Raw genomic sequence first — 41,740 nt, 5'->3', positions numbered from 1 at the left:
AGCGCGCGGTAGACCAGCCGTTCCTGATGCCGATCGAAGACGTATTCTCCATCTCTGGTCGCGGTACCGTGGTAACCGGCCGTGTAGAGCGTGGCGTGCTGAAGACTGGTGACGAGATCGAGATCGTCGGCATCAAGGACACCACCAAGACTACTTGTACCGGCGTGGAAATGTTCCGCAAGCTGCTGGACGAAGGTCGCGCTGGTGAGAACATCGGCGCCCTGCTGCGTGGCACCAAGCGTGACGAAGTAGAGCGTGGCCAGGTTCTGGCTCAGCCGGGCTCCATCACTCCGCACACCAAGTTCGAGGCGGAAGTGTATGTACTGTCCAAGGACGAAGGTGGTCGTCACACCCCGTTCTTCAAGGGCTACCGTCCGCAGTTCTACTTCCGTACCACTGACGTGACTGGTGACGTCCAGTTGCCGGAAGGTACTGAAATGGTAATGCCGGGCGACAACGTTCAGATGAGCGTTACCCTGATCGCCCCGATCGCCATGGAAGAAGGCCTGCGCTTCGCCATCCGCGAAGGTGGCCGTACCGTTGGCGCCGGCGTTGTTGCCAAGATCGTCGAGTAATCGCTGATCTCGAGGTTGGCCCGGCAGTTTCCTGTCGGGCCGGCTTTGCCAAAGAGTGGGCAGAGTGCTAAGATCCGCCCCCTCGTTTTTCAGGTGTGCAGGCGCCTGTGAGTGTTTCTAGGCCAGTAGTTCAATTGGTAGAGCACCGGTCTCCAAAACCGGCTGTTGGGGGTTCGAGTCCCTCCTGGCCTGCCAATTTCGTAATCGCCCCGTCATGACAAATGCCTGAGGGCGTCACAAGCCTCTAATAAGCGTTAGGGTTTGTGTTTGTAAGCGCTAAGGGCTTCTTTGTATGAATGCTAAAGTAGAGGCGAAAACCTTTCGTCTTGACGGCCTGAAGTGGCTGCTGGTGGTTCTGCTGGTCGGTGCTGCCGTGGCGGGTAACTCCTACTACGCCGAATTCCCCCTTTTGTACCGTGTGCTGGCGATTGTGGCCCTGTGTCTCGTTGCGCTGGTGGTGGCGGTCAATACCGCGAAGGGTAATGCCCTGTGGACTCTTCTGCGTGAGGCGCAGACCGAGGTCCGTCGCGTCGTCTGGCCGACGCGCCAGGAGGCGACCCAGACTACTGCAATCGTGGTGGTTTTCGTACTGATTATGGCGCTGATTCTGTGGGCGCTGGATTCTGCCCTCGGATGGGTGGCTTCCAAGATCATCGGCTGAAGGATGACGCATGTCTAAGCATTGGTACGTAGTTCAGGCCTATTCCGGCTATGAGAAGCGCGTCGCGTCCTCCCTGAAGGAGCGCATCGAGCTGCACGAAATGGACCATCTTTTCGGTGATGTCCTGGTGCCGACCGAAGAGGTTGTGGAGATGCGCGCTGGCCAGAAGCGCAAGAGCGAGCGGAAGTTCTTCCCCGGCTACGTGCTGGTTGAGATGGAGCTCAATGACGATACCTGGCACCTGGTGAAGGAGACGCCACGTGTGCTTGGCTTTATCGGTGGTAAGGCCGACAAGCCTGCCCCGATCACCGATCGCGAGGCCCAGGCGATTCTGAATCGCATCGACGATTCTGTCGATAAGCCCAAGCCGAAGACTCTGTTCGAGCCCGGCGAGATGGTTCGGGTCATCGATGGTCCGTTTAATGATTTCAATGGCGTGGTGGAAGAGGTCAATTACGAGAAAAGTCGCCTGCGGGTGGCGGTGTTGATCTTTGGTCGTTCCACGCCGGTTGAGCTGGAGTTCGGCCAGGTCGAGAAGACCTGATCGAAAGCTGAAGGATTTGGCCCTCTCCTGCCTATGGTAGGGGAGGGCTTTCGCGTCCCTGAAAGATGCTGCCCGAGCAGTCATTTCAGGGTGAGAGGGGAGCTGAGCGCTGTGGCCTTGTGGCTGTGCAGCGCAGGCGCTAACACCCAAACTTAGAGGAAGCTGTCATGGCTAAGAAGATAGAAGCTTATATCAAGCTGCAAGTGGCCGCCGGCCAAGCAAACCCGAGTCCGCCCGTTGGTCCCGCGCTGGGTCAGCACGGTGTGAACATCATGGAGTTCTGTAAGGCGTTCAACGCACAGACTCAGGGTATGGAGCCGGGTCTGCCGGTTCCGGTAGTGATCTCTGTATACAGTGATCGCTCCTTCACCTTCATCATGAAGACTCCGCCTGCCGCAGTACTGCTGCGCAAGGCTGCCAAGATCAAGAGCGGTTCCGGTCGTCCGAACACTGAGAAAGTGGGCAAAGTGACCCGCGCTCAGCTGGAGGAGATCGCCACCACCAAAATGCCTGACCTGACTGCATCCGACATGGACGCGGCCGTGCGCACAATCGCCGGTTCCGCACGCAGCGCTGGTATCGAAGTGGAGGGCGTGTAAGTGGCCAAACTGAGCAAGCGTCAGCGCGCAATCGCTGAAAAAGTAGAAGCTGGCAAGGCTTACGGTTTCGATGACGCCGTAGCACTGCTGAAAGAGCTGTCCAACGTCAAGTTCCCCGAGACTGTCGACGCGTCCGTAAACCTGGGCATTGATCCGCGTAAATCCGATCAGGCTGTCCGTGGTGCGACCACCCTGCCGCACGGCACTGGTAAAGAAGTGCGCGTTGCCGTTTTCACCCAGGGTGCCAACGCCGATGCCGCCAAAGAAGCTGGCGCCGACCTGGTAGGTATGGATGAACTGGCTGCCGACGTTAAAGCCGGCAAGATGGACTTCGACGTGGTTATCGCCTCTCCCGACGCCATGCGCGTTGTCGGTCAGCTGGGTCAGATCCTCGGTCCGCGCGGCCTGATGCCGAACCCGAAGACCGGTACCGTGACTCCGGACGTCGCCACTGCCGTCAAGAATGCCAAGGCTGGTCAGGTGCGTTTCCGCGCTGACAAGGGCGGCATCATCCACGGTGGTATCGGCAAGGTGAGCTTCGACGCGAAAGCGCTGAAAGAAAACCTGGAAGCCCTGATTGCTGACCTGAAAAAGGCCAAGCCGGCTTCCGCGAAAGGCGTATACCTGAAGAAGGTTACCCTGAGCACTACTATGGGCCCGGGTCTGACCATCGACCAGGCCTCCCTGGACATCAAGTAATCCCGTCCAGCGGAAACGAACTTTGGGGTCCGCGCGCAGGCGCGGGCCGTCAAAGACCGTAGGCGACGCGACGGCCGGGAAACCGGCTCGAGCGACTTAATTTGAGGTGAGGTTTCGGTCTCGCCTTGAGCCTACGCAGACGGTGTCGCCCAAACCAGTATTTTTTGCTGGATTTGAGCTGTAAGCACCGGAACGGATCGGGGCATTAGCGCCGGTCTTTTTTCAAATCCAGGAGTGACACTATGGCTATTGGACTCGAAGACAAGAAAGCAATTGTCGCAGAAGTCCAGCAGGCTGCTGAGGGTGCTCTGTCTGCGGTTGTTGCGGATTCCCGTGGCGTAACCGTGAATGACATGACTGCCCTGCGCAAAGAGGCTCGCGAGAACGGCGTTTGGATGAAAGTCGTCCGCAATACTCTGGCGCGTCGCGCTCTGGCGGGAACCGAATACGAATGTCTCACCGAGAACTTCGTAGGTCCCAGTCTTATCGCTTTCTCCAACGAACATCCGGGTGCCGGTGCGCGCATCCTGAGCAAGTTCGCCAAGGAAAACGACAAGCTGGAACTGAAAGGTGCCGCCTTCGAAGGCGCGGTCACCGACATCGCACTGTTGGCAAGCCTGCCGACGTACGACGAGGCGATCGCCAAGCTGATGAGCGTTATGAAAGAAGCATCTGCTGGCAAGCTGGTCCGCACCATTGCGGCCGTTCGCGACCAGAAAGAGCAGGAAGCTGCCTGATTGTTTCGCTGACGCGAAACCGCAGTTTTCACTGACTTTTTAAATGAATACACGAGCAGGCAACTGCTCAACCAAATCAGGTACTGACTCATGTCTCTGACTAAAGAAGATATCATCAATGCTGTTGCTGAAATGTCCGTTAAGGACGTTGTCGAGCTGATCGAGGCAATGGAAGAGAAGTTCGGCGTAACTGCAGCTGCTGCTGTAATGGCCGGCCCGGCTGGCGGCGAAGCTGCTGCTGAAGAAAAGGACGAGTTCGACGTAATCCTGGCTTCTGCCGGCGACAAGAAAGTAAACGTGATCAAGGCTGTTCGCGGCATCACCGGCCTGGGCCTGAAAGAAGCCAAGGCGCTGGTAGACGGCGCTCCGGCTCCGCTGAAGGAAGGCGTGAGCAAGGACGAAGCCGAAGAGGCCAAGAAGCAGCTGGAAGAAGCTGGCGCAACTGTAGAACTGAAGTAATTCGGTTGTTGCGAGATACCGTTGCCGGTGGCCCTGGGTCGCCGGTAACGGCAAGGCTGGTGGGCATCTGTCCGCCGGCCTTTTTGCCGTTTGCGGCAGAGGTGTTTTTGACGCCAGTAAGGTCCGGTACGGGCCGCTGGGGCAGCGATTACACCTTAACTTACTCCGAGCGCGACTGAAAAGCGTCGGATAGGGAGAGGTTTCCGATCAGTGTAGCGCGCTGCACTGTTCAGAGACTTCTCACCCGGGCGAATCCCGCACCGCCGGTGAGCCGGCCGGGATTCCATTGAAGTCTTGTCACTGATCAAGCTGGGGAATATGAATGGCTTACTCATACACTGAGAAAAAACGCATCCGCAAGGATTTTGGCAAACTGCCAAAGGTCATGGACGTGCCTTTCCTGCTTGCGATACAGCTGGATTCTTATCGCAAATTTACACAGGCCGATTCTCGCCCTGACGACAGACTGGATGTCGGACTGCAAGCGGCGTTTAAGTCCGTATTTCCGATTGTTAGCTACTCCGGCAATGCCGCGCTGGAGTTCGTAAGTTACACGCTGGGTAAGCCCGCGTTTGATGTGCAGGAATGTACGCTGCGAGGGGTAACCTATGCCTGCCCGCTGCGCGTGCGCGTACGCCTGATCATTTACGATAAAGAATCTGCCAATAAGTCCATCAAGGACATCAAGGAGCAGGAAGTCTACATGGGCGAAATCCCGCTCATGACTGAAAACGGTACCTTCGTTATCAACGGTACCGAGCGCGTGATCGTCTCCCAGTTGCACCGTTCCCCGGGTGTGTTCTTCGATCACGACAAGGGCAAGACTCACTCTTCCGGTAAGCTGCTCTACGCCGCCCGCGTGATTCCTTACCGCGGTTCCTGGCTGGACTTCGAGTTTGACCCGAAGGATCTCGTTTACGTACGTATCGACCGTCGTCGCAAGCTGCCGGCGACTATTCTGCTGCGCGCCCTGGGCTACAGCTCCGAAGAAATGCTGGACATGTTCTTCGATACCAGCAAGTTCGAGCTGCACGACGATGCTGTCAGCCTGGAGCTGATTCCGTCCCGCCTGCGTGGTGACGTTGCGTCTTTTGACATCAAGGATGGCAAGGGCAAGGTGGTCGTCGAGGAGGGTCGTCGTATCACCCCGCGTCATATCCGCCAGCTGGAGAAAGCCGGCATCGATCGCCTGGATGCACCGCTGGACTACCTCCACGGCCGCGTTCTTGCTCACGATGTCATCGACGAGTCCACCGGTGAGGTGGCGGTCGAGTGTAATGCCGAGATCACCGAAGAGGTGATCGGCAAGTTGCGCGCACTGAACGTGAAGCAGATCGAGACCCTGTACACCAACGATCTCGACCGCGGTCCGTTCATCTCCGATACACTGCGCTCCGAGCCGTCGCGCACCCAGCTCGAGGCACTGGTAGAAATCTACCGCATGATGCGCCCGGGCGAGCCGCCGACAAAAGAGTCTGCCGAGTCCCTGTTCGAAAACCTGTTCTTCACCGACGAGCGTTACGACCTGTCCGCAGTCGGTCGCATGAAGTTCAACCGCCGTCTCGGCCGCGAAGACGAAACCGGTCCTGGCACCCTGAGCAAAGAGGACATCGTCGATGTCCTGAAGACGCTGGTGGAAATCCGTAACGGTAACGGCATGGTCGATGACATCGACCACCTGGGTAACCGTCGTGTGCGTTCCGTGGGTGAAATGGCCGAAAACCAGTTCCGCGTAGGCCTGGTTCGTGTTGAGCGCGCCGTGAAAGAGCGCCTGTCCATGGCTGAGTCCGAAGGCCTGATGCCGCAGGACCTGATCAATGCCAAGCCGGTGGCCGCTGCGGTGAAGGAGTTCTTCGGCTCCTCGCAGCTGTCCCAGTTTATGGACCAGAACAACCCGCTGTCGGAAGTTACCCACAAGCGTCGCGTTTCTGCACTCGGCCCGGGCGGCCTGACCCGTGAGCGCGCCGGCTTCGAGGTCCGCGACGTTCACCCGACCCACTATGGCCGCGTGTGTCCGATCGAAACGCCGGAAGGTCCGAACATCGGCCTGATCAACTCCCTGGCAACCTACTCCCGCGCCAACCACTACGGCTTCCTCGAAAGTCCTTACCGCAAGGTGGTGGATGGCAAGGCGACCGACGAAGTGGAATACCTGTCCGCGATCAACGAGGCCAACTACGTGATCGCCCAGGCCTCTGCGGCCATGGACGAGGAAAATCGCTTCACCGACGAGCTGGTGAGCGTGCGTTACAAGAACGAATTCAGCCTGAAGCCGCCGGCGGAAATCCAGTACATGGATGTGTCTGCCAAGCAGGTGGTCTCCGTGGCTGCGGCGATGATTCCGTTCCTCGAGCACGATGACGCCAACCGCGCCCTGATGGGCTCGAACATGCAGCGTCAGGCAGTCCCGACCCTGCGCGCAGAGAAGCCGCTGGTCGGTACCGGTATGGAGCGCACCGTTGCGCGTGACTCCGGTGTCTGTGTGGTTGCCCGTCGCGGCGGTGTAATCGAGCGCGTCGACGCAAGCCGCGTTGTTGTGCGTGTACACGACGACGAAGTGGAAGCCGGTGATGCCGGTGTGGATCTGTACAGCCTGACCAAGTACACCCGCTCCAACCAGAACACCTGCATCAACCAGCGCCCGATCGTGAATACTGGTGACGTGGTTGCCCGCGGTGACATTCTGGCCGACGGCCCGTCCGTGGATCTGGGTGAGCTGGCCCTGGGCCAGAACATGCGCATCGCGTTCATGCCCTGGAACGGCTACAACTTTGAGGATTCCATCCTTATCTCCGAACGCGTGGTGGAGGAAGATCGTTTCACCACCATCCACATTCAGGAGCTGACCTGTATTGCCCGTGACACCAAGCTGGGCAGTGAGGAAATTACCGCGGATATCCCCAACGTGGGCGAGTCCGCGCTGAACAAGCTGGATGAGTCCGGCATCGTCTACATCGGTGCTGAAGTGGGTGCCGGCGACATCCTGGTTGGTAAGGTGACACCGAAAGGTGAAGCCCAGCTGACACCGGAAGAAAAACTGCTGCGTGCCATCTTCGGAGAGAAGGCGTCTGACGTGAAGGACACCTCCCTGCGTGCACCCAGCGGTACGCGGGGCACCGTGATCGATGTGCAGGTATTTACCCGCGATGGTCTGCAGAAAGACCAGCGCTCCCTGGATATCGAGAAGGCCCAGCTGGATCAGGTGCGTAAGGACCTGAACGAGGAATACCGCATCGTCGAAGCGGCTACCTTCGAGCGTCTGCAGTCAGCTCTGGAAGGCCAGAAAGTGGCCGGCGGCAAGGGCGTCAAGAAAGGCGATCAGCTGACCGCAGAGGTTCTGGAAAACCTGCCGCGTGAAGACTGGTTCAAGCTGCGCATGGCCGAAGAGAGCCTGAACGAGCAGCTCGAGAAAGCCGAGGCGCAGCTCAAAGAGCGTCGCAAGCTGCTCGATGAGCAGTTTGAAGACAAGAAGAAGAAACTGGAATCCGGCGACGACCTGGCGCCGGGCGTGCTGAAAATCGTCAAGGTTTACCTGGCGATCAAGCGTCGCATCCAGCCGGGTGACAAGATGGCCGGTCGCCACGGTAACAAGGGTGTGATCTCCGTGATCAAGCCGGTCGAGGACATGCCGTACGATGAGAACGGCGAGCCGGTCGACATCGTCCTGAACCCGCTGGGTGTTCCCTCCCGTATGAACGTGGGTCAGGTTCTGGAGATGCACCTGGGTATGGCCGCGAAAGGCCTGGGTGTGAAGATCGATCGCATGGTCAAGGAAAAGCAGGAAGCGGAGAAGATTCGCGGATTCCTCGGTGAGGTGTACAACTCCACCGGTGGCCGTGTTGAAGATCTGAACGAGCTTTCCGACCAGGAAGTACTGGCGATGTCAGAGAACCTGCGCCGCGGTGTACCGATGGCGACACCGGTCTTCGACGGTGCCGACGAGGGCGAGATCAAGAAGCTGCTGCGTCTGGCGGACGTGCCTGACTCCGGTCAGATCACCCTGTACGACGGTCGTACCGGCGATGCCTTCGAGCGTCCGGTAACAGTCGGCTACATGTACATGCTGAAGCTGAACCACCTGGTAGACGACAAGATGCACGCGCGTTCTACCGGTTCCTACAGCCTGGTTACCCAGCAGCCGCTGGGTGGTAAGGCGCAGTTCGGTGGTCAGCGCTTCGGTGAGATGGAGGTCTGGGCGCTGGAGGCATACGGTGCCGCCTACACCCTGCAGGAAATGCTCACGGTCAAGTCCGATGACGTGGAAGGCCGGACCAAGATGTACAAGAACATCGTGGACTCCGACCACCGCATGGAGCCCGGCATGCCGGAATCCTTCAACGTACTGGTCAAGGAAATCCGTGCGCTCGGCATGAACTTCGAGCTGGAGCACGACTGAGACCCGTAGCGGTGTGAGCGCCTGTCAAAGGCGATAGTGATTGAATGTCGGCAGTCCCAGGGGTAAGCGGGACTGCTGGCTGGCCCGGCCGAGGCCGGGTTGACTACCTCAACTGGAGGAAAGGCCTTGAAAGATTTGTTAAACCTGGTGAAAGCCCAGGAGCAGCTGGAAGAGTTTGACGCCATCCGTATCGGCCTGGCGTCCCCGGACATGATCCGTTCCTGGTCCTATGGCGAAGTCAAAAAGCCGGAGACCATCAACTACCGTACCTTCAAGCCCGAGCGTGAAGGTCTGTTCTGCGCCAAGATCTTCGGTCCGGTGAAGGACTATGAGTGTCTGTGCGGCAAGTACAAGCGCATGAAGCACCGCGGCATCATCTGTGAGAAGTGCGGTGTGGAAGTGACCAAGGCCAAGGTGCGCCGCGAGCGCATGGGCCACATTGAGCTGGCGAGCCCGGTTGCCCATATCTGGTTCCTGAAGTCGCTGCCGTCCCGTATCGGCCTGCTGCTGGATATGACCCTGCGTGATATCGAGCGGGTTCTGTACTTCGAATCCTACGTGGTGACCGATCCGGGTATGACCACCCTGGAGCGCGGACAGCTGCTGAACGACGAGCAGTACTTCGAGGCGATGGAAGAGTTCGCCGACGAGTTCGAAGCCAAGATGGGTGCCGAGGCGATCCAGGAACTGATGCACGACATCGACCTGCCGTCCGAGATCCAGCGCTTGCGTGAAGAGATTCCGGCGACCAACTCCGAGACCAAGATCAAGAAGCTGTCCAAGCGCCTCAAGCTGCTGGAAGCCTTCTACAAGTCCGGTAACAACCCGGAGTGGATGATCATGCAGGCACTGCCGGTGCTGCCGCCGGACCTGCGCCCGCTGGTACCGCTGGACGGTGGCCGCTTTGCGACCTCCGACCTGAATGATCTGTACCGTCGTGTGATCAACCGCAACAACCGTTTGAAGCGCCTGCTGGAGCTGAACGCGCCGGACATCATCGTGCGCAACGAAAAGCGCATGCTGCAGGAGTCTGTGGACGCGCTGCTGGATAACGGCCGTCGCGGCCGCGCCATTACCGGTTCCAACAAGCGCCCGCTGAAGTCCCTGGCTGACATGATCAAGGGTAAGCAGGGCCGCTTCCGTCAGAACCTGCTGGGTAAGCGTGTCGACTACTCCGGCCGTTCCGTAATTGTGGTTGGCCCGACCCTGCGCCTGCACCAGTGCGGCCTGCCCAAGAAAATGGCTCTGGAACTGTTCAAGCCGTTTATTTTCGGCAAGCTCGAATCCCGTGGCCTGGCCACCACCATCAAGGCGGCCAAGAAAATGGTCGAGCGCGAAGAAGCGGTGGTGTGGGATATCCTCGATGAGGTGATCCGTGAGCACCCAGTACTGCTGAACCGTGCCCCGACGCTGCACCGTCTGGGTATCCAGGCATTTGAGCCGGTACTGATTGAAGGTAAGGCGATCCAGCTGCACCCGCTGGTATGTGCGGCGTACAACGCCGACTTCGACGGTGACCAGATGGCGGTACACGTGCCGCTGACCATTGAGGCGCAGCTGGAATCCCGCGCGCTGATGATGTCCACTAACAACATCCTGTCGCCCGCCAACGGTGAGCCGATCATCGTGCCGTCCCAGGACGTGGTGCTGGGCCTGTACTGGATGACCCGCGAGCGTGTAAACGACAAGGGTGAAGGCATGGCCTTCTCCGACGTGAAGGAAGTGAGTCGCGCTTTCTACGCCGGTCAGGTAGGCCTGCAGGCGAAGATCAAGGTTCGCATCCGCGAAGTGATCGTCGGTGAAGACGGTGAGAAGCACGAGAGCATCACGCTGCAGGACACCACTGTCGGCCGCGCGCTGCTGTGGAATATCGTGCCTGACGGCCTCCCGTTCGAGCTGGTCAACCAGCCGATGAAGAAGAAGGCCATCTCGCGCATCCTCAACGAGTGTTACCGCAAGGTGGGCCTGAAGGCGACCGTTATCTTTGCTGACCAGCTGATGTATACCGGTTTCGACTTCTCCACCAAGTCCGGCTCCTCCATCGGTGTGAACGACTTCGAGATCCCGGCGGCCAAGGCTGAGCTGATTGCTGCTGCGGAAGACGAAGTGAAGGAGATCGAGAGCCAGTTTGCTTCCGGTCTGGTAACTGCCGGTGAGAAATACAACAAGGTGATCGACGTCTGGTCCCGCACCAACGACAAAGTCACCCAGGCGATGATGGCCGGCATCAAGAAAGAGCCGGTTGTCGATCGCGAGGGCAAGGAGACCGAGCAGGACTCCTTCAACTCTGTATATATGTACGCCGACTCCGGCGCCCGGGGTAGCGAGGCGCAGATCCGTCAGCTGGCCGGTATGCGTGGCCTGATGGCCCGTCCGGATGGCTCCATTATCGAGAACGCGATTACCGCGAACTTCCGTGAAGGGCTGAGCGTACTGCAGTACTTCATCTCCACTCACGGTGCCCGTAAGGGTCTGGCGGATACCGCCCTGAAGACTGCGAACTCCGGTTACCTGACCCGGCGTCTGGTAGACGTTGCGCAGGACGTGGTGATTACCGAGGTGGACTGTGGCACCGACAGCGGCCTGACCATGGCGCCTGTGATCGAGGGCGGCGACGTCATCGAGTCCCTGGGTGACCGCATCCTCGGCCGTGTCGTGGCCCGCGATGTGACCAAGCCGGGTAGCGACGAGATCGCTGTACCGGCGGGCACCATGATCGATGAGAAGTGGGTCGAGCGCATCGAAACCATGGGTATCGACGAGGTGCTGGTACGCTCTCCGATTACCTGTGAGACCGCTCACGGCATCTGTTCTCAGTGTTACGGCCGTGACCTGGCCCGCGGCCACCGCGCCAATTCCGGTGAGTCTGTTGGCGTTGTTGCCGCACAGTCCATCGGTGAGCCGGGCACCCAGCTGACCATGCGGACCTTCCACATCGGTGGTGCGGCGAGCCGCGCTTCCGCTGCGGACAGCATTCAGGTGAAGCAGGGCGGTACCGTACGCCTGCACAACGTGAAAGTGGTCGAAGCGGCCAACAAAACGCTGGTCGCGGTTTCCCGCTCCGGTGAGCTGGCACTGGCCGACAGCGCCGGCCGCGAGCGCGAGCGTTACAAGCTGCCCTACGGCGCCAACATCAGCGTCCATGAAGGTGCCGAGGTTGATGCCGGGCAGATCGTTGCCAAGTGGGATCCGCACACGCACCCGATCATCACCGAGGTGGCCGGTTGGGTGAAGCTGTCCGGCATGGAAGACGGGCTGTCTATCCGTAAGCAGACTGACGAAATTACCGGCCTTTCCTCTATCGAGGTGATTGACCCGGCCGAGCGTCCGTCCGCTGGTAAGGACCTGCGTCCGGCCGTGACCCTGGTGGACGAGAACGGTGAAGAGCTGACCCTGGCCAACAGCAATGCGCCGGCGCACTACGCACTGCCGCCACGCGCGATCCTGAGCCTGAAAGATGGCGACAAGGTCAATGTTGGTGACGTTATTGCCCGTATTCCGCAGGAATCCGGCGGTACCAAGGACATCACCGGTGGTCTGCCGCGGGTTGCCGACCTGTTTGAAGCGCGTAAGCCGAAGGAGCCGTCCATCCTGGCGGAAATCTCCGGTACCGTTTCCTTCGGTAAGGAAACCAAAGGCAAGGTTCGCCTGCAGATTACTCCGCAGGATGGTAAACCGCTGCCGAACGGCAAGGATCACTACGAGGTATTGATTCCGAAGCACCGTCAGCTGACCGTGTTCGAAGGTGAAACGGTGGAGAAGGGCGAAGTCATCTCCGATGGTCCGTCCAACCCGCACGACATCCTGCGCCTGAAAGGCGTGGAGGAACTGGCGCGCTATATTACTAATGAGATCCAGGAGGTTTACCGCCTGCAGGGTGTTGGCATCAATGACAAGCACATCGAGGTGATCGTGCGTCAGATGCTGCGCAAGGTAGAGATCCTGGAGATGGGCGATTCCGAGTTCATCAAAGGCGACCAGGTGGAGTACCAGCGGGTCATCGAAGAGAACGAACGCCTGCGCGCCGAGAGCAAGCAGCCCGCTCAGTTCGAGCGTCTGTTGCTGGGTATTACCAAGGCGTCCCTGGCTACCGAGTCCTTCCTGTCCGCGGCCTCCTTCCAGGAGACCACCCGCGTATTGACCGAGGCAGCGGTGACCGGCAAGGAAGACAACCTGCGCGGCCTGAAGGAAAACGTTGTGGTGGGTCGCCTGATCCCGGCCGGTACCGGCCTGGCGCACCACACCGAGCGCAAGCGCAAGCGCAGCCTGCAGATGACCGAAGGCTATGCCGAAGGACCGTCTGCGGCGGAAGTGGAAGCGGCTCTCACCGAGGCGCTGAAGTCTTCCGGGGAGTAATCCCGGTGGCGGGGTGAGAGCCCCGCCAGCCTGGTGGCCCTGTCCCTCGCGGCAGGGCATCAACAGGGGTCAGCGGCATAAGTGAGTGCTCACAAATCTGCCGATTGACTCGCGGGGTAACCGCCTATAGAATGCGGCCCCCGCTTATGTGGGGTGTGCCGTCCGGCGAGCGCGATTGCGTGCCCGGTCAGCATACACTGACGACTGGCCCTCACTGCTAAGAGGTGGGGGCGTTTTATTTTTGGAGTGATTTTTAATGGCAACGATCAACCAGTTGGTTCGTAAGCCGAGAAAACGCAAAGTCGAAAAAAGCGACGTTCCCGCTCTGCAGGCCAGCCCGCAGCGCCGTGGAGTTTGCACTCGTGTGTACACCACTACACCGAAAAAGCCGAACTCTGCACTGCGTAAGGTTTGCCGTGTACGCCTGACCAACGGCTACGAAGTAACTTCGTACATCGGTGGTGAGGGTCACAACCTGCAGGAGCACAGCGTGGTGCTGATTCGCGGCGGTCGTGTTAAAGACCTGCCGGGTGTGCGCTACCACACTGTACGCGGTGCACTGGACTGTGCCGGCGTAAACGATCGCAAGCAGGGCCGTTCCAAGTACGGCGCCAAGCGACCCAAGTAAGGTTTCGCCCTTATTTGACCCAATGCGTTTCGGTTTCCAACCGGAGTAAGGCTGAGCTCGCCGGTTTGTATTAGTACGGCGGCGTCTCAGAGCAACCCTGAAGAGAGGCAATTACAATGCCAAGAAGACGAGTAGTCGCTAAACGCGAAGTACTGCCCGATCCTAAGTTCGGGAATGTCACCCTGGCCAAGTTCATGAACCATGTCATGATCAGCGGCAAGAAATCAGTTGCAGAGAGCATCGTCTACGGTGCCCTGGATATGGTTTCAGAAAAGCTTAACAAAGACCCCATCGAAGTTTTCGAAGAGTCCCTGGAAAATATCGCACCTATGGTGGAAGTGAAGTCCCGCCGTGTTGGTGGTGCGACTTACCAGGTGCCGGTAGAAGTGCGTCCCTCCCGCCGCATGGCGCTGGCAATGCGTTGGTTGGTGGAGTTTTCCCGCAAGCGCGGTGAAAAGTCCATGGCCCAGCGCCTGGCCAACGAAATGATCGACGCTTCCCAGAACAAGGGCGGCGCGGTCAAGAAGCGTGAAGACGTGCACCGTATGGCGGAAGCCAACAAGGCGTTCTCTCACTACCGCTTCTAAGCCTCATGACTTTTTTCAAAGTGCTGAAAAACAGCGTGAGACATTAATACCGAAAGGCAGCTTGGGCTTGATTCCATGGCTGCCTTTTGCCGTTATATCGAGGATACAACTGTGGCACGTAAAACGCCTATCGAACGCTATCGCAATATCGGTATCTGCGCCCACGTAGATGCCGGTAAGACCACGACGACCGAGCGCGTACTCTTCTACACCGGCCTGTCCCACAAGATTGGTGAGGTGCACGAAGGCGCCGCAACCATGGACTGGATGGAGCAGGAGCAGGAGCGTGGTATCACCATTACTTCTGCCGCTACCACCTGTTTCTGGGCCGGTATGCAGCAGCAGTTCCCGCAGCACCGTGTAAACATCATTGACACTCCCGGACACGTTGACTTCACCATCGAAGTAGAGCGCTCCCTGCGAGTTCTCGACGGTGCCGTTGTTGTACTGTGTGGTTCCTCCGGTGTGCAGCCGCAAACCGAGACCGTATGGCGTCAGGCCAACAAGTACGAAGTGCCGCGTATGGTTTTCGTCAACAAGATGGACCGCGCCGGTGCGGACTTCAAAATGGTCGTCGACCAGCTGAAGACCCGCCTGAATGCCAACGCGGTACCTCTGCAGATGACCATCGGTTCTGAGGACAACTTCAAGGGTGTCGTCGACCTGGTCAAGATGAAGGCCATCCTGTGGAACGAAGATGACATGGGTATGACCTTCGACTACGCGGAGATCCCCGACGACATCAAGGACGTGTGCGACGAAATGCACGAGTTCCTGGTCGAGGCGGCCGCTGAGGCCAGCGAAGAGCTGATGGAGAAGTACCTGGAAGAAGGCGAGCTTTCCGAAGAGGAAATCAAGGCAGCCATTCGTCAGCGTACCCTGGCTAACGAAATCGTACCGGTTCTTGGCGGCTCTGCGTTCAAGAACAAGGGCGTACAGGCGATGCTGGACGCGGTTATAGAATACCTGCCGGCACCGACCGAAGTTCGCGAGATCGAAGGTACCCTGGAAGACGGTGAAACCGTTGAGACTCGTCCGGCTGACGACAACGCACCGTTCTCCGCGCTGGCTTTCAAAATTGCCACCGATCCCTTCGTTGGTACTTTGACTTTCTTCCGTGTGTACTCCGGTAAGCTGGAAAGCGGCACCGCGGTTTACAACTCCGTGAAGATGAAGAAAGAGCGTGTCGGCCGTATGGTGCAGATGCACTCCAACGACCGTAAAGAAATCAAGGAAGTGCTGGCTGGTGACATCGCCGCTGCGATTGGCCTGAAGGACGTCACCACTGGTGACACCCTGTGTGCCGAAGACGCGAAGATCGTACTCGAGCGCATGGAGTTCCCGGAGCCGGTAATTTCCGTTGCGGTGGAGCCGAAGTCCAAGCCGGACCAGGAGAAAATGGGTGTGGCACTGGGCAAGCTGGCCCAGGAAGACCCCTCCTTCCGCGTGAAGACCGACGAAGAGACCGGCCAGACCATCATCTCCGGTATGGGTGAGCTGCACCTGGATATCATCGTCGACCGTATGCGTCGTGAGTTTAACGTTGAGGCCAATATCGGTAAGCCGCAGGTGGCCTATCGTGAAACCATCCGTAACACCACTGAGATCGAAGGCAAGTTCGTTCGTCAGTCCGGTGGTCGCGGTCAGTACGGTCACGTCTGGGTTCGCTTTGAGCCGGGTGAGGACGAGTCCGAGGAAGGCCTGGAATTCGTCAACGAAATCGTTGGCGGTGTGGTACCGAAGGAATACATCCCGGCGGTACAGAAGGGTATCGAAGAGCAGATGCAGAACGGTGTACTGGCGGGCTACCCGCTGCTGGGCCTGAAAGCCACTCTGTACGACGGTTCCTTCCACGACGTTGACTCCAACGAGATGGCGTTCAAGATTGCCGCCTCCATGGCGACCAAGCAGCTGGCCCAGAAGGGCGGTGCAGTACTGCTTGAGCCGATGATGAAGGTGGAAGTGGTAACTCCGGAAGAAAACATGGGTGACGTGGTTGGTGACCTCAACCGTCGTCGCGGCCTGATTCAGGGCATGGAGGAAAGCTCCTCCGGCAAGGTGGTCAACGCGGAAGTGCCGCTGGCGGAAATGTTCGGTTACGCAACCGACCTGCGCTCTGCCACTCAGGGCCGCGCCACTTACTCCATGGAGTTCCTGAAGTACGCGGAAGCGCCTAAAAACGTTGCCGATGAGATCATCGCGAAAACCAAAGCTTAAGCTTTAGCATCTTTAAAACTTTTTAGTTAGAGGATCCTGAAAATGGGAAAAGAAAAGTTTGAACGTTCCAAGCCCCACGTAAACGTGGGCACCATCGGTCACGTTGACCACGGTAAAACCACCCTGACCGCTGCGCTGACTCGCGTATGTTCAGAAGTATGGGGCGGTGCTGCGGTAGAGTTCGCCGGTATCGACAACGCACCGGAAGAGCGTGAGCGCGGTATCACCATCGCTACCTCCCACGTTGAGTACGAGTCCCCGACCCGTCACTACGCGCACGTTGACTGCCCGGGCCACGCCGACTACGTGAAGAACATGATCACCGGTGCTGCCCAGATGGACGGCGCTATCCTGGTATGTTCCGCTGCTGACGGCCCCATGCCGCAGACTCGCGAGCACATCCTGCTGTCCCGTCAGGTAGGTGTACCGTACATCGTGGTATTCCTGAACAAGGCCGACATGGTCGACGACGAAGAGCTGCTCGAGCTGGTTGAAATGGAAGTTCGCGAGCTTCTGGACCAGTACGACTTCCCGGGCGACGACACCCCGATCATCACCGGTTCCGCGCTGATGGCCCTGAACGGTGAAGACGACAACGAGATGGGTACCACCGCTGTCAAGAAGCTGGTTGAGACCCTGGACGAGTACATTCCGGAGCCGGAGCGCGCGGTAGACCAGCCGTTCCTGATGCCGATCGAAGACGTATTCTCCATCTCTGGTCGCGGTACCGTGGTAACCGGCCGTGTAGAGCGTGGCATCATCAAGACCGGCGACGAAATCGAAATCGTTGGTATGAAGGACACCACCACCACTACCTGTACCGGTGTGGAAATGTTCCGCAAGCTGCTGGACGAAGGTCGTGCTGGTGAGAACATCGGCGCCCTGCTGCGTGGCACCAAGCGTGACGAAGTAGAGCGTGGTCAGGTTCTGGCCAAGCCGGGTTCCATCACTCCGCACACCAAGTTCGAGGCGGAAGTTTACGTACTGTCCAAGGACGAAGGTGGTCGTCACACCCCGTTCTTCAAGGGCTACCGTCCGCAGTTCTACTTCCGTACTACTGACGTGACTGGTGCTGTTGAGCTGCCAGAAGGCACCGAAATGGTAATGCCGGGCGACAACGTTCAGATGAAAGTCGAACTGATCGCTCCGATCGCCATGGAAGAAGGCCTGCGCTTCGCCATCCGCGAAGGCGGCCGCACCGTTGGCGCCGGCGTTGTAGCCAAGATCATCGAGTAATTTCTCTACTCCTGATCTGAAGAAAGCCGCAGCGGAAACGCTGCGGCTTTTTTATTTCCCGGCAAAGCCCCGGCTGCTAGCTTGCAGGCTGGTAAATCACGGCCAGTCTTTGCTGATGTCGCAGCGATGACTGCCCTGGTAAAGTTGGTCAAAATCCCGGCCGTCCATGGCGACAAGGCCCTCGTGGTCGCCGGACTCGAAATACACCGTATCGCAGTGGCCGAAGCTGGAATCCAGCAGGGTACTGATTCCGTAGGCCTGTCCCAGTGGTGGCAGCGCGCCGAGTTCGCAGTCCGGGAAGGTCTTGCCGAGATCACTCTCCGGCACCATTTCCAGCTGGTTGCGCCCTGTCTCATCGTGGACGGCGCGCAGGTCGAGGCTGCCGCTGGCCGGTATGACGGCCATGACCAGTCCCTGGTTGTCCCGGAGCAGGATCGCCTTCGCCACTCTATCCTCGCGTACATTGGCGGCGTGCGCGGACTCCCGGCTGGTGGCGCTGTGTGCGTGGGGGATGACGCGGTACGAGACCGAGTGGTCATCGAGAAACTGACTGACTGTTGATGCAATAGTCATGGTGTGCGCCCTCATCATTTGCCTCTATGAGGAGAGTGTAGTTTCGCGTCGCGGGCCCGCCGAGTAATCAGGTCGGCAGGGGAGTTGACACACCCGGGAATCGCCCGTAGAATTCGCGCTCCTTTTCGCCCGCCCTCGGGGCTGCGTAAAAGGACGTTCTTTAGTTATTAAGTTGGAGTTTGATTCCATGCAGGGTCAACGAATCCGAATTCGCCTGAAGGCGTTTGATCACAAGCTGATCGATACGTCTACTCAGGAGATCGTAGAGACGGCCAAGCGCACTGGTGCGCAGGTTCGCGGTCCCATTCCGCTGCCGACTCGCAAAGAGAAGTACACCGTGCTGGTTTCCCCGCACGTCAACAAAGACGCGCGCGATCAGTATGAGATCCGTACTCACAAGCGTTTGCTGGACATCGTTGAGCCCACCGAGAAAACCGTCGACGCGCTGATGAAGCTCGATCTGGCGGCCGGTGTTGAGGTTCAGATCAGTCTCGGCTAACACTTTAAATTAACTACCGAATCCCGGGCGAAAAAGGTCTGGGTAGTGTAACGCTCTGAAACTGGGCGGCCGCAGTGGGTTAAAGCCCCGTGCACTGAGAGGTTAATACGATGACTATAGGTATTGTCGGCCGCAAGAGCGGCATGACTCGCATCTTCACTGAGGATGGCGCTTCCATTCCGGTTACCGTTATTGAGGTAGCCCCGAATCGTGTCACCCAGGTGAAAACCGTGGAAACCGATGGGTATTCAGCAGTTCAGGTAGCTGTTGGTAACCGTAAGGCTTCCCGTGTCTCCAAGCCCCAAGCGGGCCACTTCGCCAAGGCCAACACTGAGGCCGGCACTCGTCTCTTTGAGCTGCGCACTGACGGTTCTGACGAGGCTTTCGAAATCGGTTCTGAAATCACTGTCTCCGGCTTTGAAGCTGGTCAGATGATCGACGTAACCGGCACTTCCAAGGGTAAAGGTTTCCAGGGCGGTATTAAGCGCTGGAACTTCAGCATGCAAGACGCTACCCACGGTAACTCCCTGTCTCACCGCGCTCCCGGTTCTATCGGTCAGTGCCAGACTCCTGGCCGCGTGTGGAAAGGCAAGAAGATGGCCGGCCACATGGGTGCCGAGCGTGTAACCGTGCAGAACCTCGAAGTGGTTCGTGTGGACGCCGAGCGCAATCTGCTCCTGGTCAAGGGTGCTGTACCCGGTGCTCCAGGTGGTGATGTGATCGTTCGTCTGGCAGTTAAAGCCTAAGTCTGAGGGGAAATAGATATGGAACTGAATATCGCTACTCCCGAAGGCGCTAAAGGCACTGTAGCTGTCTCTGAAGTGACTTTCGGACGTGAGTTTAACCAGGACCTGGTACACCAGGCGGTTGTGGCCTACATGGCCGGATCCCGTCAGGGTACCAAGGCCCAGAAGAATCGTTCTGACGTTTCCGGTGGCGGCAAGAAGCCCTGGCGTCAGAAGGGTACTGGTCGTGCCCGTGCTGGTACCATCCGCAGCCCGCTGTGGCGTTCCGGTGGCGTGACCTTTGCCGCTGAGCCGCGTGATCACAGCCTCAAGCTGAACAAGAAGATGTACCGCGCTGCACTGCGTTGCATCCTGTCCGAGCTGGCTCGTCAGGAGCGTCTGGTTGTAGTTGAGTCCTTTGATGTCGACGCGCCCAAGACCAAGCAGCTGGTTAGCAAGCTGGCACAGTTTGATCTGGCCGACGCGCTGATCATCACTGAAGAAGTGAGCGAGAACCTCTACCTGGCCGCACGCAACCTGCACAAGATCGACGTTCGTGATGTGCAGGGCATCGATCCGGTAAGCCTGATCCGCTTCGACAAGGTCGTGGTTACCGTTTCTGCACTCAAGAAAATTGAAGAGGTGCTGGGATGAACCAAGAGCGACTCTACAAAGTACTGCTGGGCCCGGTAATTTCCGAAAAGGCTGCTGTATTGGCGGATGCCGCCAATCAGGTCGTTTTCAAGGTCACCACCGACGCCACCAAAGCTGAGATCAAGGCTGCGGTAGAAAAGCTGTTCAACGTTTCCGTTGAGCAGGTTCGCACCGTGAACGTCAAAGGCAAGACCAAGCGCACCCGCTACGGCATGGGCCAGCGCAATGATTGGAAAAAAGCCTACGTTCGCCTGGCCGAAGGCAGCGACATCAATTTTGAAGCTGCTGAGTAAAGGGGAAAGTTGCAATGCCGATTGTAAAGAGTAAACCGACCTCTGCCGGCCGTCGCCACCTGGTCAAGGTTGTTAACCCCGACCTGCACAAGGGTGCGCCTTACGCGCCTCTGGTAGAGAGCAAGAGCAAATCTGGTGGTCGTAACAACGCGGGCCGCATCACCACTCGTCACGTTGGCGGTGGTCACAAGCAGCACTACCGCGTTGTCGACTTCAAGCGCAACAAAGACGGTATTCCCGCCAAAGTTGAGCGCCTGGAGTACGATCCCAACCGCAGCGCGCACATCGCCCTGATCTGCTACGCAGATGGTGAGCGTCGCTACATCATTGCACCGAAGGGCCTGAAGGCTGGTGCAACCGTACAGTCCGGTGATGCTGCGCCGATCAGCGTGGGTAACACCCTGCCGCTGCGCAACATTCCGGTCGGTGCCGTGATTCACGGTATTGAGCTGAAGCCGGGTAAAGGTGCCCAGCTGGCTCGTTCTGCCGGTGCCTCTGTACAGCTGGTAGCGCGCGAAGGTCAGTACGCGACCATTCGTCTGCGTTCCGGCGAAATGCGCAAGGTTCTGTCCGAGTGCCGCGCCACCCTGGGTGAAGTGAGCAACTCCGAGCACAGCCTGCGTAAGCTGGGTAAAGCTGGTGCCAAGCGCTGGCGCGGCGTTCGTCCTACCGTTCGCGGTGTGGCGATGAACCCGGTCGATCACCCGCATGGTGGTGGTGAAGGTCGTACCTCTGGTGGCCGTCACCCGGTAACACCGTGGGGCGTCCCGACCAAGGGTAAGAAGACGCGCAAGAACAAGCGCACCGATAAAATGATTGTACGTCGTCGCGGCAAATAAGCCGCGCGTCGTCTGAGCAGCTAGAGAGGAATCGACAGTGCCACGCTCATTGAAGAAAGGTCCCTTTATTGATCTGCATTTGATCAAGAAGGTGGAGGCGGCGATTGCAGCCAATGATCGTCGACCGATTAAAACCTGGTCCCGCCGTTCCATGGTTATGCCGGAAATGGTGGGTCTGACGATTGCCGTACACAACGGTCGTCAACACGTGCCCGTCCTGGTCAACGAAGAAATGGTTGGCCACAAGCTGGGCGAGTTCGCCGCTACCCGCACTTACCGCGGTCACGCTGCGGACAAGAAAGCGAAGAAGCGCTAAGCCGAGGTTATAACGATGGAAGTAGCAGCAAAATTACGCGGCGCTCGTCTGTCGGCGCAAAAGGCGCGTCTGGTAGCTGATCAGATTCGCGGCAAAGGTGTCGAGGAAGCCCTGGACATCCTGGCTTTCAGCCAGAAGAAGGGTGCGGCGATCGTCAAGAAGGTTCTGGAGTCGGCCATTGCCAACGCCGAGCACAACGATGGTGCAGACGTTGACGAGCTGAAGGTGTCTACGATTTTCGTAGATGAAGGTATGACCATGAAGCGCATTAAACCGCGTGCCAAGGGTCGTGCTGATCGTATTCTTAAGCGTACTTGTCACATCACTGTGAAAGTGGCCGAGAAATAAGAGAGCAGGCGAGAAAACCATGGGACAAAAAGTACATCCTACCGGCATTCGTCTGGGTATCGTTAAAAAGCATACCTCTGTTTGGTATGCCGGCAGCGACGAGTACGCAGACAAGCTGTACACGGATCTGAAAGTTCGCGATTACATTCGCAAGAAACTGGCCCACGCTTCCGTGAGCCGTATCGAGATCGAGCGTCCGGCTAACACTGCGCGTGTGACTATTCACACCGCTCGCCCGGGCATCGTGATCGGTAAAAAAGGCGAAGACGTTGAGCGTCTGCGCAATGAAGTCAGCGCTCAGATGGGTGTGCCTGTGCACATCGACATCGAAGAAGTGCGCAAGCCGGATCTGGACGCTGCGCTGGTTGGCCAGAACGTAGCCCAGCAGCTGGAGCGTCGTGTGATGTTCCGTCGCGCCATGAAGCGCGCGGTACAGAACGCAATGCGCCAGGGTGCCGAAGGTATCAAGATTCAGGTGAGTGGTCGTCTCGGTGGTGCAGAAATTGCCCGCACCGAATGGTACCGCGAAGGTCGTGTGCCTCTGCACACCCTGCGTGCCAACATCGACTACGCCCACACTGAAGCGATGACCACTTACGGCATCATCGGTATCAAGGTCTGGATCTTCAAAGGCGAAGTTATCGGTGACGAAATTCCCGATGAGAAGCCAGCGAAGACCCGCAAGAAAGCTGCTAAGTAAGGGGTGCGCAGATGCTACAACCGAAGCGTACAAAATTCCGCAAGGTACAGAAGGGTCGCAACCGCGGTCTTTCCCAGCGCGGCTCTAAAGTGAGCTTTGGCGAGTTCGGCCTCAAGGCCATCGGTCGCGGTCGCATTACCGCCCGTCAGATCGAAGCAGCTCGTCGCGCAATGACCCGTCACGTTAAGCGTGGCGGTAAGATCTGGATTCGTGTGTTTCCGGACAAGCCCATTTCCAGTAAGCCCCTCGAAGTTCGAATGGGTAAAGGTAAGGGTAACGTAGAATACTGGGTAGCTCAGATCCAGCCGGGTAAGGTCCTCTATGAGATGGAGGGTGTTTCCGAAGATCTGGCTCGCGAGGCTTTCGAGCTCGCCGCAGCCAAGCTGCCTGTGAAGACAACTTTCGTTAAGCGTTCGGTGATGTAATGAAGACTGCAGATCTACGCGAAAAGTCAGTTGAGGAGTTGAACCAGGAGCTGCTGAATCAACTCGAGGCTCAGTTCAAGCTTCGCATGCAACAGTCCACCGGTCAGCTGACTCAGACCCATCTGCTGAAGCAGACTCGTCGCGACATTGCTCGCATTAAGACTGTGTTGACCGAGAAGGCAGGTAACTAATCATGGCTGAAGCAAAACTGAAGCGTACTGCGACTGGCAAAGTCGTAAGTGACAAGATGGACAAAACCATCACCGTTTTGATCGAGCGCCGTGTGAAGCACCCGATCTACGGTAAATATGTGAGCAAGTCCACCAAGCTCAAGGCCCATGACGAGAACAATGATTGCAGCATCGGTGATGTTGTAGTTATTGAAGAGTCTCGTCCGCTGTCCAAGAGCAAATCCTGGTCTTTGCAAAAGATTGTAGAGCGTGCGGCGAAGGTTTAACCCCTAGCGCATTGAAGAGTTTCGGAGAGAGACGATGATTCAAGCGGAATCCTACTTAGAAGTAGCTGACAACAGTGGGGCTCGCCGCGTCATGTGCATTAAGGTGCTGGGCGGCTCCCATCGTCGGTATGCTGGCGTGGGCGACATTATCAAGGTGACCGTTAAGGAAGCCATCCCCCGCGGTAAAGTAAAGAAAGGTCAGGTGATGAACGCTGTTGTGGTTCGCACCAAGAAAGGTGTGCGTCGCCCAGACGGCTCCCTGATCAAGTTTGACGAAAACGCAGCGGTACTGCTGAACCAGCAACATGCGCCGGTTGGCACCCGTATTTTTGGCCCGGTAACTCGCGAGCTGCGCAGTGAGAAGTTCATGAAGATCATCTCACTGGCCCCCGAAGTTATCTAAGCCTGGAGCGGAGATAGAGTAATGCGCAAGATCAAGCGTGACGACGAAGTCATCGTTATCGCCGGTCGCGACAAAGGCAAGCGCGGCACCGTACGCAAGGTGCTGAACGACGGCCGACTGATCGTATCCGGTGTACAGATGATCAAAAAACACCAGAAGCCGAACCCGCAGATGGGCATTTCCGGCGGTATCGTTGAGAAGGAGGCCGCTATTCAGGTCTCCAACGTGGCGATTTTCAATCCGTCAACCCAGAAAGCTGACCGTGTGGGCTTCAAAGTACTGGAAGACGGCACTAAGATTCGCGTCTTCAAATCCAACGGCGAAGCCGTCGACGCATAAGCAGGTTGGGTATTAATCATGGCAAAGCTTAAAGAGCTCTACGTAAAAGAACTCGCGCCCAAGCTGAAAGAAGAGCTGGGTGTCGACAATGTGATGGCAGTGCCGCGCATCACCAAGATCACCATCAACATGGGTGTTGGTGAGGCGATTGGTGACAAGAAGGTGCTGGAGCACGCTGTCAGTGACATGACAGCGATTACTGGTCAGAAGCCCATCGTGACCAAAGCGCGCAAGTCTATTGCGGGCTTTAAGATCCGTGATGGTTGGCCGATCGGTTGTAAGGTGACTCTGCGCGGCGAGCGCATGTATGAGTTCCTGGAGCGACTGGTTGACATCGCGATCCCGCGTATCCGTGACTTTCGTGGCATCAGCCCGAAGCAGTTCGACGGCCGCGGAAACTTCTCTATGGGTGTGACCGAGCAAATTATCTTCCCGGAAATTGACTACGACAAAGTAGACAAGCTCCGCGGTCTGGATATTTGCATTACCACCACAGCAGCGAACGACGACCAAGGTCGTGCTCTGCTGAAAGCGTTTAACTTCCCTTTCAAGGGTTAAGAGGATTCCATGGCGAAGAAATCCATGATTGCGCGCGAAGATAAGCGCGCTCGAACCGCAGCTAAGTACGCTGAAAAGCGTCAGGAGCTGAAGGCGATCATCGCCAGTCCCACTGCTTCCGATGAGGAAAAGTGGGAGGCTCAACTCAAGCTGCAGAAACTGCCGCGCGATGCAAGCCCGGTACGTCAGCAACGCCGCTGTCGTATTACTGGTCGCCCCCACGCTGTCTACCGCAAGTTCGGCCTGTGCCGTAACAAGCTGCGCGAAGCAGCCATGCGTGGTGATGTTCCCGGCCTGGTTAAGTCCAGCTGGTAAAGGCAGACTTGAGGAGTCATTAACAAATGAGTATGCAAGATCCGTTGGCAGATATGCTGACTCGCATCCGCAATGCCCTGGGGCGCGGAAAGGCGAGCGTTACTCTGCCTTCATCCAAACTGAAGATTGCTGTAGCCAAAGTCCTGAAGGACGAGGGTTACGTCAATGATTACGCCGTAAGCGAGGGTGCCAAGCCCGAACTGACCATTGACCTGAAATACTTTCAGGGCAAGCCGGTCATCGCCGAGCTGGACCGGGTATCCCGTCCTGGCCTGCGCGCTTACTCTGGTAAGAAAGCTCTGCCTTCCGTACGCGGTGGCCTGGGTGTCGCTATCGTCTCCACCTCCAAGGGTGTGATGACTGATCGTGCCGCTCGTCAGGCTGGTGTCGGTGGCGAAGTGCTCTGCACCGTATTCTAAGCGGGGGTTAGTATGTCTCGAGTAGCAAATGATCCAGTAACTATCCCCGCCGGCGTGACTGTTGACCTGAAAGGCCAGGACATCGCCGTCAAGGGTGGAAATGGCAACCTGAGCATGGTTATCCACGGCGACGTGGAAGTAGCCGAAGCTGAAGGCAAGCTGACTTTCGCAGCCCGCAATGGTTCCAAGCAGGCCAAGGCACTGTCTGGTACCACTCGCGCTCTGGTCAACAACATGGTTGTTGGCGTGAGCCAGGGTTTCGAGAAGAAACTGCAGCTGTTGGGTGTAGGTTACCGCGCGAAAGCGTCTGGCAAGACCGTCAACCTGACCCTGGGCTTCTCCCACCCGATCGATTATCAGCTGCCGGAGGGCGTTAGCGCCGAAACCCCGAGCCAGACTGAAATCGTACTCAAGAGCAGCAACAAGCAGCTGCTGGGCCAAGTGGCCGCCGAGATCCGCGCATTCCGTCCGCCGGAGCCCTACAAAGGTAAGGGTGTCCGCTACGCCGAAGAGCGCGTGTATCGCAAAGAGGCTAAGAAGAAGTAGGTAGGGCATTGAAATGAACGTTAAGAAGCAATCTCGCTTGCGTCGTGCACGTCGTGCCCGCGCCAAGATCCGCGAGCTCGGCGCTGTTCGCCTGACCGTGAACCGTACGCCGCGCCACATTTACGCACAGATCCTGTCCGCCGACGGCGACAAGGTATTGGCCACTGCCTCTACCCTGGATAAGGACCTGCGCGCAGGTAAAACCGGTAACGTCGATGCCGCGACAGCGGTAGGCTCCCTGATCGCCGAGCGCGCCAAGGCTGCCGGCGTTGAAGAAGTTGCCTTCGACCGCAGCGGTTTTAAATACCACGGCCGTGTCAAGGCTCTGGCTGACGCTGCCCGCGAAGCCGGTCTGAAATTCTAAGGGTTGAGTTATGGCTAGAGAGAAAGACAAAAGCAACGACGAAGGCCTGCAGGAAAAGCTGGTCCAGGTCAATCGCGTTGCCAAGACTGTAAAAGGTGGTCGCATCTTCGCTTTTACCGCACTGACTGTCGTTGGTGACGGTAACGGACGTGTCGGTTTCGGTCGCGGCAAGGCCCGCGAAGTACCGGTCGCTATCCAGAAGGCGATGGAAGCTGCGCGTCGCAACATGATTCAGGTTGAGCTGAATGGCGACACCATCCAGTACGCCACCAAAGGTGTACACGGTGGTTCCAAGGTATACATGCAGCCGGCCTCCCAGGGTACCGGTGTCATTGCTGGCGGTGCCATGCGCTCCGTACTGGAAATGGCAGGCGTGCACAACGTACTGGCCAAGTGCTACGGCTCCACCAACCCGGTGAACGTAGTGCGTGCTACTTTCGACGCGCTGTCTCAGATGAACAGCCCGGAAGACGTAGCGGCCAAGCGCGGCAAGTCTGTTGAAGAAATCCTGAACTGATTGCGGTTCGGACCAAAGGTTATTTAGTGGGTAAGACCATGGCTAAGAAGACCATCAAAGTCACCCAGATCAAAAGCATCGCCGGACGCCTGAAAAACCATCAGGCGTGCGTTGCCGGTCTGGGTCTGCGCCGCATCGGTCACACTGTGGAAGTGGAAGACACTCCGGCTGTGCGCGGCATGATCAACAAAGTGAACTACCTGGTAAAGGTGGAGGGGGAATAACATGCGTTTGAATGAACTTTCTCCCGCTGAAGGTCACAAGCACGCTGCCAAGCGCGTCGGTCGCGGTATCGGCAGTGGCCTGGGCAAGACCGGTGGCCGTGGCCACAAGGGTCAGAAGTCCCGTTCCGGCGGCAGCGTTCGTCCAGGCTTCGAAGGCGGTCAGATGCCGCTGCAGAAGCGTTTGCCGAAGTACGGCTTCACTGCATACACCTCCCGCTTCGCGGCGGAAGTGCGTCTGGGTGAGCTGAACAAGGTAGATGCGGACGTAATCGATTTGGCAGCGCTGAAGAATGCCGATATTATCGGCAGCCACGTAAAACGCGCCAAAGTGTTCCTTTCTGGCGAGCTGACCAAGGCGGTTACCGTCAAGGGTCTCGGCGTCACCAAAGGTGCGAAAGCGGCCATCGAAGCTGCTGGCGGTAAAGTAGAAGACTAATTGAGGCCCCAATGGCACGACCAGGATCCGGCGTAAATTCCCTGGGCAACAGCAAGGGATTGGGCGAGCTTTGGGCTCGCCTTCGTTTTCTGTTCCTCGCAATACTTGTGTATCGCGTAGGTACCCATATTCCGGTGCCCGGCATTGATCCGGAAAAGCTGTCCAATCTGTTCAATCAGAATCAGGGAACCATCCTGGGTCTGTTTAACATGTTCTCGGGCGGTGCACTGGAGCGCATGAGTATTCTGGCGCTGGGCATCATGCCGTACATCTCCGCGTCCATCATCATGCAGTTGATGACCGCGGTGACACCGTCCCTCGAAGCCCTCAAGAAAGAGGGTGACGCGGGCCGGCGCAAGATCAACCAGTACACCCGTTATCTGACGGTGGTGCTGGCCCTGATCCAGGGTATCGGCATGACCTTCGGGCTGGCTGGTCAGAACCTGGCCTACTCTGCAGACCCGGCATTCGGTTTCTACTTTGTGGCCGTTGTGTCACTGGTGACCGGTGCGGTGTTCATGATGTGGCTGGGTGAGCAGATCACTGAGCGCGGTGTCGGTAACGGCATCTCCATGCTGATCTTTGCCGGTATCGTTGCCGGCCTGCCCAGTGCCATCGGCCAGGCGTTTGAGCAGGCCCGTCAGGGTGAGCTGCACATTCTGTTGCTGCTGGCTATCGGCTTTGTTGCCATCGCGGTGGTTTACTTTGTCGTAGTGATGGAGCGCGGCCAGCGGCGGATCACCATCAACCATGCGCGCCGTCAGGCGGGTCGCTACTCAGCCGCTCCCGCGGCTCAGTCCAGCCACCTGCCGCTGAAGGTGAACATGGCGGGCGTAATCCCGGTGATCTTCGCTAGCAGTATCCTGCTGTTCCCGGCCACGCTGGCTCAGTGGTTTGGTCAGGGTGGCGAAGGAATCGGTGCGCAGATTCTGCAGTGGATGGCACTGCAGCTCGGGCCAGGTCAGCCGCTGAACATTATCCTGTTCGCGCTGCTGATCGGATTCTTCTGCTTCTTCTATACGGCGTTGATGTTCAACCCGAATGAAGTGGCCGACAACCTGAAAAAGTCTGGCGCGTACGTGCCCGGCATTCGTCCTGGTGAACAGACGGCTCGCTACATCGATAGCGTTCTGACTCGCCTCACCCTGGTCGGCGCCGTGTATATCGCACTGGTCTCCCTGCTGCCGCAGTTCCTGGTGGTCGGGCTGAACATACCCTTCTATCTGGGTGGTACTTCACTGCTGATCGTGGTGGTCGTAGTGATGGACTTCATGGCTCAGGTGCAGTCGCACTTGCTGTCGCACCAGTACGAAGGAATGATGAAAAAGGCGAACCTGCAGGGCTACGGTCGCCGCTGATAGCGGCACCGGCATGCGGTTTAAGTGAATTGAGGTAGGATCATGAAAGTACGCGCTTCTGTTAAAAAGATCTGCCGTAACTGCAAGATCGTGCGCCGCAAGGGCGTTCTGCGGGTTATCTGCAGCGCTGAGCCGCGCCACAAGCAGCGGCAGGGCTAATCACTTCGCCCGAGGCACTGCCTCGGGCTGTGATTATCCGCCGGCCATGGATGGCCGGAACGGCGTCCACCCAGGGATGGCTGCCTGAGACGCCAGTATTCGAACATGCCAGTGACTGCGGCCCCCGCGGTCACTGGCGACACCGGGAGTCCCTTGACGCCCGGTGGGGACTGAAGGGTCAGCCCTTCGGTTCCAATTGGGGGCGTTGACTGTCGTCCGTTTCTCTCCACGATCGGTTCGCGGAGGAGGCGGGCTATTGCAATTTAGTGTCTGAGAAGCTATTCTTGCGCGCCTTTTTGGTGGCGCAGGCCGTTTTTTAGTCGCTGTCAGCGCCGTAATCTAAGATGAGTCACACAAGAGTGACTCCCAATACGTGGAGTATGCCTCTATGGCACGTATTGCTGGTGTCAATGTACCAGACCACAAGCACGCCGTGATCTCCCTCACCCATATCTTTGGGGTTGGTCGCACGACGTCTAAGTCTATTCTGGCAGCGGTTGGTATCGCTGAATCCACCAAAATCCGTGATCTGTCTGAAGACCAGATTGAATCTATCCGTGGTGAAGTTGCAAAACTGACCGTGGAAGGTGATCTGCGCCGCGAAGTTTCCATGAACATCAAGCGTTTGATGGACCTGGGTTGCTTCCGCGGTTTGCGCCACCGTCGCAGCCTGCCGCTGCGTGGCCAGCGCACCAAGACAAACGCCCGCACCCGTAAGGGCCCGCGCAAGCCGATTCGCAAGTAAGGCGATCGCGCTGCCAATCGCGGTTTAAGAAACCCTCGGGTATCGGGGGATTTGATACAGGATTTAGGATACAGGTATGGCTAAGCCAAAAACTACTGTTCGCAAAAAGGTCAAAAAGACCGTTGTCGACGGTATTGCCCACGTCCACGCATCGTTTAACAACACGATCGTAACGATCACTGATCGTCAGGGTAATACCCTCAGCTGGGCCACCGCCGGTGGTTCCGGTTTCCGCGGCTCTCGTAAGAGCACGCCGTTTGCAGCCCAGGTTGCCGCAGAGCGCGCAGGTAATGCCGCTCAGGAATACGGCCTGAAAAACCTCGATGTCGAAGTTAAGGGCCCTGGCCCCGGTCGCGAATCTGCCGTTCGCGCACTGAACAACTGCGGCTTCAAGATCACCAACATCACCGACGTGACGCCGATCCCGCATAATGGTTGTCGTCCGCCCAAAAAGCGTCGCGTGTAAGAGGGGGCTGACAAGATGGCACGTTATATTGGACCAAAATGTAAACTTTCCCGTCGGGAAGGTACTGATCTTCAGCTGAAAAGTGGTGTTCGCCCGCACGATTCCAAGTGCCGCGCGGAAACCAAGCCGGGCCAGCATGGCGCGGGTCGTGGTCGCCTGAGCGACTACGGTGTACAGCTGCGTGAAAAGCAGAAAGTTCGCCGCATTTACGGCGTACTGGAAAAGCAGTTCCGTAACTACTATAAGGAAGCGGCGCGCCTCAAGGGTGCTACCGGTGAAAACCTTCTGCAGTTGCTGGAAAAACGCCTGGACAATGTGGTTTACCGCATGGGCTTTGGTGCGACCCGCGCCGAAGCGCGTCAGCTGGTTGCCCACAAGGCAATTCTGGTCAATGGCAGCGCGGTAAACATCCCGTCCTACCAGGTACAGGCTGGTGACGTGATTGCGATTCGCGAGAAAGCCAAGAAGCAGATGCGTATCCAGAATTCCGTTTCCCTCTCCGCCCAGCGTGGCGATGTCGAGTGGGTAGACGTCAACGCGACCAAGCTGGAAGGCACGTTCAAGCGTGTTCCGGATCGCGTCGATCTGCCGGCAGAGATCAACGAAAACCTTATTGTGGAACTCTACTCCAAGTAAGGGATACAACTTTAAACAGGTATGGCTATGCAGACTGCTGTCAACGAGTTTTTGACACCCCGTCGTATTGACGTCACCGAGTACAACCCGAACCACGCCAAGGTGGTTCTGGAGCCGCTGGAGCGTGGTTTCGGCCACACTCTGGGTAACGCACTGCGTCGCATCCTGCTGTCCTCCATGCCGGGCTGCGCCGTCACTGAAGTCGAGATCGACGGTGTTGAGCACGAGTACAGCGCGATTGAAGGTGTGCAGGAAGACGTAATCGAAATCCTGCTCAACCTGAAGGAAATTGCCGTTGTCATGCACGGCAAGGATCAGGCCGTGCTGAGCCTGAGCAAGAAGGGACCGGGTGCGGTGACCGCCGGAGATATCCAGGTGGATCACGACATCGAGATCGTCAATCCGGAACAGGTGATTGCCAACATCACCGGGGACGTCGAACTCAGCCTGCGTCTGACCGTCGCGCGCGGCCGTGGCTACCAGCCCGCCGATGCCCGTCGTGAGGACGAGGAAGAGACTCGCTCGATCGGTCGTCTGCAGCTGGACGCCTCTTTCAGCCCGGTTCGCCGCGTCTCCTACAGCGTGGAAGCCGCGCGTGTGGAGCAGCGCACTGACCTGGACAAGCTGGTTCTGGACCTGGAGACCAACGGTACCCTGGATCCGGAAGAAGCCATCCGTCGCGCCGCGACCATCCTGCAGCAGCAGCTGGCCGTGTTCGTCGACCTGGAAGGCGAGAAGGACACCCAGCCGGCAGCCCAGGAGCCGGAAGTTGATCCGGTTCTGCTGCGTCCGGTGGACGACCTGGAACTGACCGTACGTTCGGCAAACTGTCTGAAGGCAGAGAACATCTACTATATCGGTGACCTGATCCAGCGCACCGAAGTGGAACTGCTGAAGACGCCGAACCTGGGCAAGAAGTCCCTGACCGAAATCAAGGACGTTCTGGCCTCTCGCGGTCTGTCCCTGGGTATGCGCCTCGAGAACTGGCCACCGGCCAGCCTCAAGGGTGACAGCAAGCTGAGCCCCCTGTAAGTATCTGGTAGGTGCGGCCAGTGGCCGCACGCTTAGAAAGAACCCGAGCGGTGTCTGGCCCCTGGTGAGCGCCGCTCCAGCACGACTTGCTGAGACAGCACCGTCGTTAGCAAAATGTCGTAAGGAATTGAGTTATGCGTCATCGCTATAGTGGCCGTAAATTCAGCCGTACCAGCGCCCATCGCAAATCCATGTTCAAGAACATGACTGCGTCGCTGGTTGAACACGAACTGATTAAAACCACCCTGCCAAAAGCCAAGGAGCTGCGTCGCGTTGCGGAGCCGCTGATCACCCTGGCCAAGAAGGACAGTGTCGCCAACCGCCGTCTGGCGTTTGCCCGTCTGCGTGACAAGGACGCGGTCAAGAAGCTTTTCGAAGAGCTTGGACCGCGTTACGAGTCTCGCCCGGGTGGCTACATTCGCATCCTGAAGTGCGGTTTCCGTGCTGGCGACAAGGCCCCGATGGCCTTCGTTGAGCTGGTTGATCGCCCTCAGGTCGAAGACGACGCAGCGGAAGCTGCTGAGGCGTAAATCGCCGCGGTAACTCGCCCCTGGCGAATACCGAGTCAGAAGAAGCCGGTCAATGACCGGCTTTTTTTTCGCCTGTTTGGCGTATAATTGGCCATCTGATGCCGCCTATCGGTGCTCTCTTGAACCCGGAGGTCTCCATGACCCTGCAACAGTTGCTGGATAACCTGAACCCGCAAATCGTCGGCAGCCTCAAGCGTGCCATCGAGCTCGGGAAGTGGCCGAACGGTCAGTCATTGACCTCGGAGCAGCGCACCCTCTGCGCTGAAGCCGTCGCCAACTGGGAGATGAAAAACCTGCCAGAGGAATCGCGGATCGGCTATGTACCACCAAAGGAGACCCCCTGCGCGGACAAGGACGAGGAACAGCCGCTGAACTGGGCGTAACCTTTAGAGCGCACCTCACTTTTCTCCGATCCGTCCGTGATCTCACGTGGTGAGTGTTGGTCCGGTCTTCGTCAGGGTCGGCCTGACTGCGGTCAACGCCGCCAGTGCTCCCCGGAGCCGCCTGGGTACTTAACAGCTGGGAAGGGACCTCTCCCAGGGTGAGCTGAGCCACCGGATTCAGAGGTTGCTGGGCAAGTTTCAGCACCAGCGACCGCATCTCCTCGTATCAGCCAGCAGGATCGGCCCCCGGGCTTGTCCCCGCCGGACTTTATTTCTGCGCTCCGGTTGTGAACACTCGGGACCAATAATAAGCGCATCCCTGTTTCGGAGGTCCCATGCGGCTACTGTTGTCCCTCTCTGTTGTAATTGCCCTTGTCGTTACCGCGGCCCTGCTGCGCATGCCGCCTCCGGTAGCGCAGCAGATCGCAAAGGTCGACTATCGCGCACAGGCCCGCGCTTTTGATGCGGAAATATTGCGCGACCGCTGGGGCGTGCCGCATATCTACGGCGGCACTGATGCGGACGCCGCCTTCGGCCTCGCCTATGCCCATGCGGAAGACGACTTTGACACTATCCAGAGCGTGATTCTTGCCACCCGCGGGCAGCTGGCGGCAGAGCAGGGGCTTGCGGCCGCAAAGACCGATTACCTGGTGCAGTGGATGGGGGTCTGGGATGCGGTGGAGCGGGACTATCCCAAGCTCTCGCCCGCGGCGCGTCACGTAGCCGAGGCATACGCTGCGGGTATCAACCTCTATGCGGCACAAAATCCCGACCGGGTTTCGCGTTACCTGCTGCCGGTGACGGGCCGCGACCTGGTGGCCGGTTTTACCTTCAAGACGCCCATGTTTTATGGGTTTGACGAGGTGCTGGGTGAGCTTCTGGACCCGCAGCGACCTAAAGAGATCAACCGGTCCGGCGAGACGGCCCTGACCTGGGCCGATGCCCAGCAGCTGCCGATCGGCAGCCAGGGGATTGCGGTGGCACCGCACCGCAGCACTGACGATGCCACCCGCCTGCTGATCAACTCCCATCAGCCGCTGACAGGGCCCGTTGCCTGGTACGAGGCCCGGGTGCACTCTGATGAAGGCTGGAATATGGCCGGAGCCACCTTTCCCGCATCGCCGGTGATCCTGCACGGTCACAATGAATTTCTCGGCTGGGCCAACACCGTCAACAAGCCGGACCTGGTGGATATTTACCGCCTCACCATCAATCCCGATAACCCTGACGAGTATCTGCTGGATGGCCAGTGGCACGAATTCGAAAAGCGGGAGGCACGTATTCGTGTGAAGTTGCTGGGTCCGTTGCACTGGACGGCAGGACGGGAAATCCTGATGGCAGAACACGGCCCGGTTTTTCGCACCGAGCACGGCACCTACGCGGTGCGCTGGGCGGGGATGGGGGAGGCCCGCACTCTCGACTTTATGCTGGCCCTGAACAAGGCAAAGAATCGCGAAGACTTTGAGGCGGCCCTGAAAATGCAGGCCATGCCCAGCATCAACTACGTCTACGCAGATCGCGATGGGAATATCGGCCACTACTATAACGCCATGTTTCCCGAGCGAATCGACGGGCCCGACTGGTGGCAGGACCTTCCCGGTGATCGCTCTGAACTGATCTGGCGTGATTACCGCGAATTTAGCTGGATGCCGAAAACACTTAATCCTCAATCCGGTCTGGTCTACAACGCCAACAACCCTCCTTTCCAGGCGACGGATGGTGACGATGACGCCTGGGTAGAGGATTTCCCCGCATCTATGGGTATCGAGACGCAGGTGACCAATCGGGCGCTGCAGATCGAGGCCCTGTATGGGGAGCAAAAACGTATTTCCGCGGCGGATTTCGAGCAGTTGAAGTATGACCATCACTACCACCCGGACAGCTACCAGATCGTGGCCCTGGAGCGATGGCTGGTGGCGGAAAAACCCGAGCGACTGCAGCAGGAACAATACGCCGTTGCGCTCGACAGTCTGAAACGCTGGGACCGCTCCACAGGCCGGGACAACCTGCAGGCGGCGCTGGCGATTCTCACCCTCGCGCCGGTGCAGCAGGCACGTGGCAAACCGGTACCCAATGAAGAAATCGATCAGGCGTTTGTCGATGCTGTGGACGCCCTGGTGCGCTTCCACGGAAAGGTTGAGGTGCCGTTTGGCCAGATCAATCGGCATGTGCGTGGCGAGCAAAGCTGGCCAATCGATGGCGGGCCCGACACGCTGCGCGCGGTCTACGGTGGCCCTTTGAGCGACGAGGGCACTTTTGAGAATCGCGCGGGGGACAGCTTTATCATGGTAGTGGAGTGGGATAGCGATGGGCGGGTCAGCTCCAGGGCCGTGCACAATTTTGGCTCGGCCACCCTCGACCGGGCGTCCCCCCACTTCGCCGATCAGGCTGAACTGTTTGCGGCGGAGAAACTGCGTCCGGTGCCTTTCCGCCGGGCAGAGCTGAAGGGCCAGGTTTCGCGGCGCTATCGGCCGGGATTGCAGTAGGTGGTTTACCGTGTGGCGGCTTTCCGCACCGTCACTCCCGCGTACAGGGGCTGCCTCAGAGAGCCCCGAAAGCCGATAGCAGGCTGCGCCCACCCAGCAACACTGTAATCAGGAGAACGAGGCAGCCGAGCAGGTTTTGCAGTCGGTTGTTGCGGTGCTCCCCCAGCCGGTCGGTATTCATCTCCCACAGCAGGAACGCGGTCACGATGGGTAGCAACAGGCCGTTGGCGACCTGGGCAAACCAGATGACCTCCACCGGACGCACTCCCAGGGTGGCGATGGTCCCCCCGGATAGCAGCACGGCCAGCCAGGTCAGGCGAAAGCCTGGGCTGCGCATCCCCCCTGCAAGCCCCAGCACACCGCGCAGTGCGTAGGCGGCCGCCAGCGGCGCGGTGAGCGCCGAGGAGATGCCCGCAGCAAACAGGCCAATACCGAGAAATGCGGCGGCGCCGCTCCCGAACAGCGGTTCCAGCGACGCCGCCAGGCCTGAAGCGCCCTGTATGTCGATCTGGCGCTGAAAAAAGGCCGAGGCTGCAGTGGAAGCAATCGCGATGGAAATCAGCCCCCCGAGCGGAATGGATACCAGCAGATCCCGGCGGGCCTCGGGAAGCTGGTCGCGGTGCTTCCACTTTTGACTGGCGCTGGCACTGTGCAGAAACAGGTTGTAGGGCACCACGGTAGTGCCGATCAGGGCGATCACCGTCAGCGCCGCACCATCAGGGATGCCGGGCACCAGCAGGCCCCGAAGCAGATCGCCAAGGTCGGGACGGGTGACAATGAAAGTCGCGAGGAAGGCGAGACTCATTAACGCCACAAGAAAAACCAGGGCTCGCTCGATCAGTCGATAGCTGCCACTCCACAGCAGGGCGAAGGCGATGATCGTGATCAGAATTGCGGGCAGGTTGAACGCCGCCGCTGCGCCAGGCCAATCCCGGAACAGGGCCGTAACGCCGACGGCGGCACCGGCAATGTTGCCGCCCTGATAAGCCGCATTGCCGATAAAAATGGCGCTGACTACAAGGGCCATTGCGCACCAGCGCGGCAGCGGGCGCTGGAACGTCTCGCGAATGTTTTCCCCCAGTCCCCGCTGGGTGACGACGCCCAGTCGCGCGGCCATTTCCTGCAGGATGATGCTGGCGCACACGGAGAACAGCAGGGCCCAGAGCAGGGCGTAACCATAGTTGGCGCCGGCCAGGGAGGCGGTAATCACGGTGCCGGGGCCAATAAAGGCCGCCGTGACCATGGTGGCCGGGCCGATGTTCAGCTTGCCGATGTTCATTGTTTTTATGCTCTTGGCGGCTGTTGTCGTTGCAGTAATCGCCCGGGGGATGAGCCGCTGGCCCGCCCCCCGGGATCCGGTCAGAACAGGATCGGCTTCAGGAAGCGGCCGGTGTGCGAGCGCTCGGTCTCCGCCACATCTTCCGGTGTACCGGTGGCGATGATTTCACCCCCGCCGGAGCCGCCTTCCGGGCCCAGGTCCACGATCCAGTCCGCGGTCTTGATCACGTCCAGGTTGTGCTCGATCACCACGATGGTGTTGCCGTGATCGCGCAGGCGGTGCAACACGTCCAGCAATAACTGGATGTCCGCAAAATGCAGGCCGGTGGTGGGCTCGTCGAGAATATACAGGGTCTGGCCCGTATCCCGCTTGGACAGTTCCCGTGACAGCTTTACCCGCTGTGCCTCGCCGCCGGAGAGGGTGGTGGCCGCCTGGCCCAGTTTGATGTAGGAGAGGCCCACGTCCATCAGGGTCTGCAGTTTCTTGGCAATGGCCGGCACCGCATCGAAGAATTCCCGTGCCTCTTCCACGGTCATCTCCAGCACCTCGTGAATATTCTTGCCCTTGTAGTGGACCTCCAGGGTCTCACGGTTGTAACGCTTACCCTTACAGGTGTCACAGGGGACGTAGATATCCGGCAGGAAGTGCATCTCCACCTTGATGACGCCATCGCCCTGGCAGGCTTCGCAGCGGCCGCCCTTGACGTTGAAGCTGAACCGGCCGGGTTTATAACCACGGGAACGCGCTTCCTGGGTGCCGGCAAACAGGTCGCGGATCGGAGTAAAAATCCCCGTGTAGGTGGCCGGGTTGGAGCGGGGGGTACGACCGATGGGGCTCTGGTCGATATCGACGCACTTGTCGAAGTGCTCCAGTCCCTCGACGGCTTTGTGGGGGGATGCCTTCAGGGTGGTGGCTTTGTTCAGCTCTGTGGCGGCCAGTGGGTACAAGGTGGCGTTGATCAGGGTCGACTTGCCGGAGCCGGAGACACCAGTGACACAGGTGAACAGCCCCACCGGAATTTCCAGGGTCACCTCCTTCAGGTTGTTGCCGGTGGCGCCCTCGATTCGCAGCATATACTCGGGGTCGGGCACATAGCGCTCCTCCGGTACAGCGATCTCCTTTTTGCCAGAGAGGTACTGGCCGGTAAGTGAGCGCTCGCACTCTGCGATTTTCTCCGCCGAACCCGCCGCGACCACCTCACCGCCGTGCACACCGGCTCCCGGGCCAATATCCACGATAAAGTCGGCACTGCGAATCGCATCCTCATCGTGCTCCACCACGATCACGGTATTGCCGATGTCCCGCAGATGGGTGAGGGTGTTCAGCAGCCGCTCGTTATCCCGCTGGTGCAGGCCGATAGAGGGCTCGTCGAGAATGTACATGACGCCGACGAGGCCGGCACCGATCTGGCTGGCCAGGCGGATGCGCTGCGCCTCGCCGCCGGACAGAGTCTCGGCGCTGCGATTCAACGTCAGATAATTGAGACCCACGTCCACAAGAAAGCGGAAGCGGTCCCGGAGTTCCTTGAGAATCTTGTCCGCGATCTCTTTCTGCGCGCCGCTGAACTGGAGCTGGTGATCGAAATAGTCGAAAGCCTCGCCCACTGGCAGCTCGGTGATCTGGGAAAGGGTGCGATTGTCCACAAACACGTTGCGGGCTTCGCGGCGCAGGCGGGTGCCGCTGCACTCCGGGCAGTTCTGGGTACTCAGGTACTTGGCCAGTTCATCGCGCACAGACTGGGACTCGGTATCCCGATAGCGGCGCTGGAAGTTGGGGATGATGCCCTCGAACGTGTGGCGCCGAACAGTGACGTCGCCGCGGTCGTTGACATAGCTGAAGTCGATCACGGTGTCGCCACTGCCGTGGAGGATTACCTGGCGGTCCTTCTTGCGCAGCTTGTTCCAGGGGGTGTCCAGATCAAAGCCGTAGTGCTCCGCCAGCGAGTCCAGCATGTGGTAGTAGTAGATATTGCGCCGGTCCCAGCCTCGAATGGCGCCTTCGGAGATGCTGCTCTCCGGGTCCATGATGACCTTGTCCTCGTCGAAGAACTGCTTGACCCCCAGGCCGTCGCAGCTGGGGCAGGCGCCCGCCGGGTTGTTGAAAGAAAAGAGACGCGGCTCCAGTTCATTCAGTGAGTAATCACACACCGGGCAGGCGTGGCGGGCAGAGAATAGCCGTTCTTCCTGATCGCCCTCCATAAAGGCGATGGAGGCAATGCCGTCGGTGAGCGTCAGGGCGGTTTCGAAGGATTCTGCCAGGCGGAGCTGCAGGTCCTCGCGTACCTTGAACCGGTCCACCACCACCTCGATGGTGTGTTTTCTGCGCTTGTCCAGGTTGGGGGTGTCGTCCAGGTCACATACGGTACCGTCGATGCGTGCGCGCACGAAGCCGTCACGGCGCAGGCGCTCGAACACGTGCAGGTGCTCGCCCTTACGGTCGCGCACCACCGGCGCCAGCAGCATGATCTTGGTGCCCTCCGGCATGGCCAGTACCTGGTCCACCATCTGGCTGATGGTCTGCGCCTGCAGCGGCTCGCCGTGATCCGGGCAGCGGGGTTCGCCGACACGGGCGAACAGCAGGCGCAGGTAATCGTAAATCTCGGTGATGGTGCCCACGGTGGAGCGGGGGTTGTGGGAGGTGGACTTCTGCTCGATAGAGATGGCCGGTGACAGTCCCTCGACGGTGTCGACATCCGGTTTCTCCATCATTGACAGGAACTGGCGGGCATAGGTGGAGAGGGATTCCACATAGCGGCGCTGGCCCTCGGCATAGAGGGTGTCGAAAGCGAGTGAGGACTTACCAGAGCCGGACAGCCCGGTGATCACGATAAGTTTGTCGCGGGGAATATCCAGATCGATATTCTTCAGGTTGTGGGTGCGCGCACCCCGTACATAAATCGTGTCCACGCTTCGTCCTATACCGGCTGGGAGAAAACGGTCAAGTATAAGCCCGCTGTCAAGTGGGCCAAAACCGCAACCCGGGTTTCTCTACTTCCCGCCTTTACGGTAGAGGCCCGGGGGCCGGATCCCAACATTGGCCGCTGTCTTCATGCTTCGATGACGCACCGGTCGGGTCATTGCCGGAGTGGCCACTGACCAACCCGCCCGCCGCTGGTACAATGCGCGCCCTCAAGCCATTGTTGTCGTCCCGGATTACTCCATGAATGTCACTGAGCGCCGCGCCCTCGCGGGTCTCGCTTCCCTGTACGTTTTCCGCATGCTCGGTCTGTTCATGGTGCTGCCGGTACTGTCCGTGTACGGCGCGGATTATGAGGGGAGCACCCCGGCCCTGCTGGGCATTGCCCTGGGGGCTTACGGCCTGAGCCAGGCACTGCTGCAGATCCCGCTGGGTATGCTGTCGGATCGCTGGGGTCGCAAGCCGGTGATCTATACCGGTCTGGCGATTTTTGCCCTCGGCAGCATGGTGGCGGCGCAGACGGATTCCGTTTACGGGCTGATTGCGGGGCGTATTCTGCAGGGTTGTGGCGCCATTGCCGCAGCCACGATGGCGCTGATGGCGGACCTGACCCGCTACGAGAATCGCGGCAAGGCGATGGCGGCCATCGGTGCAGCCATCGGCTTGGCATTCATGCTGGCGGTGATTCTCGGTCCGGTTCTGGCCGGGGCAGGGGGCCTGGCAGCCATCTTCTGGGTGACCGCCGCCCTGGCGGTACTGGGGCTGCTGATTGCCTGGCGACTGGTCCCCGATCCGCAGGAGGCCCGGGGACCGGGCGTCTACCGGGGCGGCTTCCGTGCGCTGATGGGCAATGGGGAGATCTGGAAGCTGGTCAGTGGGGTTTTCTTTTCCCACCTTTTGCTCACCGCAATGTTCGTGCCCCTGCCGCCGTTGCTGGTGGCGGAGCTGGGTCTGCCGGGGGCGGAACACTGGAAGCTCTATGGCCCGCTGATGCTCGGTTCGTTTGTGCTGATGCTACCGTTGATGCGCCTCGCAGAGCGTAGCGGCCGGGTGCCGCAGGCCCTGGGACTCGCAGCTGCTGGTCTCGCGGCGGGCAGTATGGCCCTCTGGGCGGGCAGCGGCTGGCTTGTCATCGCGCTGCTGGCGGTGTTTTTTATCGCCTTCAACCTGCTGGAAGCATTGCTGCCGGCTCAGTTGACCCGCTCGGCTCCTGCCGAGGCCCGTGGGGGCGCATCGGGGCTTTACGCCACCTTGCAGTTCCTGGGCGCCTTTGTCGGCGGTGCGCTGGGTGGCTACCTGTATGGTCTGGGCGGTCCCGGAGCGGTAGCATTCCTGGGGCTGGCAGTCGTCATCCTGTGGGGCCTGCTCTGGTGGCGGCTGAGGGCGCGCCTGTTGTATGCTGCTGGATAAATATCCAAATGATCGCCGCCCCCGCCGGGCAGGCGGTGCTGTAAACCTGAATTGAAATTCGCGGATCACTGATCCGCACGCACGAGAGAGGAGAGGCCAATGGCCCGGGGAATCAACAAAGTCATCCTGATCGGCAATCTGGGCGCGGATCCGGAAACCCGCTATATGCCCAGCGGTGGCGCAGTCACCAATGTGAATCTGGCGACCTCCGAGACCTGGAAGGACAAGCAGACCGGCCAGCAGCAGGAGCGCACCGAATGGCACCGGGTGGTGTTCTTCAATCGCCTGGCGGAGATTGCCGGCGAATACCTGCGCAAGGGCAGCAAGGTTTATATCGAGGGCAGCCTGCGCACCCGCAAGTGGCAGGACAAGAACAGCGGCCAGGACCGTTACACCACCGAAATCGTCGCCAGCGAGATGCAGATGCTGGATGGCCGCGGTGAGCAGGGCGGCTATGGCCAGGGCCAGGGAATGGGCGGCTATGACCAGCAGGGGCAGGGTGGCTACCAGCAACAGGGTGGCGGATTCCAGCAGGGCGGCCAGCCGGGCTACGGCCAGGGTAACGCAGCTCCCTCTCCCATGGCTCCCTCCCAGGGCGGTGGTCAGGCCGGCGGCAACCAGGGCGGTAACAAGGCGCCTGCCGGGGGCTTCGACAACAGCTTCGACGACGACATCCCCTTCTAAGGATCTGCCGGT

48 protein-coding genes and 1 tRNA gene are annotated in these 41,740 nt (G+C 58.9%); 46 read left to right on the top strand and 3 right to left on the bottom strand.

Annotated features, from left to right (window positions below):
* The 14 genes from AWR36_RS15355 to tuf all read left to right on the top strand — a co-directional run.
* The coding region (locus tag AWR36_RS15355; RefSeq protein WP_255353988.1) for an EF-Tu C-terminal domain-related protein at positions 1 to 575 on the top strand (575 nt) is incomplete at its 5' end.
* A gap of 119 nt (positions 576 to 694) precedes the next feature.
* Positions 695 to 770: transfer RNA gene (locus tag AWR36_RS15350), tRNA-Trp, on the top strand.
* Between the two features lie 97 nt (positions 771 to 867).
* Positions 868 to 1,236, top strand: coding sequence for a preprotein translocase subunit SecE (gene secE, locus AWR36_RS15345; RefSeq protein WP_067087105.1), 369 nt, complete (start codon positions 868 to 870; stop codon positions 1,234 to 1,236).
* 10 nt (positions 1,237 to 1,246) lie between these two features.
* Positions 1,247 to 1,780 (top strand): transcription termination/antitermination protein NusG, encoded by a 534-nt coding sequence (gene nusG / locus AWR36_RS15340; protein ID WP_067087100.1) that lies wholly within the window; start codon positions 1,247 to 1,249, stop codon positions 1,778 to 1,780.
* Between the two features lie 167 nt (positions 1,781 to 1,947).
* A complete protein-coding gene (gene rplK, locus AWR36_RS15335; protein ID WP_067087097.1) occupies positions 1,948 to 2,379 on the top strand; it encodes a 50S ribosomal protein L11 in 432 nt (143 codons plus the stop codon).
* The gene (gene rplA, locus AWR36_RS15330; RefSeq protein ID WP_067087093.1) at positions 2,380 to 3,078 is read left to right on the top strand and encodes a 50S ribosomal protein L1; all 699 of its coding nucleotides are present in this window, start codon (positions 2,380 to 2,382) and stop codon (positions 3,076 to 3,078) included.
* A 242-nt stretch (positions 3,079 to 3,320) separates the two neighbouring features.
* Complete coding sequence (gene rplJ / locus AWR36_RS15325) at positions 3,321 to 3,815, top strand: 50S ribosomal protein L10 (RefSeq protein ID WP_067087089.1); 495 nt, start codon at positions 3,321 to 3,323, stop codon at positions 3,813 to 3,815.
* A 90-nt stretch (positions 3,816 to 3,905) separates the two neighbouring features.
* Positions 3,906 to 4,274, top strand: a complete 369-nt coding sequence (rplL, locus tag AWR36_RS15320; protein WP_067087085.1) for a 50S ribosomal protein L7/L12 — start codon at positions 3,906 to 3,908, stop codon at positions 4,272 to 4,274.
* A gap of 322 nt (positions 4,275 to 4,596) precedes the next feature.
* Positions 4,597 to 8,670, top strand: coding sequence for a DNA-directed RNA polymerase subunit beta (rpoB, locus tag AWR36_RS15315; protein WP_067087082.1), 4,074 nt, complete (start codon positions 4,597 to 4,599; stop codon positions 8,668 to 8,670).
* 126 nt (positions 8,671 to 8,796) lie between these two features.
* On the top strand, positions 8,797 to 13,026 hold the full coding sequence (rpoC, locus tag AWR36_RS15310; RefSeq protein WP_067087079.1) for a DNA-directed RNA polymerase subunit beta': 4,230 nt from the start codon (positions 8,797 to 8,799) through the stop codon (positions 13,024 to 13,026).
* A 256-nt stretch (positions 13,027 to 13,282) separates the two neighbouring features.
* On the top strand, positions 13,283 to 13,654 hold the full coding sequence (gene rpsL / locus AWR36_RS15305; RefSeq protein ID WP_067087076.1) for a 30S ribosomal protein S12: 372 nt from the start codon (positions 13,283 to 13,285) through the stop codon (positions 13,652 to 13,654).
* Positions 13,655 to 13,770: 116 nt separating this feature from the next.
* Positions 13,771 to 14,241 (top strand): 30S ribosomal protein S7, encoded by a 471-nt coding sequence (rpsG, locus tag AWR36_RS15300; RefSeq protein ID WP_067087073.1) that lies wholly within the window; start codon positions 13,771 to 13,773, stop codon positions 14,239 to 14,241.
* A 111-nt stretch (positions 14,242 to 14,352) separates the two neighbouring features.
* Positions 14,353 to 16,458 (top strand): elongation factor G, encoded by a 2,106-nt coding sequence (gene fusA, locus AWR36_RS15295; RefSeq protein ID WP_067087126.1) that lies wholly within the window; start codon positions 14,353 to 14,355, stop codon positions 16,456 to 16,458.
* Between the two features lie 42 nt (positions 16,459 to 16,500).
* The gene (tuf, locus tag AWR36_RS15290) at positions 16,501 to 17,694 is read left to right on the top strand and encodes an elongation factor Tu (protein WP_067087069.1); all 1,194 of its coding nucleotides are present in this window, start codon (positions 16,501 to 16,503) and stop codon (positions 17,692 to 17,694) included.
* Positions 17,695 to 17,790: 96 nt separating this feature from the next.
* On the opposite strand, the gene AWR36_RS15285 is transcribed toward tuf, so the two are convergent.
* Positions 17,791 to 18,267: an aminoacyl-tRNA deacylase gene (locus AWR36_RS15285; RefSeq protein WP_067087066.1), complete on the bottom strand. Its 477-nt coding sequence runs from the start codon at positions 18,265 to 18,267 to the stop codon at positions 17,791 to 17,793.
* 187 nt (positions 18,268 to 18,454) lie between these two features.
* Between AWR36_RS15285 and rpsJ the strand changes: the two genes are divergently transcribed.
* The 30 genes from rpsJ to AWR36_RS15135 all read left to right on the top strand — a co-directional run bounded on the left by rpsJ (position 18,455) and on the right by AWR36_RS15135 (position 35,439).
* Positions 18,455 to 18,766, top strand: coding sequence for a 30S ribosomal protein S10 (rpsJ, locus tag AWR36_RS15280; RefSeq protein ID WP_067087062.1), 312 nt, complete (start codon positions 18,455 to 18,457; stop codon positions 18,764 to 18,766).
* 110 nt (positions 18,767 to 18,876) lie between these two features.
* Complete coding sequence (gene rplC / locus AWR36_RS15275) at positions 18,877 to 19,512, top strand: 50S ribosomal protein L3 (RefSeq protein WP_067087058.1); 636 nt, start codon at positions 18,877 to 18,879, stop codon at positions 19,510 to 19,512.
* An 18-nt stretch (positions 19,513 to 19,530) separates the two neighbouring features.
* Entirely contained in the window at positions 19,531 to 20,145 is a 615-nt protein-coding gene (rplD, locus tag AWR36_RS15270) for a 50S ribosomal protein L4 (RefSeq protein WP_067087055.1), read from the top strand.
* Complete coding sequence (gene rplW / locus AWR36_RS15265) at positions 20,142 to 20,438, top strand: 50S ribosomal protein L23 (RefSeq protein ID WP_067087051.1); 297 nt, start codon at positions 20,142 to 20,144, stop codon at positions 20,436 to 20,438. The genes rplD and rplW overlap by 4 nt, the downstream gene beginning before the upstream one ends.
* Positions 20,439 to 20,452: 14 nt before the next feature.
* A complete protein-coding gene (gene rplB, locus AWR36_RS15260; protein ID WP_067087048.1) occupies positions 20,453 to 21,277 on the top strand; it encodes a 50S ribosomal protein L2 in 825 nt (274 codons plus the stop codon).
* 37 nt (positions 21,278 to 21,314) lie between these two features.
* Positions 21,315 to 21,593 (top strand): 30S ribosomal protein S19, encoded by a 279-nt coding sequence (gene rpsS / locus AWR36_RS15255; RefSeq protein ID WP_067087044.1) that lies wholly within the window; start codon positions 21,315 to 21,317, stop codon positions 21,591 to 21,593.
* Positions 21,594 to 21,608: 15 nt separating this feature from the next.
* Complete coding sequence (rplV, locus tag AWR36_RS15250) at positions 21,609 to 21,941, top strand: 50S ribosomal protein L22 (RefSeq protein WP_067087040.1); 333 nt, start codon at positions 21,609 to 21,611, stop codon at positions 21,939 to 21,941.
* 19 nt (positions 21,942 to 21,960) lie between these two features.
* The gene (gene rpsC, locus AWR36_RS15245) at positions 21,961 to 22,641 is read left to right on the top strand and encodes a 30S ribosomal protein S3 (RefSeq protein ID WP_067087037.1); all 681 of its coding nucleotides are present in this window, start codon (positions 21,961 to 21,963) and stop codon (positions 22,639 to 22,641) included.
* Positions 22,642 to 22,652: 11 nt separating this feature from the next.
* Positions 22,653 to 23,066, top strand: coding sequence for a 50S ribosomal protein L16 (gene rplP, locus AWR36_RS15240; RefSeq protein WP_067087034.1), 414 nt, complete (start codon positions 22,653 to 22,655; stop codon positions 23,064 to 23,066).
* Positions 23,066 to 23,257, top strand: coding sequence for a 50S ribosomal protein L29 (gene rpmC / locus AWR36_RS15235; RefSeq protein ID WP_067087030.1), 192 nt, complete (start codon positions 23,066 to 23,068; stop codon positions 23,255 to 23,257). The genes rplP and rpmC overlap by 1 nt, the downstream gene beginning before the upstream one ends.
* A gap of 2 nt (positions 23,258 to 23,259) precedes the next feature.
* Positions 23,260 to 23,523, top strand: coding sequence for a 30S ribosomal protein S17 (gene rpsQ / locus AWR36_RS15230; protein WP_067087027.1), 264 nt, complete (start codon positions 23,260 to 23,262; stop codon positions 23,521 to 23,523).
* 34 nt (positions 23,524 to 23,557) lie between these two features.
* A complete protein-coding gene (rplN, locus tag AWR36_RS15225) occupies positions 23,558 to 23,926 on the top strand; it encodes a 50S ribosomal protein L14 (protein WP_067087024.1) in 369 nt (122 codons plus the stop codon).
* 21 nt (positions 23,927 to 23,947) lie between these two features.
* Positions 23,948 to 24,265 carry a 50S ribosomal protein L24 gene (gene rplX, locus AWR36_RS15220; RefSeq protein WP_067087020.1) on the top strand — a complete coding sequence of 106 codons (318 nt, stop codon included), beginning with the start codon at positions 23,948 to 23,950 and terminating at the stop codon, positions 24,263 to 24,265.
* A gap of 18 nt (positions 24,266 to 24,283) precedes the next feature.
* Positions 24,284 to 24,823 carry a 50S ribosomal protein L5 gene (gene rplE, locus AWR36_RS15215; protein WP_067087017.1) on the top strand — a complete coding sequence of 180 codons (540 nt, stop codon included), beginning with the start codon at positions 24,284 to 24,286 and terminating at the stop codon, positions 24,821 to 24,823.
* A 9-nt stretch (positions 24,824 to 24,832) separates the two neighbouring features.
* Positions 24,833 to 25,138 (top strand): 30S ribosomal protein S14, encoded by a 306-nt coding sequence (rpsN, locus tag AWR36_RS15210; protein ID WP_067087012.1) that lies wholly within the window; start codon positions 24,833 to 24,835, stop codon positions 25,136 to 25,138.
* A 26-nt stretch (positions 25,139 to 25,164) separates the two neighbouring features.
* Positions 25,165 to 25,557 carry a 30S ribosomal protein S8 gene (gene rpsH / locus AWR36_RS15205; protein ID WP_067087007.1) on the top strand — a complete coding sequence of 131 codons (393 nt, stop codon included), beginning with the start codon at positions 25,165 to 25,167 and terminating at the stop codon, positions 25,555 to 25,557.
* Between the two features lie 12 nt (positions 25,558 to 25,569).
* Positions 25,570 to 26,103 (top strand): 50S ribosomal protein L6, encoded by a 534-nt coding sequence (gene rplF, locus AWR36_RS15200; protein ID WP_067087003.1) that lies wholly within the window; start codon positions 25,570 to 25,572, stop codon positions 26,101 to 26,103.
* 13 nt (positions 26,104 to 26,116) lie between these two features.
* On the top strand, positions 26,117 to 26,467 hold the full coding sequence (rplR, locus tag AWR36_RS15195) for a 50S ribosomal protein L18 (RefSeq protein ID WP_067087000.1): 351 nt from the start codon (positions 26,117 to 26,119) through the stop codon (positions 26,465 to 26,467).
* A gap of 10 nt (positions 26,468 to 26,477) precedes the next feature.
* Positions 26,478 to 26,984, top strand: a complete 507-nt coding sequence (gene rpsE / locus AWR36_RS15190) for a 30S ribosomal protein S5 (RefSeq protein WP_067086997.1) — start codon at positions 26,478 to 26,480, stop codon at positions 26,982 to 26,984.
* A gap of 38 nt (positions 26,985 to 27,022) precedes the next feature.
* Entirely contained in the window at positions 27,023 to 27,208 is a 186-nt protein-coding gene (rpmD, locus tag AWR36_RS15185) for a 50S ribosomal protein L30 (RefSeq protein WP_067086993.1), read from the top strand.
* A gap of 1 nt (position 27,209) precedes the next feature.
* Positions 27,210 to 27,644 (top strand): 50S ribosomal protein L15, encoded by a 435-nt coding sequence (gene rplO, locus AWR36_RS15180; RefSeq protein WP_067086990.1) that lies wholly within the window; start codon positions 27,210 to 27,212, stop codon positions 27,642 to 27,644.
* A gap of 11 nt (positions 27,645 to 27,655) precedes the next feature.
* The gene (gene secY / locus AWR36_RS15175) at positions 27,656 to 29,002 is read left to right on the top strand and encodes a preprotein translocase subunit SecY (RefSeq protein ID WP_067086985.1); all 1,347 of its coding nucleotides are present in this window, start codon (positions 27,656 to 27,658) and stop codon (positions 29,000 to 29,002) included.
* A gap of 42 nt (positions 29,003 to 29,044) precedes the next feature.
* Positions 29,045 to 29,161, top strand: a complete 117-nt coding sequence (gene rpmJ / locus AWR36_RS15170; protein ID WP_010133825.1) for a 50S ribosomal protein L36 — start codon at positions 29,045 to 29,047, stop codon at positions 29,159 to 29,161.
* 388 nt (positions 29,162 to 29,549) lie between these two features.
* Positions 29,550 to 29,906, top strand: a complete 357-nt coding sequence (gene rpsM / locus AWR36_RS15165) for a 30S ribosomal protein S13 (RefSeq protein ID WP_067086982.1) — start codon at positions 29,550 to 29,552, stop codon at positions 29,904 to 29,906.
* Positions 29,907 to 29,982: 76 nt separating this feature from the next.
* Complete coding sequence (gene rpsK / locus AWR36_RS15160; RefSeq protein ID WP_067086978.1) at positions 29,983 to 30,372, top strand: 30S ribosomal protein S11; 390 nt, start codon at positions 29,983 to 29,985, stop codon at positions 30,370 to 30,372.
* A gap of 15 nt (positions 30,373 to 30,387) precedes the next feature.
* Positions 30,388 to 31,008, top strand: coding sequence for a 30S ribosomal protein S4 (rpsD, locus tag AWR36_RS15155; protein ID WP_067086973.1), 621 nt, complete (start codon positions 30,388 to 30,390; stop codon positions 31,006 to 31,008).
* A 27-nt stretch (positions 31,009 to 31,035) separates the two neighbouring features.
* Positions 31,036 to 32,040 (top strand): DNA-directed RNA polymerase subunit alpha, encoded by a 1,005-nt coding sequence (locus AWR36_RS15150; RefSeq protein WP_067086969.1) that lies wholly within the window; start codon positions 31,036 to 31,038, stop codon positions 32,038 to 32,040.
* 134 nt (positions 32,041 to 32,174) lie between these two features.
* Positions 32,175 to 32,570 carry a 50S ribosomal protein L17 gene (rplQ, locus tag AWR36_RS15145; protein ID WP_067086966.1) on the top strand — a complete coding sequence of 132 codons (396 nt, stop codon included), beginning with the start codon at positions 32,175 to 32,177 and terminating at the stop codon, positions 32,568 to 32,570.
* A gap of 137 nt (positions 32,571 to 32,707) precedes the next feature.
* Positions 32,708 to 32,953: a YeaC family protein gene (locus AWR36_RS15140; RefSeq protein WP_067086963.1), complete on the top strand. Its 246-nt coding sequence runs from the start codon at positions 32,708 to 32,710 to the stop codon at positions 32,951 to 32,953.
* Positions 32,954 to 33,288: 335 nt separating this feature from the next.
* Positions 33,289 to 35,439 carry an acylase gene (locus AWR36_RS15135; RefSeq protein ID WP_067086960.1) on the top strand — a complete coding sequence of 717 codons (2,151 nt, stop codon included), beginning with the start codon at positions 33,289 to 33,291 and terminating at the stop codon, positions 35,437 to 35,439.
* Between the two features lie 55 nt (positions 35,440 to 35,494).
* Here the strand turns inward: AWR36_RS15135 and AWR36_RS15130 are convergent, their stop codons facing one another.
* Positions 35,495 to 36,718, bottom strand: coding sequence for an Nramp family divalent metal transporter (locus tag AWR36_RS15130; RefSeq protein WP_176491153.1), 1,224 nt, complete (start codon positions 36,716 to 36,718; stop codon positions 35,495 to 35,497).
* 80 nt (positions 36,719 to 36,798) lie between these two features.
* Entirely contained in the window at positions 36,799 to 39,624 is a 2,826-nt protein-coding gene (gene uvrA, locus AWR36_RS15125; RefSeq protein ID WP_067086955.1) for an excinuclease ABC subunit UvrA, read from the bottom strand.
* A gap of 253 nt (positions 39,625 to 39,877) precedes the next feature.
* Here uvrA and AWR36_RS15120 point away from each other — a divergent pair, with 253 nt between their 5' ends.
* Entirely contained in the window at positions 39,878 to 41,044 is a 1,167-nt protein-coding gene (locus AWR36_RS15120) for an MFS transporter (protein WP_067086952.1), read from the top strand.
* Between the two features lie 99 nt (positions 41,045 to 41,143).
* Entirely contained in the window at positions 41,144 to 41,728 is a 585-nt protein-coding gene (gene ssb / locus AWR36_RS15115) for a single-stranded DNA-binding protein (protein ID WP_067086949.1), read from the top strand.
* Positions 41,729 to 41,740 lie beyond the last annotated feature (12 nt).

This window comes from Microbulbifer flavimaris (genome assembly GCF_001641755.2).
Classification (GTDB): Bacteria; Pseudomonadota; Gammaproteobacteria; order Pseudomonadales; family Cellvibrionaceae; genus Microbulbifer; species Microbulbifer flavimaris.
The sequence above is the reverse complement of the archived record's forward strand: the minus strand, read 5'-3'. Positions and strand labels throughout refer to the sequence as shown.

What these genes read in the sequence shown, in the direction of transcription:
- secE (WP_067087105.1), top strand. Translation starts at nt 868, where the DNA reads ATGAATGCTAAAGTAGAGGCGAAAACCTTTCGTCTTGACGGCCTGAAG.
- nusG (WP_067087100.1), top strand. Translation starts at nt 1,247, where the DNA reads ATGTCTAAGCATTGGTACGTAGTTCAGGCCTATTCCGGCTATGAGAAG.
- rplK (WP_067087097.1), top strand. Translation starts at nt 1,948, where the DNA reads ATGGCTAAGAAGATAGAAGCTTATATCAAGCTGCAAGTGGCCGCCGGC.
- rplJ (WP_067087089.1), top strand. Translation starts at nt 3,321, where the DNA reads ATGGCTATTGGACTCGAAGACAAGAAAGCAATTGTCGCAGAAGTCCAG.
- rplL (WP_067087085.1), top strand. Translation starts at nt 3,906, where the DNA reads ATGTCTCTGACTAAAGAAGATATCATCAATGCTGTTGCTGAAATGTCC.
- rpoB (WP_067087082.1), top strand. Translation starts at nt 4,597, where the DNA reads ATGGCTTACTCATACACTGAGAAAAAACGCATCCGCAAGGATTTTGGC.
- rpsL (WP_067087076.1), top strand. Translation starts at nt 13,283, where the DNA reads ATGGCAACGATCAACCAGTTGGTTCGTAAGCCGAGAAAACGCAAAGTC.
- rpsG (WP_067087073.1), top strand. Translation starts at nt 13,771, where the DNA reads ATGCCAAGAAGACGAGTAGTCGCTAAACGCGAAGTACTGCCCGATCCT.
- tuf (WP_067087069.1), top strand. Translation starts at nt 16,501, where the DNA reads ATGGGAAAAGAAAAGTTTGAACGTTCCAAGCCCCACGTAAACGTGGGC.
- AWR36_RS15285 (WP_067087066.1), bottom strand. Translation starts at nt 18,267, where the DNA reads ATGACTATTGCATCAACAGTCAGTCAGTTTCTCGATGACCACTCGGTC.
- rpsJ (WP_067087062.1), top strand. Translation starts at nt 18,455, where the DNA reads ATGCAGGGTCAACGAATCCGAATTCGCCTGAAGGCGTTTGATCACAAG.
- rplC (WP_067087058.1), top strand. Translation starts at nt 18,877, where the DNA reads ATGACTATAGGTATTGTCGGCCGCAAGAGCGGCATGACTCGCATCTTC.
- rplD (WP_067087055.1), top strand. Translation starts at nt 19,531, where the DNA reads ATGGAACTGAATATCGCTACTCCCGAAGGCGCTAAAGGCACTGTAGCT.
- rplW (WP_067087051.1), top strand. Translation starts at nt 20,142, where the DNA reads ATGAACCAAGAGCGACTCTACAAAGTACTGCTGGGCCCGGTAATTTCC.
- rplB (WP_067087048.1), top strand. Translation starts at nt 20,453, where the DNA reads ATGCCGATTGTAAAGAGTAAACCGACCTCTGCCGGCCGTCGCCACCTG.
- rplV (WP_067087040.1), top strand. Translation starts at nt 21,609, where the DNA reads ATGGAAGTAGCAGCAAAATTACGCGGCGCTCGTCTGTCGGCGCAAAAG.
- rpsC (WP_067087037.1), top strand. Translation starts at nt 21,961, where the DNA reads ATGGGACAAAAAGTACATCCTACCGGCATTCGTCTGGGTATCGTTAAA.
- rplP (WP_067087034.1), top strand. Translation starts at nt 22,653, where the DNA reads ATGCTACAACCGAAGCGTACAAAATTCCGCAAGGTACAGAAGGGTCGC.
- rpmC (WP_067087030.1), top strand. Translation starts at nt 23,066, where the DNA reads ATGAAGACTGCAGATCTACGCGAAAAGTCAGTTGAGGAGTTGAACCAG.
- rpsQ (WP_067087027.1), top strand. Translation starts at nt 23,260, where the DNA reads ATGGCTGAAGCAAAACTGAAGCGTACTGCGACTGGCAAAGTCGTAAGT.
- rplN (WP_067087024.1), top strand. Translation starts at nt 23,558, where the DNA reads ATGATTCAAGCGGAATCCTACTTAGAAGTAGCTGACAACAGTGGGGCT.
- rplX (WP_067087020.1), top strand. Translation starts at nt 23,948, where the DNA reads ATGCGCAAGATCAAGCGTGACGACGAAGTCATCGTTATCGCCGGTCGC.
- rplE (WP_067087017.1), top strand. Translation starts at nt 24,284, where the DNA reads ATGGCAAAGCTTAAAGAGCTCTACGTAAAAGAACTCGCGCCCAAGCTG.
- rpsN (WP_067087012.1), top strand. Translation starts at nt 24,833, where the DNA reads ATGGCGAAGAAATCCATGATTGCGCGCGAAGATAAGCGCGCTCGAACC.
- rpsH (WP_067087007.1), top strand. Translation starts at nt 25,165, where the DNA reads ATGAGTATGCAAGATCCGTTGGCAGATATGCTGACTCGCATCCGCAAT.
- rplF (WP_067087003.1), top strand. Translation starts at nt 25,570, where the DNA reads ATGTCTCGAGTAGCAAATGATCCAGTAACTATCCCCGCCGGCGTGACT.
- rplR (WP_067087000.1), top strand. Translation starts at nt 26,117, where the DNA reads ATGAACGTTAAGAAGCAATCTCGCTTGCGTCGTGCACGTCGTGCCCGC.
- rpsE (WP_067086997.1), top strand. Translation starts at nt 26,478, where the DNA reads ATGGCTAGAGAGAAAGACAAAAGCAACGACGAAGGCCTGCAGGAAAAG.
- rpmD (WP_067086993.1), top strand. Translation starts at nt 27,023, where the DNA reads ATGGCTAAGAAGACCATCAAAGTCACCCAGATCAAAAGCATCGCCGGA.
- rplO (WP_067086990.1), top strand. Translation starts at nt 27,210, where the DNA reads ATGCGTTTGAATGAACTTTCTCCCGCTGAAGGTCACAAGCACGCTGCC.
- secY (WP_067086985.1), top strand. Translation starts at nt 27,656, where the DNA reads ATGGCACGACCAGGATCCGGCGTAAATTCCCTGGGCAACAGCAAGGGA.
- rpmJ (WP_010133825.1), top strand. Translation starts at nt 29,045, where the DNA reads ATGAAAGTACGCGCTTCTGTTAAAAAGATCTGCCGTAACTGCAAGATC.
- rpsM (WP_067086982.1), top strand. Translation starts at nt 29,550, where the DNA reads ATGGCACGTATTGCTGGTGTCAATGTACCAGACCACAAGCACGCCGTG.
- rpsK (WP_067086978.1), top strand. Translation starts at nt 29,983, where the DNA reads ATGGCTAAGCCAAAAACTACTGTTCGCAAAAAGGTCAAAAAGACCGTT.
- rpsD (WP_067086973.1), top strand. Translation starts at nt 30,388, where the DNA reads ATGGCACGTTATATTGGACCAAAATGTAAACTTTCCCGTCGGGAAGGT.
- AWR36_RS15150 (WP_067086969.1), top strand. Translation starts at nt 31,036, where the DNA reads ATGCAGACTGCTGTCAACGAGTTTTTGACACCCCGTCGTATTGACGTC.
- rplQ (WP_067086966.1), top strand. Translation starts at nt 32,175, where the DNA reads ATGCGTCATCGCTATAGTGGCCGTAAATTCAGCCGTACCAGCGCCCAT.
- AWR36_RS15140 (WP_067086963.1), top strand. Translation starts at nt 32,708, where the DNA reads ATGACCCTGCAACAGTTGCTGGATAACCTGAACCCGCAAATCGTCGGC.
- AWR36_RS15135 (WP_067086960.1), top strand. Translation starts at nt 33,289, where the DNA reads ATGCGGCTACTGTTGTCCCTCTCTGTTGTAATTGCCCTTGTCGTTACC.
- AWR36_RS15130 (WP_176491153.1), bottom strand. Translation starts at nt 36,718, where the DNA reads ATGAACATCGGCAAGCTGAACATCGGCCCGGCCACCATGGTCACGGCG.
- AWR36_RS15120 (WP_067086952.1), top strand. Translation starts at nt 39,878, where the DNA reads ATGAATGTCACTGAGCGCCGCGCCCTCGCGGGTCTCGCTTCCCTGTAC.
- ssb (WP_067086949.1), top strand. Translation starts at nt 41,144, where the DNA reads ATGGCCCGGGGAATCAACAAAGTCATCCTGATCGGCAATCTGGGCGCG.